54 protein-coding genes and 1 pseudogene (1 of these 55 running past the window's edge) are annotated in these 56372 nt (G+C 61.1%); 24 read left to right on the top strand and 31 right to left on the bottom strand.

The features are described 5' to 3' along the window. Positions 1–126: 126 nt before the first annotated feature. On the top strand, positions 127–837 hold the full coding sequence (hutC, locus tag V6M90_RS01515) for a histidine utilization repressor (RefSeq protein WP_225911443.1): 711 nt from the start codon (positions 127–129) through the stop codon (positions 835–837). Beyond that, complete coding sequence (locus V6M90_RS01510) at positions 834–1391, top strand: HutD/Ves family protein (RefSeq protein WP_038844749.1); 558 nt, start codon at positions 834–836, stop codon at positions 1389–1391. The genes hutC and V6M90_RS01510 overlap by 4 nt, the downstream gene beginning before the upstream one ends. Before the next feature lie 42 nt (positions 1392–1433). On the opposite strand, the gene V6M90_RS01505 is transcribed toward V6M90_RS01510, so the two are convergent. After that, positions 1434–1832, bottom strand: a complete 399-nt coding sequence (locus tag V6M90_RS01505; RefSeq protein WP_003171150.1) for a hypothetical protein — start codon at positions 1830–1832, stop codon at positions 1434–1436. 454 nt (positions 1833–2286) lie between these two features. Between V6M90_RS01505 and hutU the strand changes: the two genes are divergently transcribed. From hutU to hutG, 10 genes are all read left to right on the top strand, one after another. After that, the gene (gene hutU, locus V6M90_RS01500; RefSeq protein ID WP_258317764.1) at positions 2287–3972 is read left to right on the top strand and encodes a urocanate hydratase; all 1686 of its coding nucleotides are present in this window, start codon (positions 2287–2289) and stop codon (positions 3970–3972) included. A 43-nt stretch (positions 3973–4015) separates the two neighbouring features. Next, on the top strand, positions 4016–5476 hold the full coding sequence (locus tag V6M90_RS01495) for a purine-cytosine permease family protein (protein ID WP_003171154.1): 1461 nt from the start codon (positions 4016–4018) through the stop codon (positions 5474–5476). A gap of 68 nt (positions 5477–5544) precedes the next feature. Then, positions 5545–6510: an ABC transporter substrate-binding protein gene (locus tag V6M90_RS01490; RefSeq protein WP_305428281.1), complete on the top strand. Its 966-nt coding sequence runs from the start codon at positions 5545–5547 to the stop codon at positions 6508–6510. A 71-nt stretch (positions 6511–6581) separates the two neighbouring features. Continuing rightward, on the top strand, positions 6582–7433 hold the full coding sequence (locus V6M90_RS01485; protein ID WP_003171157.1) for an ABC transporter permease: 852 nt from the start codon (positions 6582–6584) through the stop codon (positions 7431–7433). Further along, positions 7430–8254, top strand: a complete 825-nt coding sequence (locus V6M90_RS01480) for a quaternary amine ABC transporter ATP-binding protein (RefSeq protein ID WP_003171158.1) — start codon at positions 7430–7432, stop codon at positions 8252–8254. The genes V6M90_RS01485 and V6M90_RS01480 overlap by 4 nt, the downstream gene beginning before the upstream one ends. A gap of 54 nt (positions 8255–8308) precedes the next feature. Next, positions 8309–9817, top strand: coding sequence for an HAL/PAL/TAL family ammonia-lyase (locus V6M90_RS01475; protein WP_305428282.1), 1509 nt, complete (start codon positions 8309–8311; stop codon positions 9815–9817). 31 nt (positions 9818–9848) lie between these two features. After that, positions 9849–11381 carry a histidine ammonia-lyase gene (hutH, locus tag V6M90_RS01470; RefSeq protein ID WP_003171160.1) on the top strand — a complete coding sequence of 511 codons (1533 nt, stop codon included), beginning with the start codon at positions 9849–9851 and terminating at the stop codon, positions 11379–11381. Between the two features lie 176 nt (positions 11382–11557). Then, positions 11558–12967: an amino acid permease gene (locus tag V6M90_RS01465; protein ID WP_141063093.1), complete on the top strand. Its 1410-nt coding sequence runs from the start codon at positions 11558–11560 to the stop codon at positions 12965–12967. Between the two features lie 15 nt (positions 12968–12982). Continuing rightward, the gene (hutI, locus tag V6M90_RS01460) at positions 12983–14188 is read left to right on the top strand and encodes an imidazolonepropionase (RefSeq protein WP_003171162.1); all 1206 of its coding nucleotides are present in this window, start codon (positions 12983–12985) and stop codon (positions 14186–14188) included. Between the two features lie 12 nt (positions 14189–14200). After that, the gene (hutG, locus tag V6M90_RS01455; protein WP_003171163.1) at positions 14201–15004 is read left to right on the top strand and encodes an N-formylglutamate deformylase; all 804 of its coding nucleotides are present in this window, start codon (positions 14201–14203) and stop codon (positions 15002–15004) included. 18 nt (positions 15005–15022) lie between these two features. Here the strand turns inward: hutG and V6M90_RS01450 are convergent, their stop codons facing one another. Next, on the bottom strand, positions 15023–15523 hold the full coding sequence (locus tag V6M90_RS01450; protein ID WP_003171164.1) for a hypothetical protein: 501 nt from the start codon (positions 15521–15523) through the stop codon (positions 15023–15025). 271 nt (positions 15524–15794) lie between these two features. Here V6M90_RS01450 and pip point away from each other — a divergent pair, with 271 nt between their 5' ends. From pip to V6M90_RS01410, 8 genes are all read left to right on the top strand, one after another. Continuing rightward, entirely contained in the window at positions 15795–16766 is a 972-nt protein-coding gene (pip, locus tag V6M90_RS01445; RefSeq protein WP_003171165.1) for a prolyl aminopeptidase, read from the top strand. Further along, complete coding sequence (gene dtd / locus V6M90_RS01440) at positions 16763–17200, top strand: D-aminoacyl-tRNA deacylase (RefSeq protein WP_003171166.1); 438 nt, start codon at positions 16763–16765, stop codon at positions 17198–17200. Before pip ends, dtd begins: the two co-directional genes overlap by 4 nt. Positions 17201–17524: 324 nt before the next feature. After that, on the top strand, positions 17525–19204 hold the full coding sequence (locus V6M90_RS01435; RefSeq protein WP_176156595.1) for a glucan biosynthesis protein G: 1680 nt from the start codon (positions 17525–17527) through the stop codon (positions 19202–19204). Then, positions 19197–21767, top strand: a complete 2571-nt coding sequence (gene mdoH, locus V6M90_RS01430; RefSeq protein ID WP_078822957.1) for a glucans biosynthesis glucosyltransferase MdoH — start codon at positions 19197–19199, stop codon at positions 21765–21767. Before V6M90_RS01435 ends, mdoH begins: the two co-directional genes overlap by 8 nt. A 188-nt stretch (positions 21768–21955) precedes the next feature. After that, the gene (locus tag V6M90_RS01425) at positions 21956–22756 is read left to right on the top strand and encodes a transporter substrate-binding domain-containing protein (RefSeq protein WP_003171171.1); all 801 of its coding nucleotides are present in this window, start codon (positions 21956–21958) and stop codon (positions 22754–22756) included. Between the two features lie 219 nt (positions 22757–22975). Continuing rightward, positions 22976–23773 carry a transporter substrate-binding domain-containing protein gene (locus tag V6M90_RS01420; protein WP_003171172.1) on the top strand — a complete coding sequence of 266 codons (798 nt, stop codon included), beginning with the start codon at positions 22976–22978 and terminating at the stop codon, positions 23771–23773. Positions 23774–23932: 159 nt separating this feature from the next. Beyond that, entirely contained in the window at positions 23933–24892 is a 960-nt protein-coding gene (locus V6M90_RS01415; protein ID WP_332845975.1) for an amino acid ABC transporter permease, read from the top strand. Beyond that, positions 24885–25619 (top strand): amino acid ABC transporter ATP-binding protein, encoded by a 735-nt coding sequence (locus V6M90_RS01410; protein WP_003171174.1) that lies wholly within the window; start codon positions 24885–24887, stop codon positions 25617–25619. Before V6M90_RS01415 ends, V6M90_RS01410 begins: the two co-directional genes overlap by 8 nt. 31 nt (positions 25620–25650) lie before the next feature. Here the strand turns inward: V6M90_RS01410 and V6M90_RS01405 are convergent, their stop codons facing one another. The 12 genes and pseudogenes from V6M90_RS01405 to ubiE form a co-directional block, all read right to left on the bottom strand. Further along, positions 25651–27558 (bottom strand): HAMP domain-containing methyl-accepting chemotaxis protein, encoded by a 1908-nt coding sequence (locus V6M90_RS01405; RefSeq protein WP_003171175.1) that lies wholly within the window; start codon positions 27556–27558, stop codon positions 25651–25653. Positions 27559–27693: 135 nt separating this feature from the next. After that, positions 27694–28398 (bottom strand): methyl-accepting chemotaxis protein, encoded by a 705-nt coding sequence (locus V6M90_RS30040; RefSeq protein ID WP_408637267.1) that lies wholly within the window; start codon positions 28396–28398, stop codon positions 27694–27696. 201 nt (positions 28399–28599) lie between these two features. Further along, positions 28600–29520, bottom strand: a pseudogene (locus V6M90_RS30035) (methyl-accepting chemotaxis protein); the annotation flags it as partial. A 231-nt stretch (positions 29521–29751) separates the two neighbouring features. Next, entirely contained in the window at positions 29752–30459 is a 708-nt protein-coding gene (locus tag V6M90_RS01395) for a 16S rRNA (uracil(1498)-N(3))-methyltransferase (protein WP_003171177.1), read from the bottom strand. Continuing rightward, the gene (tatC, locus tag V6M90_RS01390) at positions 30456–31247 is read right to left on the bottom strand and encodes a twin-arginine translocase subunit TatC (protein ID WP_141063088.1); all 792 of its coding nucleotides are present in this window, start codon (positions 31245–31247) and stop codon (positions 30456–30458) included. Before tatC ends, V6M90_RS01395 begins: the two co-directional genes overlap by 4 nt. Further along, positions 31244–31645, bottom strand: a complete 402-nt coding sequence (tatB, locus tag V6M90_RS01385) for a Sec-independent protein translocase protein TatB (RefSeq protein WP_003171179.1) — start codon at positions 31643–31645, stop codon at positions 31244–31246. The genes tatC and tatB overlap by 4 nt, the downstream gene beginning before the upstream one ends. A gap of 10 nt (positions 31646–31655) precedes the next feature. Then, positions 31656–31934: a twin-arginine translocase TatA/TatE family subunit gene (locus tag V6M90_RS01380; protein WP_003171180.1), complete on the bottom strand. Its 279-nt coding sequence runs from the start codon at positions 31932–31934 to the stop codon at positions 31656–31658. A 25-nt stretch (positions 31935–31959) separates the two neighbouring features. Further along, positions 31960–32292: a phosphoribosyl-ATP diphosphatase gene (locus tag V6M90_RS01375; RefSeq protein WP_332845973.1), complete on the bottom strand. Its 333-nt coding sequence runs from the start codon at positions 32290–32292 to the stop codon at positions 31960–31962. Between the two features lie 2 nt (positions 32293–32294). Continuing rightward, positions 32295–32687 carry a phosphoribosyl-AMP cyclohydrolase gene (gene hisI / locus V6M90_RS01370; protein WP_003171182.1) on the bottom strand — a complete coding sequence of 131 codons (393 nt, stop codon included), beginning with the start codon at positions 32685–32687 and terminating at the stop codon, positions 32295–32297. 41 nt (positions 32688–32728) lie between these two features. Further along, positions 32729–34333 carry a ubiquinone biosynthesis regulatory protein kinase UbiB gene (gene ubiB / locus V6M90_RS01365; protein WP_141063087.1) on the bottom strand — a complete coding sequence of 535 codons (1605 nt, stop codon included), beginning with the start codon at positions 34331–34333 and terminating at the stop codon, positions 32729–32731. Further along, complete coding sequence (locus V6M90_RS01360) at positions 34330–34953, bottom strand: ubiquinone biosynthesis accessory factor UbiJ (protein ID WP_003171185.1); 624 nt, start codon at positions 34951–34953, stop codon at positions 34330–34332. The genes ubiB and V6M90_RS01360 overlap by 4 nt, the downstream gene beginning before the upstream one ends. Beyond that, positions 34953–35723: a bifunctional demethylmenaquinone methyltransferase/2-methoxy-6-polyprenyl-1,4-benzoquinol methylase UbiE gene (ubiE, locus tag V6M90_RS01355; protein ID WP_003171186.1), complete on the bottom strand. Its 771-nt coding sequence runs from the start codon at positions 35721–35723 to the stop codon at positions 34953–34955. The genes V6M90_RS01360 and ubiE overlap by 1 nt, the downstream gene beginning before the upstream one ends. A 144-nt stretch (positions 35724–35867) precedes the next feature. On the opposite strand from ubiE, the gene V6M90_RS01350 reads away from it, so the two are divergent. The 3 genes from V6M90_RS01350 (at position 35868) to V6M90_RS01340 (ending at position 37595) form a co-directional block, all read left to right on the top strand. After that, positions 35868–36143 (top strand): polyhydroxyalkanoic acid system family protein, encoded by a 276-nt coding sequence (locus V6M90_RS01350; RefSeq protein WP_003171187.1) that lies wholly within the window; start codon positions 35868–35870, stop codon positions 36141–36143. Between the two features lie 105 nt (positions 36144–36248). After that, entirely contained in the window at positions 36249–36671 is a 423-nt protein-coding gene (locus tag V6M90_RS01345) for a phasin family protein (RefSeq protein WP_003171189.1), read from the top strand. A 12-nt stretch (positions 36672–36683) separates the two neighbouring features. Then, positions 36684–37595 carry a phasin family protein gene (locus V6M90_RS01340; RefSeq protein ID WP_141063084.1) on the top strand — a complete coding sequence of 304 codons (912 nt, stop codon included), beginning with the start codon at positions 36684–36686 and terminating at the stop codon, positions 37593–37595. A gap of 69 nt (positions 37596–37664) precedes the next feature. On the opposite strand, the gene V6M90_RS01335 is transcribed toward V6M90_RS01340, so the two are convergent. The 9 genes from V6M90_RS01335 to V6M90_RS01295 form a co-directional block, all read right to left on the bottom strand. After that, entirely contained in the window at positions 37665–38624 is a 960-nt protein-coding gene (locus tag V6M90_RS01335) for a fimbrial protein (RefSeq protein WP_141063083.1), read from the bottom strand. A 70-nt stretch (positions 38625–38694) separates the two neighbouring features. Then, a complete protein-coding gene (locus V6M90_RS01330; RefSeq protein ID WP_003171192.1) occupies positions 38695–39216 on the bottom strand; it encodes a fimbrial protein in 522 nt (173 codons plus the stop codon). Positions 39217–39234: 18 nt separating this feature from the next. Continuing rightward, positions 39235–40182, bottom strand: coding sequence for a fimbrial protein (locus V6M90_RS01325; protein WP_332845972.1), 948 nt, complete (start codon positions 40180–40182; stop codon positions 39235–39237). A 35-nt stretch (positions 40183–40217) separates the two neighbouring features. Further along, positions 40218–40745 (bottom strand): fimbrial protein, encoded by a 528-nt coding sequence (locus V6M90_RS01320; RefSeq protein WP_141063080.1) that lies wholly within the window; start codon positions 40743–40745, stop codon positions 40218–40220. Between the two features lie 18 nt (positions 40746–40763). Further along, positions 40764–41726: a fimbrial protein gene (locus V6M90_RS01315; RefSeq protein WP_003171195.1), complete on the bottom strand. Its 963-nt coding sequence runs from the start codon at positions 41724–41726 to the stop codon at positions 40764–40766. 65 nt (positions 41727–41791) lie between these two features. Beyond that, a complete protein-coding gene (locus V6M90_RS01310) occupies positions 41792–44368 on the bottom strand; it encodes a fimbria/pilus outer membrane usher protein (protein WP_003171196.1) in 2577 nt (858 codons plus the stop codon). Positions 44369–44540: 172 nt separating this feature from the next. Continuing rightward, positions 44541–45308: a fimbrial biogenesis chaperone gene (locus V6M90_RS01305; RefSeq protein WP_003171197.1), complete on the bottom strand. Its 768-nt coding sequence runs from the start codon at positions 45306–45308 to the stop codon at positions 44541–44543. Positions 45309–45315: 7 nt separating this feature from the next. Then, positions 45316–46092 (bottom strand): fimbrial biogenesis chaperone, encoded by a 777-nt coding sequence (locus tag V6M90_RS01300; RefSeq protein WP_141063078.1) that lies wholly within the window; start codon positions 46090–46092, stop codon positions 45316–45318. 93 nt (positions 46093–46185) lie between these two features. Beyond that, positions 46186–46767 (bottom strand): fimbrial protein, encoded by a 582-nt coding sequence (locus tag V6M90_RS01295; RefSeq protein ID WP_003171201.1) that lies wholly within the window; start codon positions 46765–46767, stop codon positions 46186–46188. Between the two features lie 382 nt (positions 46768–47149). Here V6M90_RS01295 and V6M90_RS01290 point away from each other — a divergent pair, with 382 nt between their 5' ends. Beyond that, entirely contained in the window at positions 47150–47812 is a 663-nt protein-coding gene (locus tag V6M90_RS01290; RefSeq protein ID WP_042945562.1) for a response regulator transcription factor, read from the top strand. Between the two features lie 25 nt (positions 47813–47837). Here V6M90_RS01290 and V6M90_RS01285 read toward each other — a convergent pair whose 3' ends face one another. From V6M90_RS01285 to V6M90_RS01250, 8 genes are all read right to left on the bottom strand, one after another. Next, on the bottom strand, positions 47838–48458 hold the full coding sequence (locus V6M90_RS01285) for a TetR/AcrR family transcriptional regulator (protein ID WP_003171203.1): 621 nt from the start codon (positions 48456–48458) through the stop codon (positions 47838–47840). A gap of 27 nt (positions 48459–48485) precedes the next feature. Then, positions 48486–50168 (bottom strand): class II poly(R)-hydroxyalkanoic acid synthase, encoded by a 1683-nt coding sequence (gene phaC, locus V6M90_RS01280; RefSeq protein ID WP_003171204.1) that lies wholly within the window; start codon positions 50166–50168, stop codon positions 48486–48488. Between the two features lie 88 nt (positions 50169–50256). Continuing rightward, on the bottom strand, positions 50257–51102 hold the full coding sequence (phaZ, locus tag V6M90_RS01275) for a poly(3-hydroxyalkanoate) depolymerase (protein WP_003171205.1): 846 nt from the start codon (positions 51100–51102) through the stop codon (positions 50257–50259). A 148-nt stretch (positions 51103–51250) separates the two neighbouring features. Continuing rightward, entirely contained in the window at positions 51251–52930 is a 1680-nt protein-coding gene (gene phaC / locus V6M90_RS01270; protein WP_003171206.1) for a class II poly(R)-hydroxyalkanoic acid synthase, read from the bottom strand. A gap of 249 nt (positions 52931–53179) precedes the next feature. Then, on the bottom strand, positions 53180–53557 hold the full coding sequence (locus tag V6M90_RS01265) for a gamma-butyrobetaine hydroxylase-like domain-containing protein (protein ID WP_003171207.1): 378 nt from the start codon (positions 53555–53557) through the stop codon (positions 53180–53182). A 178-nt stretch (positions 53558–53735) separates the two neighbouring features. Continuing rightward, positions 53736–55073 (bottom strand): ATP-dependent protease ATPase subunit HslU, encoded by a 1338-nt coding sequence (gene hslU / locus V6M90_RS01260; RefSeq protein ID WP_003171208.1) that lies wholly within the window; start codon positions 55071–55073, stop codon positions 53736–53738. A 37-nt stretch (positions 55074–55110) separates the two neighbouring features. After that, positions 55111–55641, bottom strand: coding sequence for an ATP-dependent protease subunit HslV (hslV, locus tag V6M90_RS01255; RefSeq protein WP_003171209.1), 531 nt, complete (start codon positions 55639–55641; stop codon positions 55111–55113). Between the two features lie 256 nt (positions 55642–55897). After that, positions 55898–56372, bottom strand: the 3' portion of a protein-coding gene (locus V6M90_RS01250; RefSeq protein WP_078731217.1) for an SPOR domain-containing protein. It continues 227 nt past the right edge of the window; only the last 475 of its 702 coding nucleotides appear in the window; the start codon falls outside the window, past its right edge — the gene reads right to left on this strand; the stop codon is at positions 55898–55900.

The raw sequence follows: 56372 nt of genomic DNA, 5'->3' as shown, positions 1-56372 counted from the left end.
TGTTTATTTGTATATACATATACAGACGTTTGCCTGCTCGGTAAACTCCGGCAATCTATGCATCTTTTCCCCCTGCAAGGATTCCCTGTGCCGACTCCGCCCGCCAACTCTTCGCTGGCTGCCCACATGGACGAAAGTCCGGCGCCCTTGTATGCCCGCGTCAAACAGATGATCAGCCAGCAGATCCTCACCGGCAACTGGCCGCCCCATTACCGCGTGCCGTCCGAGAGCGAACTGGTCAGCCAACTGGGCTTCAGCCGCATGACCATCAACCGCGCCCTGCGCGAGCTCACCGCTGAAGGTTTGCTGGTGCGCATGCAAGGCGTCGGCACCTTTGTCGCCGAGCCCAAGAGCCAGTCGGCGCTGTTCGAGGTGCACAACATTGCCGATGAGATCGCCTCCCGCGGTCATCGGCATACCTGCCAGGTCATCCACCTGGGCGAAGAGGCCGCCGGTTCCGAACGTGCCGTGGCCCTGGAAATGCGCGAAGGCGGGCGGGTGTTCCACTCGTTGATCGTGCATTACGAAAACGATATTCCCGTGCAAATTGAAGACCGGTTCGTCAACGCCCTGGTCGCACCGGACTACTTGCAACAGGATTTCACCCAGCAAACGCCGTATGCCTACCTGAACCAGGTTGCACCCTTGACGGAAGGCGAGCACGTCGTAGAAGCGATTCTCGCCGACGCCTCCGAGTGCAAGCTGCTGCAGATCGAGCCTGGCGAGCCGTGCCTGCTGATTCGTCGGCGTACCTGGTCGGGTCGCCAGCCGGTGACCGCCGCGCGTTTGATCCACCCCGGTTCCCGTCATAGCCTGGAAGGACGTTTCAGTAAATGAGTTCCGTAAAAGTCTGGCGCGCCGCCGATTACGTACGCATGCCCTGGAAAAACGGCGGCGGCAGTACCGAAGAAATCACCCGTGATGCCGGTACAGGGCTGGATGGCTTTGGTTGGCGCTTGTCGATTGCAGATATCGCGGAATCCGGCGGCTTCTCTACTTTTGCCGGCTACCAGCGCGTGATCACCGTGATCCAGGGCGCCGGCATGGTGTTGACCGTAGACGGCGAAGAGCAACGCGGGTTGCTGCCGCTGCAAGCTTTTGCGTTCAAGGGTGACAGCCAGGTGTCATGCCGTTTGATCACCGGGCCGATTCGCGACTTCAACCTGATCTATTCGCCCCAGCGTTACCACGCACGGCTGCAATGGATCGATGGCGAACAGCGCTTCTTCAGCACGGCGCAGACGGTTCTGGTGTTCAGTGTTGCGGATGAAGTGAAGGTGCTGGACCAGAAACTTGGCCATCACGACTGCCTGCAAGTGGACGGTAACACTGACCTGCTGGAGGTTACCGTGAGCGGTCGCTGTTGTGTTATCGAACTGAGCAACAGCTGAGCGCTTGTATGACCGGCGCTCAGCCACTGTTGGGAGATGGGTTTACTTAACGCACATCAGTTGAAAGCCCATCGAAGAATCGCCAGCGGGTTTGTTGTCTCCCACTTTCAGCGTTAAAACGTTGACGTAGTTGATCGCCGGGACGCTCCCCAACTTGGCGTGGCCGTAAAAAATGTGATCATTGGAGCTGACGTCCGTCACCGACACGGTGCAAAACCGTGGCGCATCCTTGAACACTCCCGGCACAAACCTGACTTTGTAATCGGAGAAGTAATCAGGTTGGGCGGTGAGTTTCACGTCCTTGATCCACTTGGGTGACTGCGCAGTAACTTTTCCTGTTTTATCAAGGGTCGCAGTAAAGGTGTCGGCAATGGCCTGGACTGAAGCCATGCTTGTCGCCATGAGTACGATAAAGATGCCTGCCCGTTTTAGAGTGGTCACGATAAGTCTTCCAGGGTGTTGGGTGTGTGAAAGCCGACTCTAAACCACTGAATATACGAAAAAATCCGTTTTTACTGGGCCACAGATAACTCAGAAAAATCGTCGTTGGGACGCGTCTTTTGCCTGGCAGGCCAGGCGCGCTATTTTACTGCTACGCATTCCCACCCTCGATTCCCAACCGTGCGCACCATTTTGTTACCGAATGCCCCAATGCGGCGCAATGCTGCGTTGGGGTGACAAACCCCTCTTCCGGCAAGAAACGTCTGCAAGAAATTTCATCAAGCCTCAAAGCCTTAATTTCCAAGGCTTGCATACCCCTCCACAAAAAATCCCGACGACGCCTTTCTAAAGTTGGCCGCTTGATTGCATATGCTTGTATGTACAAGTAAAGATGTGTGCGTAAGACTCTCCTTCGCACCATCCATGTTCGCGCATCATGCCGAGGAGTCCAGTCGTGACCGATTTTTCTAAAGCCAGGCCTACAAAATACCGTGACGTCGAAATCCGCGCCGCCCGCGGTAACAAGCTCACCGCCAAAAGCTGGCTGACCGAAGCGCCGCTGCGCATGCTGATGAACAACCTCGACCCGCAAGTGGCCGAGAACCCGAAAGAACTGGTGGTGTACGGCGGTATCGGCCGTGCGGCGCGCAACTGGGAGTGCTACGACCAGATCGTCGAAAGCCTCACGAACCTGAACGACGACGAAACCCTGCTGGTGCAATCGGGCAAGCCGGTCGGCGTGTTCAAGACCCACAGCAACGCACCGCGCGTGCTGATCGCCAACTCCAACCTGGTGCCGCACTGGGCCAGTTGGGAACACTTCAACGAACTGGATGCCAAGGGCCTGGCCATGTACGGCCAGATGACCGCCGGCAGCTGGATCTATATCGGCAGCCAGGGCATCGTTCAGGGCACTTACGAAACCTTCGTCGAAGCCGGTCGCCAGCATTACAACAGCGACCTGACGGGCCGTTGGGTACTCACCGCCGGTCTCGGCGGCATGGGCGGCGCGCAACCGTTGGCCGCGACCCTCGCCGGCGCGTGCTCGCTGAACATTGAGTGCCAGCAGGTCAGCATCGACTTCCGCCTGAACAGCCGCTATGTCGACGAGCAAGCCACCGACCTCGACGACGCCCTGGCGCGTATCGCCAAGTACACCAAGGAAGGCAAGGCCATCTCCATCGCCCTGTTGGGTAACGCCGCGGAAATTCTGCCGGAACTGGTCAAGCGCGGCGTGCGTCCGGACATGGTCACCGACCAGACCAGCGCCCACGACCCTCTCAACGGTTACCTGCCGGCCGGCTGGACCTGGGACGAATACCGCGCTCGTGCCAAGACCGAGCCGGCTGCCGTGATCAAGGCCGCCAAGCAGTCGATGGCCGTGCACGTCAAAGCCATGCTGGAGTTCCAGAAACAAGGCATCCCGACGTTCGACTACGGCAACAACATCCGCCAGATGGCCCAGGAAGAAGGTGTGGAAAACGCCTTTGATTTCCCGGGATTCGTACCGGCGTATATCCGCCCACTGTTCTGCCGTGGCATTGGCCCGTTCCGTTGGGCGGCGCTGTCCGGCGATCCGCAGGACATCTACAAGACCGACGCCAAGGTCAAGGAACTGATCCCGGACGACGCCCACCTGCACAACTGGCTGGACATGGCCCGCGAGCGCATCAGCTTCCAGGGTCTGCCGGCACGTATCTGCTGGGTCGGCCTGGGCCAGCGCGCCAAGCTCGGCCTGGCATTCAACGAAATGGTGCGCAGCGGCGAGCTGTCGGCACCGGTGGTGATCGGTCGTGATCACCTCGACTCCGGCTCGGTTGCCAGCCCCAACCGCGAAACCGAATCCATGCAGGACGGCTCCGACGCCGTGTCCGATTGGCCGTTGCTCAACGCCTTGCTCAACACCGCCAGCGGCGCGACCTGGGTCTCGCTGCACCATGGTGGCGGCGTGGGCATGGGCTTTTCCCAGCACTCCGGCATGGTCATCGTCTGCGATGGTACCGACGAAGCGGCTGAGCGTATTGCCCGCGTACTGCACAACGACCCGGCCACCGGGGTGATGCGTCACGCAGACGCCGGCTACCAGATCGCGATTGATTGCGCCAAGGAGCAGGGCTTGAACCTGCCGATGATCAAGTAAGCCAGCCCCCCCCTGAAAACAATCCATCAGAGGTTGAACACCCATGGCTGCAAATGACACCACCCCGTTGATCGAGAAACGTTCGATCGATTACATCCCGGAAGCGGAAAGACATGGTCGTCTATTGAGCCAGTTCACCCTGTGGATGGGTGCCAACCTGCAGATCACCGCGATTGTCACCGGGGCCTTGGCCGTGGTGCTGGGCGGTGATGTGTTCTGGTCGTTGATCGGCCTGTTGGTCGGTCAACTGATCGGTGGCGGCGTGATGGCGTTGCATGCGGCGCAAGGGCCCAAGCTGGGCCTGCCGCAGATGATCTCCAGCCGGGTGCAGTTTGGCGTGTACGGCGCGGCGATTCCGATCGTGCTGGTGTGCCTGATGTACCTCGGCTTCACCGCCACCGGCACGGTATTGTCCGGTCAGGCGCTGGGCCAGTTGTTCGGGGTCAGCGACAGCACCGGCATCTTGATTTTCGCCAGTGTCATCGTGCTGGTCACGGTGCTCGGTTACCGGGTGATCCACTTCATCGGTCGCGTTGCCAGCGTCATTGGCGTGATCGCCTTTGTCTACCTGTTCAGCCGTCTGATGAGCCAGACCGACGTTGGCGCACTCCTGCAGATCCGCCACTTCAGCTGGAGCAGCTTCCTGCTGGCGGTGTCGCTCGCGGCCTCCTGGCAGATCGCTTTCGGGCCGTATGTGGCGGACTACTCGCGCTATTTGCCGAGCAAGACCTCTTCGGTAAAAACCTTTCTCGCCGCCGGTGCCGGTTCGGTGATCGGCGCGCAGGTGGCGATGGTCCTCGGCGTGTTTGCCGCGGCCATGTCCAACGGGCAATTCGCCGGTCACGAAGTGGCCTACATCGTCGGCTTGAGTGGTACGGGTGCCACTGCGGCGCTGCTGTATTTCAGCATCGCGTTTGGCAAGGTCACCATCTCCACGCTGAACTCCTACGGCAGCTTCATGTGCATCGCGACCATCATCAGCGGCTTCCGTGGCCGCCTGGAGGTCACGCGCTTGCAACGCCTGGTGTTCGTACTGGCGATTGTCGGCACCGCGACCTTGATCGCCTTGCTCGGCCAGCATTCGTTCCTGGGCGCGTTCAAGTCCTTCATCCTGTTTCTGCTCGCCTTCTTTACGCCGTGGAGCGCGATCAACCTGGTGGACTACTACTGCATCACCCGCGAGCGCTATGACGTGCCGGCGCTGTCCGATCCAAACGGGCGCTACGGTCGTTGGAACCCGCTGGGTATCAGCGTCTATGTATTCGGCGTGCTGGTGCAGTTGCCGTTTATCTCTACCAAGTTCTACACCGGCCCGCTGGTGAGCACCCTGGGGGATGTGGATATCTCCTGGATCATCGGCCTGGTATTGCCCGCCGCCCTGTATTACCTGTGCGCAAAAAAATGGCACGGCAGCGTGCCCGATCAACTGATCCTGCCGGTCGAGCAGGACAGCGTTGTAGCCACTGAAAAAAGCGGAGCCGGTCGCGCTGCGGCGCAGGCCTGACGGGACGTGGACAGGGCAGGATGCCTTTTGACTGCCGTAATCCATTTCATGATTGGGAGCGTCACACAATGAAAATGAATAAGACCCTGCTGACCACGTTGTTCTCTGCGGGCTTACTGGCAAGCAGCGGCGCCTATGCGGCCGGTTGGTGCGAATCGGGCAAACCGGTGAAGTTCGCCGGCCTGAACTGGGAAAGCGGCATGTTGCTCACTGACATCCTGCAAACCGTGCTGGAAAAAGGCTACGACTGCAAAACCGACAGCCTGCCGGGCAATTCCATCACCATGGAAAACGCCCTGAGCAGCAATGACATCCAAGTGTTTGCCGAAGAGTGGGTCGGCCGCAGTGAAGTCTGGAACAAGGCCGAGAAGGCCGGCAAAGTCGTCGGCGTCGGTGCGCCGATCGTCGGTGCGATCGAAGGCTGGTACGTGCCGCGCTATGTGATCGAAGGCGACGCCAAGCGCAAGCTTGCGGCCAAGGCCCCGGACCTGAAAAACATCGCTGACCTGACCAAGTACGCCGCTGTGTTCAAGGACCCGGAAGAACCGTCCAAGGGCCGTTTCTACAACTGCCCGGCCGGCTGGACCTGCGAGCTGGACAACAGCGAAATGCTCAAGAGCTACGGCCTGGAAAGCACCTACACCAACTTCCGTCCAGGCACCGGCCCGGCGCTGGATGCGGCGGTGTTGTCGAGCTACAAGCGCGGCGAGCCGATCCTGTTCTACTACTGGTCGCCAACCCCGCTGATGGGCCAGGTCGACCTGGTCAAGCTCGAAGAAAAACCCGGTGTGGACAAGACCGTTAGCATCAAGGTCGGTCTGTCCAAGACCTTCCATGAGCAAGCCCCGGAACTGGTGGCCGTGCTGGAGAAGGTCAACCTGCCGATCGACCTGCTTAACCAGAACCTGGGGCGCATGGCCAAGGAACGCATTGAGTCGCCGAAACTGGCGAAGATCTTCCTCAAGGAACATCCTGAAGTCTGGCACGCCTGGGTGAGCGACGACGCAGCCAAGAAAATCGACGCGGCCTTGTAGGCCAAGTGAGCCCGGCTACCCTGAGGGGTGGCCGGGCGACCGGCTGCAACCCACTGGATCGAGAGCACGCTATGTTTCCTGAGAGTTTTACGTTTTCCATTGCCGACTGGGTCAACGGTTGGGTGGATTCACTGGTCACCAATTACGGCGATGTATTTCGGCAGATCTCCGACACTCTGCTGTGGGCCATCGTCAACCTGGAAGGCCTGCTGCGCGCGGCGCCCTGGTGGCTGATGCTGGCGATTGTCGGCGCTGTCGCCTGGCACGCCACGCGCAAGGTGGTCACCACCACGGTGATCGTCGGTCTGCTGTTCCTGGTGGGCGCGGTTGGCCTGTGGGACAAATTGATGCAAACCCTGGCGCTGATGATGGTCGCCACGGTGATCTCGGTGCTGATCGGTATTCCGTTGGGCATCCTGTCGGCGCGCAGCAATCGCTTGCGTTCGGTGCTGATGCCGCTGCTCGACATCATGCAAACCATGCCTAGCTTCGTGTACCTGATCCCGGTGCTGATGCTGTTCGGCCTGGGCAAAGTCCCGGCGATTTTCGCCACGGTGATCTACGCCGCACCGCCCTTGATTCGCCTCACCGACCTGGGCATTCGTCAGGTCGACGGCGAAGTCATGGAAGCCATCAACGCCTTCGGTGCCAACCGCTGGCAGCAACTGTTCGGCGTGCAACTGCCGCTGGCGCTGCCAAGCATCATGGCCGGCATCAACCAGACCACCATGATGGCGTTGTCGATGGTGGTGATCGCCTCGATGATCGGCGCCCGTGGCTTGGGTGAAGACGTTCTGGTCGGCATCCAGACCCTCAACGTCGGCCGTGGCCTTGAAGCCGGGCTGGCGATTGTAATTCTCGCTGTGGTCATCGACCGCATTACCCAGGCCTACGGTCGTCCACGGCATGAGGCGAGCAAATGACTACTGTCAGCAAAATCGAAGTCAAAAACGTCTTCAAAATTTTTGGCAACCGCTCCAAAGAAGCCCTGGCGCTGGTCGGCCAGGGCAAGACCAAGGATCAGGTCCTGGCCGAGACCGGCTGCGTGGTCGGCGTGAACGACCTGTCCCTGAGCATCGGCACCGGCGAGATCTTTGTGATCATGGGGCTGTCGGGTTCCGGCAAGTCGACCCTGGTGCGCCACTTCAACCGCCTGATCGACCCCACCAGCGGCGCGATCCTGGTGGACGGCGAAGACATCCTGCAACTGGACATGGACGCCCTGCGCCAATTCCGTCGCCACAAGATCAGCATGGTGTTCCAGAGCTTCGGCCTGTTGCCCCACAAGAGCGTGCTCGACAACGTCGCCTACGGCCTCAAGGTGCGTGGCGAAACCAAGCAGGTGTGCGCCGAGCGTGCGCTGCACTGGATCGAAACCGTGGGCCTCAAGGGCTACGAAAACAAATACCCGCACCAGCTGTCCGGCGGCATGCGCCAGCGCGTCGGCCTGGCCCGCGCCTTGGCCGCCGACACTGACATCATCCTGATGGATGAAGCCTTCAGCGCCCTCGACCCGCTGATCCGTGCCGAGATGCAGGACCAGTTGCTGGAGCTGCAGAAGACCCTGCACAAGACCATCGTGTTTATCACCCATGACCTCGACGAGGCGGTGCGTATCGGCAACCGCATTGCGATCCTCAAGGACGGCAGGCTGATCCAGGTCGGCACGCCTCGGGAGATCCTGCATTCGCCGGCGGATGAGTATGTGGACCGGTTTGTTCAGCGACGGGCGGCGGTGGTCTGATCCAGGTTTTGTGGTGTGGCTGGCAAAGCTGTAGAGAATATGAAGAGGTCAACAATGTCCCAGGCAGCAAAAATCATCATCGCCGATACACCCTTGCACTGGCAGGACGTAGTCGCCGTCGCCCGCCACGGCGCTGCGCTCGAACTCTCGGGCCAGGCCTGGGCGCGCATCGACAATGCCCAAGCCATCGTGCAACGCATCGTCACCAGCGGCGAACGCGCCTATGGCGTGAACACCGGCCTGGGCGCGCTGTGCAATGTCTCGCTCGAAGGTGAGCAACTCAGCCAGCTGTCGCGCAATACCTTGCTCAGCCATGCCTGCGGCGTCGGCCCGGTACTCAGCGATGAGCAGACCCGCGCGATCATTTGCGCGGCGGTCATCAACTACAGCCACGGCAAATCCGGCCTGCATCCGCAGGTGGTGCAGGCGTTGCTGGCGCTGCTTAACCACGGCATCACGCCGCAAGTGCCGTCCCAGGGCTCGGTGGGTTATCTGACGCATATGGCCCATGTCGGCGTGGCGCTGCTGGGTGTCGGTCATGTGAGCTATCGCGGCCAGATCGTCCCGGCGCAACAGGCCCTGGACGAAGAAGGTTTGCAGCCGGTGGTACTCGGCGCCAAGGACGGCCTGTGCCTGGTCAATGGCACGCCGTGCATGACTGGCCTGAGCTGCCTGGCCCTGGCCGACGCGCATCATTTGCTGCAATGGGCCGACGTGATCGGCGCCATGAGTTTCGAGGCCCTGCGCGGCCAGATCGACGCGTTCGATGCTGAGATCATCGCCCTCAAGCCACACCCCGGCATGCAACACGTCGGCATCAACCTGCGTGCGCTGCTCGATGGCAGTGAAGTGATCGCCGGCAGCAAAGGCATTCGCACCCAGGACGCCTTGAGCATCCGCTCGATCCCGCAGATCCACGGCGCCGCGCGTGACCAGGTGGCGCACGCCACACGTCAGATCGAGACCGAACTCAACAGCGCCACCGACAACCCGCTGCTGCTCGGCACTCCGGAGCATTACCGGGTAGTGTCCCAGGCCAACCCCCACGGCCAATCCGTGGCGCTGGCCGCCGACCTGCTCGCCATCGCCATGGCCGAAATCGGCTCGGTGGCCGAACGTCGCCTGGACCGCTTGATCAACCCGCATGTCAGCGGATTGCCGGCGTTTCTGGTGAGCAACCCTGGGGTGAACTCCGGGATGATGATCGTGCAGTACGTCGCCGCGTCCTTGTGCGGGCAAAACCGCCAGTTGGCGCAGCCGGCGGTGCTCGACAATTTCGTCACCTCGGGCTTGCAGGAAGACCACCTGAGCATGGGCACCAATGCTGCGCTCAAGTTGCACCAGGTATTGGCCAACGTGACTCAGATCCTCGCCATCGAGTACCTGCTGGCGGCCCAGGCCTTCGAGTTCCTCAAGGGCCAGCGCTTCGGCGCCGGCACCGACCGCGCCTGGCGTTTGCTGCGCGAAGTGGTCCCCGCGTATGAGCAGGACCGCTGGCTGGCGCCGGACATCGCGGCCGCTGCTGCATTGCTCAAAGACACCGCACTGCCGAATTTGCACTGAACACCAAGAATAATTCACAAGGAGAACGAATGTGACTGCGCTAAACCTGATTCCAGGCCAACTGAGCCTCGCCCAACTGCGTGCCATCTACCAGCAGCCGGTAACCCTCAGCCTGGATGACAGTGCCTCGGCCCAGATTGAAGCCAGCGTGGCCTGCGTCGAGCAGATTCTCGCCGAGAACCGCACCGCCTATGGCATCAACACCGGTTTCGGGCTGCTGGCCTCGACCCGTATCGCCAGCGAAGACCTGGAAAACCTGCAGCGTTCCCTGGTGCTGTCCCATGCCGCCGGCGTCGGTGAGCCGATCAGCGATGCGCTGGTGCGGCTGGTCATGGTGCTCAAGGTCAACAGCCTCAGCCGTGGCTTCTCCGGGATTCGTCGGCAGGTGATCGATGCGTTGATCGCGCTGATCAACGCCGAGGTGTATCCGCATATTCCGCTGAAAGGTTCCGTTGGCGCTTCCGGCGACCTGGCGCCATTGGCCCACATGTCCCTGGTGCTGCTCGGTGAAGGCAAGGCGCGCTACAAAGGTGAATGGCTGGAGGCGAGCGATGCGCTGAAAGTCGCCGGCCTTACGCCGCTGACCCTGGCCGCCAAGGAAGGCCTGGCGTTGCTCAACGGCACCCAGGTCTCCACGGCCTATGCCCTGCGTGGTCTGTTCGAAGGCGAAGACCTGTTTGCCGGCGCCCTGGCCTGTGGTGGCCTCACCGTGGAAGCGGTGCTGGGTTCGCGCTCGCCGTTCGACGCCCGCATTCATGCCGCTCGTGGCCAGCGTGGGCAGATCGATTCGGCTGCCGCCTACCGCGACCTGCTCGGCGACAGCAGCCAGGTTTCGCAGTCGCACCAGAACTGCGACAAGGTGCAAGACCCGTACTCCCTGCGTTGCCAGCCACAAGTGATGGGCGCGTGCCTGACCCAGTTCCGCCAGGCTGCCGAGGTGCTGGTGGTCGAAGCCAACGCCGTGTCGGATAACCCGCTGGTCTTCGCCGCCGAAGGCGATGTGATCTCCGGCGGCAACTTCCACGCCGAACCGGTAGCCATGGCCGCCGACAACATGGCGCTGGCCATCGCTGAAATCGGCTCCCTGAGCGAGCGCCGTATTTCGCTGATGATGGACAAACACATGTCGCAACTGCCGCCGTTCTTGGTCGGCAATGGCGGCGTGAACTCCGGTTTCATGATCGCCCAGGTCACCGCCGCCGCGCTGGCCAGCGAAAACAAGGCGTTGGCGCATCCCCATAGCGTCGACAGCCTGCCGACCTCTGCCAACCAGGAAGATCACGTGTCCATGGCTCCGGCTGCGGGCAAGCGTCTGTGGGAAATGGCCGAGAACACCCGTGGGATTCTGGCGGTGGAATGGCTGGCCGCCTGCCAGGGCCTGGACCTGCGCGAAGGCCTGAAGACCTCGCCGAAACTGGAAAAGGCCCGCGGCCTTCTGCGCGACAAAGTGGCGTTCTACGACAAGGACCGCTTCTTCGCCCCGGACATCATCGCCGCCAGCGAACTGCTCGCCAGCCGCTGCCTGAATGAGCTGGTGTCGGCGAAGTTGTTGCCGAGTCTGTAAGGCTGTTTGAGATTGGATGCTCTTGTGGCGAGGGAGCTTGCTCCCGCTCGAGTGCGAAGCGCTCGCACGGTTTTGGCGCTGCTGCGCAGCCCAGCGGGAGCAAGCTCCCTCGCCACAAAAAAACCACCTGTCTCAGGGCTTCGTTTTTCTCAGGATAAAAATAATAGGGACGAGAAATGCATCAGCAAGAAAAGGGCTTGAAACGCGGGCTAACCGCCCGACATATTCGCTTCATGGCACTCGGCTCCGCGATCGGCACCGGGCTGTTCTATGGCTCTGCCTCGGCTATCCAGATGGCCGGCCCCGCCGTACTGCTGGCCTACCTGATCGGCGGCGCGGCAGTGTTCATGGTGATGCGCGCCCTCGGCGAGATGGCCGTGCACAACCCGGTGGCCGGTTCCTTCGGCCATTACGCCAGCACCTACCTGGGCCCGATGGCCGGGTTTATCCTCGGTTGGACCTACGCCTTTGAAATGATCATCGTCTGCCTCGCCGACGTCACCGCGTTCGGTATCTACATGGGCTTCTGGTTTCCCGAGGTCGCGCGCTGGGTCTGGGTGCTTGGCATTGTGTTCCTGATCGGCGGCCTGAACCTGTGCAACGTCAAAGTGTTTGGCGAAATGGAGTTCTGGCTGTCGCTGCTCAAGGTCGGCGCGATTGTCGCGATGATCCTCGGCGGTTTCGGCATCATGCTGTTCGGCATCCATTCGGCCGGTGAAACCCAGGCCAGTGGCCTGAGCAACCTGTGGGCCCATGGCGGCTTCATGCCCAACGGTATCGGCGGCCTGATCGCCTCGTTCGCGGTGGTGATGTTCGCGTTCGGCGGCATCGAAATCATCGGCATCACCGCCGGTGAAGCCAAGGACCCACAGCGCGTGATCCCCAAGGCGATCAATGCGGTGCCGCTGCGCATCCTGCTGTTCTATGTGCTGACCCTGTTTGTGCTGATGGCCATCTACCCCTGGCCGCAGATCGGCAGCCAGGGCAGCCCGTTCGTGCAGATATTCAGCAACCTCGGCATTGGTTCGGCCGCCACTATCCTGAATATCGTGGTGATCTCGGCGGCGGTGTCGGCCATCAACAGCGACATCTTCGGTGCCGGCCGCATGATGTACGGCCTTGCGCAGCAAGGGCAGGCGCCCAAAGGGTTCGCGCAACTGTCCAAACAAGGCGTGCCGTGGATGACGGTGCTGGTGATGGGCGCAGCGTTGCTCGGCGGCGTGGTGCTCAACTACCTGATTCCGGAAAACGTATTCCTGCTGATCGCCTCGATTGCTACCTTCGCCACCGTGTGGGTGTGGTTGATGATCCTGTTCACCCAGGTCGCGATGCGTCGCTCCATGACCCGCGAGCAGGTAGCCGAGCTTAAATTCCCGGTGCCGTTCTGGCCTTACGCGCCTGCGGCGGCCATCGTGTTCATGCTGTTTGTATTTGGTGTGCTGGGCTACTTCCCGGACACTCAGGCAGCCTTGCTGGTCGGCGCCGTGTGGATCGGGCTGCTGGTGGTTGCCTACCTGCTGTGGGTCAAACCCGCCGCCGGGCAAGCCGCCAGGGTCCATTACGAACCGGCTGTGTCTCATCGATAACTTAGGGAGGCGTTGATGAAAACGCTTTGGCAGCACTGCCACATTGCAACCATGGCCAACGGTAATTACTCGATCATCGAGGATGCCGCCATGGTCACCGCCGGTGTGCTCATCGAGTGGATCGGCCCGCGCAGCGAAGTGCCGACGGCGGACTACGCCCAGGTGCAGGACCTGCAAGGCGCGTGGGTCACCCCCGGGCTGATCGACTGCCACACGCACACGGTGTTCGGTGGCAATCGCAGCGGCGAATTCGAGCAACGTCTGCAGGGCGTGAGCTACGCCGAGATCGCCGCCCAGGGCGGCGGTATTGCCAGCACCGTGCGCGCCACCCGCGCCGCGACCGAAGATGAACTGTTTGCCAGTGCTGAAACGCGCCTGCGCAGTCTGTTGCGTGACGGCGTGACCACGGTGGAAATCAAGTCCGGCTACGGCCTGGACCTGGCCAACGAACGCAAGATGCTGCGCGTGGCCCGTCGCCTGGGTGAAGCGCTGCCGGTCAGCGTGCGCGCCACCTGCCTGGCGGCCCATGCGTTGCCGCCGGAGTACAAGGACCGTGCCGACGATTACATCGAGCACATCTGCACCGAAATGCTGCCGGCGCTGGCGGCCGAAGGGCTGGTGGACGCGGTGGACGCGTTCTGCGAATACCTGGCGTTTTCCACCGAGCAAGTGGAACGTGTGTTCAAGGTCGCCCAGCAACTCGACCTGCCGGTGAAGCTGCACGCCGAGCAACTGTCGTCGCTGCACGGCTCCAGCCTGGCGGCACGCTACCAGGCGTTGTCGGCGGACCACCTGGAATTCATGACCGAAGAAGACGCCATCGCCATGGCTGCCTCGGGCACCGTCGCGGTACTGCTGCCGGGTGCGTTCTACTTCCTGCGCGAAACCCAATTGCCGCCGATGGACGCGCTGCGCAGACACGGCGTGAAGATCGCCATTGCCAGCGACCTCAACCCTGGCACCTCGCCAGCACTGTCGGTACGCCTGATGTTGAACATGGCCTGCACCCTGTTTCGCATGACCCCGGAAGAGGCCCTGGCCGGCGCCACGCAACATGCGGCCACCGCCCTGGGCATGGGCGCCACCCATGGTTCGCTGGAAGTGGGCAAGGTCGCCGATTTTGTCGCCTGGCAGATCGATCGCCCGGCCGACCTGGCTTACTGGCTGGGCGGTGAGTTGGATAAACGCGTCGTGCGCCATGGCGTCGACGTCACTGTTTAAAGGAGTACCGTTGTGGATAAGGTTCTGAACTTCAAACAAGGCCGTGTGCCGCTGCTGATCAGCATGCCCCATGCCGGGCTGCGTCTCACGCCTGCGGTCGAGGCCGGGTTGATTCCCGAGGCACAAAGCCTGCCGGATACCGACTGGCACATTCCGACGCTGTATGACTTTGCCGAGGAACTGGGCGCCAGCACCCTATCGGCGGAGTACTCGCGGTTTGTCATCGACTTGAACCGACCCTCCGATAACAAGCCGCTCTATGCCGGCGCCACCACCGGTCTCTACCCGGAGACGTTGTTCGATGGGGTCCCGCTGTTTCGCGAAGGCCAGGTGCCGTCCGAAGAGGAGCGCGTCACCTACCTGCAAAAAATCTGGGGCCCGTATCACCGGCAGTTGCAAGAGGAACTCGCGCGTCTCAAGGCCGAGTTCGGTTACGCATTGTTGTTCGATGCCCACTCGATCCGCTCGGTGATTGCGCACCTGTTCGACGGCAAACTACCGGACTTCAACCTCGGCACCTTCAATGGCGCTGCCTGCGATCCGGAGCTGGCCGGCCAACTGGAGGCTATCTGCGCCCAGCATCCGCGGTACACCCATGTACTCAATGGGCGCTTCAAGGGCGGTCATATCACCCGGCACTACGGCAACCCGGCGCAGGATATTCATGCGGTGCAGCTGGAGTTGTGCCAGAGCACGTATATGGAGGAGTTCGAACCCTTCAATTACCGACCCGACCTGGCCGAGCCGACACGGGCCGTACTACAAGCGCTGCTCAAAGCTCTATTGCAGTGGGGCGAGCAACGACATGGAAAGTAAGGGCGGCGCGCTCGTCTTTTAAATCGAGTGCGATCCATTGTTGTTGATGCTGAAGTTTCCGCAGACCCTGAAGGAGGTCTTGTCAGGGTGTGCGGCGCGGAAGATGAACACCGCACTGAGGTTTTTATTACCGGGCGTCCACGTGTAGATAATGCTGCCGTCCAGGCTCGGGAATTGAAGGGTTGTGTCGATCTCATCGTCATTGTTTGCCGGGCTGTCCAGCTTATAGTAGCCCGCGCTGTCGGCACGCAGGTCAGGAGGGCGCAGTGCGGGGGCCAGTTCGGAGCGGCCGGTTGTATGACCCTTGGCCAAATGAATGCGCAAGGTATTGATTGTCCAGGTGGCGGTTGCGCTGTTGAGCCTGTCTTCGAACGCTTTGATCGTCCAGCAACGGATACCTGCAATGTCAGTGCTTTCTTGTATCTCTACGCGGTTTGCCTTGAAGGGCTCCACTTTATTGGCGAAATTCAGCGTTGCGGTAAACGTTTCAACGTAGCGTTGAGCGGATGAAGTGTTCATAAGATCGTCCTTGTCGCGGGTGTCCCTGGCCAATATTCATTAGGAGGAGGATGACGCCGGACATCTACTGTCATATGTGACAGTCGTTTATACCGTTTGGGCATGTACGTCGTTCGCGATAGAGCGTCTCTGCGGGTACGGCCGGGGGACGCGTTGACACAAGTCCAAGCGCTCAAGGGCATGCTCATTGCACCATTCGGGTTTATAGTGCCAGACGGCAGAATAAAAGACGTCCCCCCAGGGATGAACCCGACCCCCTACGGAGCGCGCAATGCAGACTTGGTACCCGCAGATCAAACCCTACGCCCGGCACGATCTGGCTGTCGATGACACCCATACGCTGTACGTCGATGAAAGTGGCTCCCCCGAAGGCTTGCCCGTCGTCTTCATCCACGGTGGCCCCGGCGCGGGTTGCGATGCTCAGAGTCGCTGCTATTTTGATCCAAACCTGTACCGCATCGTCACCTTTGACCAGCGCGGTTGCGGGCGCTCCACACCCCGGGCCAGCCTGGAAAACAACACCACCTGGGACCTCGTCGCCGATATGGAGCGCATTCGCGAGCACCTGGGCATCGACAAATGGGTGCTGTTCGGTGGTTCCTGGGGCTCCACCCTGGCCCTGGCCTACGCGCAAACCCACCCCGAGCGTGTGCTGGGGTTGATCGTTCGCGGCATTTTCCTGGCGCGCCCGCAGGATATCGAATGGTTCTACCAGGCCGGCGCCAGCCGCCTGTTCCCGGATTACTGGCAGGACTACCTCGCGCCGATTCCCGCGGACGAGCGCCACGACATGATCGCGGCCTACCACAAGCGCCTCACCGGCAACGACCAGATCGCCCAGATGCACGCCGCCAAGGCCTGGTCCGGCTGGGAAGGTCGCATGCTGGGCCTGTGTCCGAGCCCGCAGCACGTGGAGCGGTTTTCCGAGCCGCAACGCGCCCTGTCCATTGCACGGATCGAGTGCCATTACTTCACCAACAACTCCTTCCTGGAACCCAACCAGCTGATCCGCGACATGCACAAGATCGCTCACCTGCCTGGCGTAATCATCCATGGCCGCTACGATATGATCTGCACGCTGGATAATGCCTGGGAGCTGCACCAAGCCTGGCCGAACAGCGAGCTGCAGGTCATCCGCGAAGCGGGCCATGCGGCGTCCGAGCCCGGCATCACCGATGCATTGGTGCGCGCGACCGGCGAGATGGCACGGCGCCTGCTTGATTTGCCGCCTGAAGAAGCATGAAGGGCCTGTTGCAACGGGTGCGTGGCGCCCGGGTCGAGGTGGCGGGTGAAATTGTCGGCTCGATTGACCAGGGTTTGCTGGTGCTGGTAGCGGTCGAGCCTTCAGATACGCCGCAAAGCGCCGATAAGTTGCTGCACAAATTGCTCAACTATCGGGTTTTCAGTGACGACGAGGGCAAGATGAACCTGTCGCTCAAGGACATTGGCGGCGGTTTGCTGCTGGTGTCGCAGTTCACCCTGGCGGCGGATACCCGGAGCGGGCTGCGGCCGAGCTTCTCGACAGCGGCCCCGCCGGTCCTGGGAGCGGCGCTTTTTGACCACCTGTTGTTACAAGCGCAACAATTACATGGCAAGGTGGCTTCGGGGCGTTTTGGCGCCGATATGCAGGTGCATTTGGTCAATGATGGCCCTGTGACCTTTCTGTTGCAGACGTGAATGTATTAAAAACGACTTTTAATGCCTAAAAACGCAGGTTTTCGCTACAAATACTTCGTTGCCCCTGATGCGTTGTCTCGCGGGCTACTAGATAATCGCGCGCTACGGGGATCAGCGTTGTTTGGTCCATTTTTGATTTAGGTAGAGACTTGTCCGATATCTATTGGGGAATCATTTTGACCCAGGGGAGTCGGAACAATGCTCGCCAACCTGGCATATAGATAGCTGGCCGTTGGTTTTTTGATCTGTTTTCGGCGAGGGTTGCTCGTGATTGTTAGTCCCTGTAATGCACCAAAATTGTCTGCCAAACGGTTACGAAACGCACTGGTGACGGGCTCTGCCCTGTTTTGCCTGTTCGGCGCGGGTCAACTGTGGGCATTCAGTCTGGACGATGTGTCGGCCAAGGCAAAAGAGCTGGCCGGGCAGAAGTACGAAGCTCCGCGCAGCAATCTGCCGAACGAATTCCGTGAAATGAAATTCGCGGACTACCAGAAGATTCGTTTCCGCAACGAAAAAGCCGAGTGGGCCGACCAGAACACCCCATTCAAGCTGTCCTTCTATCACCAGGGTATGCACTTCGATACACCGGTGAAAATCAACGAAGTGACGGCTGACAGCGTTCAGGAAATCAAATACGACCCGTCGCGCTTCGATTTCGGCGACGTCAAGTTCGATCCCAAGGCCACCGAACAGCTCGGTTATGCCGGTTTCCGTGTGCTGTTCCCGATCAACAAGGGTGACAAGCAAGACGAAATCATGACCATGCTCGGCGCCAGCTATTTCCGCGTCGTCGGCAAGGACCAGGTGTATGGCCTGTCGGCCCGTGGCATGGCGATCGATACCGCGCTGCCGTCCGGCGAAGAATTCCCGCGTTTCACCGAGTTCTGGATCGAGCGTCCGAAGCCGGGTGACAAGCACCTGGTGATCTTCGCCCTGCTCGATTCCCCACGTGCGACCGGCGCCTATCGCCTGATCCTGCGTCCGGGCACCGACACGGTGGTCGACGTGAAATCCCAGATGTTCCTGCGTGACAAGGTCAGCAAGCTGGGCGTTGCCCCGTTGACCAGCATGTTCCTGTTCGGTGCGAACCAGCCTTCCAAGGTCCTCAACTACCGTCGCGAACTGCATGACTCCAGCGGCCTGTCGATCCATGCCGGCAATGGCGAGTGGATCTGGCGCCCCCTGAACAACCCAAAACACCTGTCGGTCAGCAACTTCAGCGTAGAAAACCCGCGTGGTTTCGGCCTGCTGCAACGCGGTCGCAACTTCAGCCACTACGAAGACCTGGACGACAACTACGACAAGCGCCCAAGCGCCTGGATCGAGCCTGAAGGCGACTGGGGCAAGGGTTCCGTCGACCTGGTCGAGATCCCGACCGCCGATGAAACCAACGACAACATCGTTGCCTTCTGGAGCCCGGAAAAACTGCCGGAAGTCGGCCAGCCCCTGGACGTGGCCTACCGCCTGCACTGGACCCTGGACGACGCCGCGTTCCACTCGCCGGACAGCGCCTGGGTCAAGCAGACCCTGCGTTCCACCGGTGACGTGAAGCAATCCAACCTGATCCGTCAGCCCGATGGCAGCGTTGCGTACCTGGTGGACTTCGAAGGTCCGTCCCTGAAAAAACTGCTGCCGGACGCCCCGGTGCGCAGCCAGGTGAGCGTGGGTGACAATGCTGAGCTGGTCGAGAACAGCGTGCGTTACAACGAGCACACCAAAGGCTGGCGCCTGACCCTGCGCATGAAGATCAAGGACGCGAGCAAGCCGACCGAGATGCGTGCGGCGCTGGTGCAGGACATTCCTCAGGCCGAGCCTGAGCATGTGTCCACCCAGGTGCTCAAGGCCGACAAGGTCCTGGCCAAGCAGCACGAGAAACAGGCCAAGAAAGACGCGAAAGACAAGGAAGCCAAGCAGCCAGAAGCTGCCCCAGCCACACCGGAGCCGATCAAGACCGAGCAAGTCCTGACCGAAACCTGGAGCTATCAGTTGCCTGCCGATGAGTAATTCTCAAGCCCGGCCAGAGACTCTGTCCGAGTACCTGGCGCACCTACCGATGACCGCTGAGCAGCGTGCCGAACTGGCAGGCTGCGCATCCTTCACCGAGTTGCACGAGCGGTTGTCGTCCAAGACCTTCGACGCGCCCATCGACGCCGCCCAGGCGTCGGTTGGCCGTCGGTTGACCCTCAACACGGCCGAAGAGCTGCAAGACGCCGAAATGCTCGCGCTCGACGCCAGCGGCCGCGTGTGCCTCAAGGCCACGCCGCCGATCCGGCGTACCCGCGTGGTACCGGAGCCGTGGCGCACCAATATCCTGGTGCGCGGCTGGCGCCGTATCACCGGGCGCAGCAACCCGCCGACACCGCCCAAGGATGAACGTGTATTGCCGGCCGCGCGCTGGCGTACCGTGGGTTCGATCCGTCGTTACATCCTGCTGGTGCTGATGCTCGGCCAGACCATCGTGGCCGGCTGGTACATGAAAGGCATCATGCCGTACCAGGGCTGGTCGCTGGTCGACTTCGACGAGATCCGCAACCAGACCCTGCTGCAAACCGCCACCCAGGTACTGCCTTACGCGCTGCAGACCAGCATCCTGATCATGTTCGGGATCTTGTTCTGCTGGGTGTCGGCGGGTTTCTGGACGGCGCTGATGGGCTTTCTGGAACTGCTGACCGGTCACGACAAATACCGCATCTCCGGTAAAAGTGCCGGCGACGAGCCGATTCCGCAAAACGCCCGCACCGCGCTGGTGATGCCGATCTGCAATGAAGACGTGCCGCGTGTGTTCGCAGGCCTGCGCGCGACGTTCGAGTCGGTGGCCGCCACCGGTGACCTTGACCGTTTCGACTTCTTCGTACTCAGCGACAGTAACGACGCCGACATTTGCGTGGCCGAGCAGCAAGCCTGGCTCGATGTGTGCCGCGAAGCCGGTGGTTTCGGCAAGATCTTCTATCGCCGCCGTCGCCGTCGCGTCAAACGCAAGAGCGGCAACCTTGATGACTTCTGTCGTCGTTGGGGCGGTGACTACAAGTACATGGTCGTGCTCGACGCGGACTCCGTGATGAGCGGCGAATGTCTGACCAGCCTGGTGCGCTTGATGGAAGCCACGCCGGATGCCGGGATTATCCAGACCGCGCCGCGCGCGTCGGGCATGGACACCCTGTATGCGCGCATGCAGCAGTTCGCCACGCGTGTGTACGGCCCGCTGTTCACCGCCGGCCTGCACTTCTGGCAGCTGGGTGAGTCCCACTATTGGGGCCACAACGCAATCATCCGCATGAAGCCGTTTATCGAGCACTGCGCCCTGGCGCCGTTGCCGGGCAAAGGCGCGTTCGCCGGTTCCATCCTGTCCCACGACTTCGTTGAAGCAGCGCTGATGCGCCGTGCCGGCTGGGGCGTGTGGATTGCCTATGACCTGCCGGGCAGCTACGAAGAACTGCCGCCGAACCTGCTGGACGAACTCAAGCGTGACCGTCGCTGGTGCCACGGTAACCTGATGAACTTCCGCCTGTTTCTGGTCAAGGGTATGCACCCGGTGCACCGTGCGGTGTTCCTGACCGGTGTGATGTCCTACCTGTCGGCGCCGTTGTGGTTCCTGTTCCTGGTGCTGTCCACCGCGTTGCTGGCGGTGAACACGCTGATGGAGCCGCAGTACTTCATGGCTCCGCGCCAGCTGTACCCGCTGTGGCCGCAATGGCACCCGGACAAGGCGGTGGCGCTGTTCTCCACCACCATCGTGTTGCTGTTCCTGCCTAAACTACTGAGCATCATCCTGATCTGGGCCAAGGGCGCGAAAGAGTTCGGCGGCAAGTTCAAGGTGACGATGTCGATGCTGCTGGAGATGCTGTTCTCCATGCTACTGGCGCCGGTGCGGATGATCTTCCACACCCGTTTCGTGCTCGCCGCGTTCCTCGGCTGGGCCGCGACCTGGAACTCACCCAAGCGTGACGACGACTCGACCACCTGGGGCGAAGCGTTCAAGCGTCATGGTACCCAGACCTTGCTGGGCTTCCTGTGGGCCCTGCTGGTGGTGTGGTTGAATCCCAGCTTTCTGTGGTGGTTGGTGCCGATCGTCGGTTCGCTGATGCTGTCGATCCCGGTCTCGGTGATCTCCAGCCGCGTGAACCTGGGCCTCAAGTCCCGCGACGAGAGCCTGTTTCTCATCCCCGAGGAATACAACCCGCCGCAAGCGCTGCAGTCGACCGAGAAGTACACCCACGAAAACCGCTGGCACGCCCTGCACGACGGGTTCGTGCGTTCGGTGGTCGACCCGCAGCAGAACGCCCTGGCTTGTGCCCTGGCGACTTCGCGTCACCGTGAAGCGGAGCCGATCGAGTACCTGCGTACAGAACGCGTGCGTCATGCGTTGAAGGTTGGCCCGACCGGCCTCAACAACGCCGAACGCGTCGCCTTGCTCAGTGATCCGGTGGCCCTGGGCCGCCTGCACGAGCAGGTCTGGAGCGAAGGGCATGCCGAGTGGCTGGCCGCCTGGCGTGACTCGATCAAGTCCGACCCGCACGCGCCGTTGCTGCCGCTGCAACCACTGTCGTCCCAGGCCCAACCGGCCTGATTCAGACACCCCCGAGGGCTCACCTCGGGGGTGTTTCAAACGCTGGTCCTACAGCGTTTTTCGCCTCTTCCCTGTTGTTCCAATCCCTGGTTATTTCGAAACAAAATACCCCCTTTCGAGGCGTATTGGCGTGCCCGCGACTGGGTTAGGATCGCCCCCCGAATTTGTCTCGGTCACAGGGGAGTTTCATGATCAAGAGGTATTGTCTGGCAGCGCTGATCTGCGTTGCCGCATTAATTCAACACAACCTGGCGCACGCGGGCGCAATTGATGATGCGGCGCGGCGCGGCGTGCTGAGAGTCGGCACCACACCCACCTACGTACCTTTCGAAATGACGGATAAACAAGGGCGCATCGTCGGCTTTGAGATCGACTTGCTGGCGAGCATGAGCCAGGCGCTGGGCGTAAAGCTTGAACTGGTTTCAGTGCCCTACACGGAGCTGCTGCCGGGGTTGATGGCGAAAAAATTCGACCTGATCGGCAGCGGCATGACCGTCACCCAGGAGCGCAACCTGAAGCTGAACTTCAGCGACTCCTTTATCGTGGTGGGCCAGACCGTGCTGCTGCACCCCAGCCTGCTTGGCAAGGTTTCCAGCGTGGAAGACCTCGACGATGCCGGCTACCGCATCGCCGTCACCGAAGGCACGACCGGCGAGGCGGTGGCGCAGCGGCTGCTCGGCGCGGCGCGTCTGTTGAGCTTTGCCACACCGGAAGAAGGCGTGCGCCAAGTGGTGCGGGGCCAGGCTGATGCGTTTATTTACGACGCGCCCTACAACCTGATCGCCCTGAGCCGGCCGGAGAACAGCGAGCTGCTGGCGCTGGAGCAGCCGTTCACCTTCGAACCCCTGGCGTTTGGCGTGAAAAAAGGCGATTTCGACAGCCTCAACTGGATCAACCATTTCCTCAGCCAGATCGCCCAGGACGGCACCTATGATCGGCTGCACGACAAGTGGTTCCGGGACACCGCCTGGCTGGCGGAAATCGACTGAAAGTCATAACTGCTTACACATCAATCCTTTGCAACTGCGTTCCGCGCACGCGTCTATCCCTGTGCTTGTGCGCAACGCTGTAGGGTTTTTCTGACATACCCCGACAACAATTCCCCCTGAAACCTTTGTGACAGGCAGCGAGTGGGTTAGGATCGCACCCCGAAATGGTGCAGCCCTTTTGCGCGCCGATCTTATAAGAATGGTTCAGGGGACTTGATGATGAAAAAGTATCTTTCGATGCTGCTGCTCGGCGTCACCGCGCTGGTTGCGGCCACTGCGGCCCAGGCCGGCGCCATCGATGATGCGGTCAAGCGCGGCACGTTGAAAGTCGGCATGGACCCGACCTACATGCCGTTCGAAATGACCGACAAACGCGGCGACATCATCGGTTTTGAAGTCGACATCCTCAAGGCCATGGCCAAGTCCATGGGCGTCAAGCTGGAACTGGTGTCCACCGGTTACGACGGCATCATCCCGGCCTTCCTCACCGGCAAGTTCGACATGATCGGCAGCGGCATGACCCTGACCCAGGAACGCAACCTGCGCCTGAACTTCAGCGAACCCTTCATCGTGGTCGGCCAGACCCTGCTGATCCGTAAGGAATTGGAAGGCACCATCAAGTCCTACAAAGACCTGAACGACGAGAAATACCGCCTGACCTCCAAGCTCGGCACCACCGGTGAGATGGTCGCCAAGAAACTGATCGCCAAAGCCAAGTACCACGGCTATGACAACGAGCAGGAAGGTGTGCTGGACGTGGTCAACGGCAAGGCCGACGCCTTTGTGTATGACGCACCGTACAACGTAGTGGCCGAGAAGAAAGTCGGCAACGGCAAGCTGGTGTTCCTCGACGAGCCCTTCACCTTTGAGCCATTGGCGTTCGGCCTGAAGAAAGGTGATTACGACAGCATCAACTTCATCAACAATTTCCTGCACCAGATCAAGAACGACGGCACCTACGATCGCATCCATGACAAGTGGTTCAAGAGCTCCGAGTGGCTCAAGGACATGGAATAAGGCTGACTTGTAGTGAGCGGGCTTGCCCCGCGCTGGGTGGCGTAGCCGCCCCAAAACCATACGCCTCGGTCTTTCTAAAACACTGCGGTGCCTGGATTTAGGGGCAAGCCCGCTCACTACACAAAGGTGCTTGCCTTCGACTTTTTTGGATGTTGAGTAATGAAACAGAAAAAAGCCCAATGGCCCTGGCACCTGCTGACCGTGGTCGTGCTGGTTGGCCTGGCGGGCGCCTTGTACTACGCCACGTCGCTGATGTCCTATGAATGGCGCTGGAACCGCGTGCCGCAATATTTCGCCTACCAGGCCGAAGAAGCCCAGCGGGCGGCCGATATCTCCACCGTCATCGAGCTGGCCCGCAAAGGCGACGTGGCCGAAGTGACCCTGCGCAATGACGCAGGCACCGAGCAAAAGGTGACGGTCGCCGACAACAGCCTGCAAGTCGCGCGTGGCGATGATGTGGCCGAAGGCGATGTCATCGGTGTCAATCGTCATTGGGCGTTGGGCCCGCTGATGTGGGGCTTGTGGACCACGCTATGGCTGTCGGGGGTGTCGGGCATCCTCGGCCTGGCGATCGGCCTGGCCACGGGGCTGTGCCGGCTGTCCAGCAACCCGACCCTGCGCGATCTGTCGACGATCTACGTCGAACTGGTGCGCGGCACACCGTTGCTGGTGCAGATCTTCATTTTCTATTTCTTTATCGGTACGGTGCTCAACCTGTCCCGGGAATTTGCCGGGATCGCCGCGTTGTCGCTGTTCACGGGGGCTTATGTGGCGGAAATCGTCCGCGCCGGCGTGCAGTCGATCACCCGTGGCCAGAACGAAGCCGCACGCTCCCTGGGCCTGAGTGCCGGCCAGTCGATGCGCCATGTGGTGCTGCCACAAGCGTTCAAGCGCGTACTGCCGCCGTTGGCCGGGCAATTTATCAGCCTGGTGAAGGACACCTCGCTGGTGTCGGTGATCGCGATTACCGAACTGCTCAAGAGCGGTCGCGAAGTGATCACCACCTCGTTCTCGCCGTTTGAAATCCTGTTCTGCGTCGCAGGCCTGTACCTGTTGATCAACCTGCCGCTGTCGAAGATGGCCAGCCGGCTTGAGCGGAGGCTCGCGCAAAGTGATTGAAGTCCGCGATCTGGTAAAAGTCTTCGACACCCGTGGCCAGGTGGTGCGCGCGGTGGACCACGTGACCACCCAGGTGGCCAAGGGCGAGGTGCTGGTGGTGATCGGCCCATCCGGCTCGGGCAAGTCCACTTTCCTGCGCTGCCTCAATGGCCTGGAAGCATTCGACTCGGGCTCGGTGAGCATCGACGGTCTGCAACTGGCTGATCCGAAGACCGATGTGAACGCCTATCGCCGCGAAGTCGGCATGGTGTTCCAGCATTTCAACCTGTTCCCGCACATGACCGTGCTGGAAAACCTGTGCCTGGCGCAAAAGGTCGTGCGCAAGCGCGGCAAGCAGGAGCGCGAAGCCAAGGCCCTGGCGCTGCTGGAGAAGGTCGGCATTGCGCAGAAGGCCAACGAGTTTCCTTCGCGGCTGTCCGGCGGCCAGCAGCAGCGGGTCGCGATTGCCCGGGCACTGGCGATGGAGCCCAAGGTGATGCTGTTCGACGAACCCACCTCGGCGCTGGACCCGGAAATGGTCGGCGAAGTGCTGGACGTGATGAAGACCCTGGCCCTGGAAGGCATGACCATGGTCTGCGTTACCCACGAAATGGGTTTTGCCCGCGAAGTGGCCGACCGGGTGCTGTTCTTCGACCATGGCAAACTGCTGGAAGACGCGGCCCCGGCCGAGTTCTTCGAGGCGCCGAAGGACCCGCGCGCCCAGGCGTTTCTGCGTCAGGTCCTGTAAAAACCGCTGAATGGTTTATGGGGTGTAAGCCTCAAAACCTGAACTTGCCGACCAGCGTCTGTAGATCCAGGCTCAAGCGCTCCAGATGAACACTCGCGGCCGCCGTTTCCTCACTGGCGGCGGCGGTTTGTTCGCAGACATCGCGCACCTTCAACACACTGCGATTGATCTCTTCGGCGACCGCGCTTTGTTCTTCGGCGGCAGCGGCGATTTGCGGGTTCATGTCCTGGATGATCGAGACGGTGCGCGCAATCGCCGCCAAGGCATCACCCGCATCGCGGGTCAGGTCCACGCTGACGTCGGTGAGCGCGCAACTGCCGTCCAGGATATCAGCTACCTGCTGCGTACCCTTGTTGAGGTCGCTGATCAACCCTTCAATCTCCTCTGCCGATTCCTGCGTGCGCTGGGCCAGGCTGCGCACTTCGTCGGCCACCACCGCAAACCCTTCGCCGGCGCTGCCCGCGCGCGCGGCTTCGATGGCGGCGTTGAGCGCCAGCAGGTTGGTTTGCTGGGACACCGACTTGATCACTTCCAGCACGCCGCCGATTTTTTCGCTTTCGCGCTGCAACGCCAGCATTGCCTGGCTGGAGCGTGCCATTTCATGAGCCAGGTGGCCGATGTGCTCAACGGCTTGTGTCACCACCTGATCCCCGCAATTGGCTTGCTCACCGGCCTCTGCCGCCGCGATGCAAGACTGTTCGGCGTGACGCGCCACCGTCTGGGCGGTGGCGAGCATTTCATTCATCGCGGTGGCGACCTGATCGGTTTCTTCCTGCTGGTGCCTGGCCCCCGTGCGGGTCTGTTCGGTCACGGCCGACAACTGGGTGGCGGCGCTGGCGATCTGCCGGGCGCTTTCACCGATGCCGCTGATCAGCGTGCGCAGATGGCGGGTCATGTCGCCAATGCTGTGCTGCAACAAGCCCAGTTCGTCACGGCGCCGGGTCTGGATGTCGTGGCTCAGGTCGCCCTGGGCGATGCGGTTGGCGGCTGCCAGGGCCTGGCGCAGTGGCACGGTGATTTGCCGCGTGATCCACCCGGCGGCCAGGGCGCCGAGCACCAGCGCCCCCAAGGTCACGCTGACCAGCAGGGTGCGGGTCTGGCTGGCTTCGCGGTCACGCTGGGTGATTTGCGCCTGGCTTAACAGGTCGCTGTGCTCCAGGAGCTGATCGAGTTGCTGTTCGAACCGATTCTGCACGGCTTCCGTATTGAGTTGCGCCTCCTTGAGTGTGATCGACTGCTCGCGATAATTAACCAGGTCACTGTCGAACCGGTCCGCATTCACCGGCAGGCGCATCACCGGCGACTGGGCAACGGCCAGTGCATCGAGCGCGGTGCTCACCCCTTCGGCATAGGCCTGGAGTGTGTCGGCGGCCCAGGCGGGGTTCTGGGTGCGATCGTCGACCTGTGCTATCGCCCGGCGCAGGTTTTCGATGGCATCAAGGGCAGGCTGGTCGTTCTGGTCGGGCAAGTCGCTGGCCAGTTGCGCCAGGGTGTCGCTGGCCTGCAGGGCGAGTTGTTCAAGGAGGCGTCGGGCGGTCTCACGGTTTTCGATCAAGGCCGGCAACTGGGCGAGCGCCTCTCGAAAACCTGCCGCCAGCTGTGTGGCCTCTTCCAGGCGTCGCCGGTCGGCAGGTGCGTTCATTCGGGTTGAAAGATCGGCCAGGTGCTGTTCGATTTTTTCGATCTGCAGGGTGATTTTGCCGCGACTGCCAGGGTCCGTCAGGGTGCGATACACGATGCGATCAGCGCGCATGGCCTCGGCGTCGGCGGTCAGTTGGCCCAGCGTCGTCAGGTTGGTTGAGCGCGAAAGCACGGCGTTGAGGGCTTGCCAGCCGGTCATGGCGATGACGAGGCTGAGGATCAACACTTGGCCAAACCCCAGGGCGAGCTTGACGCGGATGCTGGCATTGACCAGTAGACGGGTCAGTTGAGAAAACATGATGAACCTCCGAATCCGAACAGCGCTTAAACCAACGCTAAATCGATTCGGAGTGACGGCGGGCTGATAACTGCGTAGGAAATTTCACAAGTTGCTGCCGTACGACGGCCACGTCTGGCCGCCGTGAAGCGCGGGTCAGATCCGGAAGCGTCCGACCAGGGTCTGCAAGTAGTTGCCCAGGCGCGCCAGCTCGGCACTGGAGGCGGCGGTTTCTTCGCTGGCGGCGGAGGTCTGTTCCGACACGTCGCGCACATTCAACACGCTGCGGTTGATCTCTTCGGCTACGGCGCTTTGCTGTTCGGCGGCGGTGGCAATCTGCGAGTTCATTGCCTGGATGGTCGAGACCGTGCGGGTGATGTTCTCCAGGGCGCTGCCGGCGCGACGGGTCAGCTCGACGCTGCTGTCGGTGAGGCCGCGACTGTTGTCCATGATGGTCGCCACCTGCTGGGTGCCGTTCTGCAGACCGACGATCAGTTCCGCGATCTCCTCGGTGGACTTCTGGGTGCGCTGCGCCAGGCTGCGCACTTCATCGGCCACCACCGCGAAACCACGCCCGGCTTCACCGGCACGGGCTGCTTCAATGGCCGCGTTGAGCGCCAGCAGGTTGGTTTGCTGGGCCACGGATTTGATCACGTCGAGCACGCTGCCGATCTTGTCGCTTTCGCGCTTGAGGTCGCCCATGGCCGCGGTGGAATTTCCCACTTCGGTGGCCAGGCGTTCGATCTGGGCGATGGCTTCGCCGACCACTTTGTCGCCTTCGCGGGCCTGTTGGTCGGCGGCCACGGCTGCCTCGGATGCTTCCTCGGCGTTGCGCGCCACTTCCTGTACGGTGGCGGCCATCTCGTTCATGGCGGTGGCCACCTGGTCGGTCTCGACCTTCTGGCTGTTGACCCCGGCGCTGGTCTGCTCGGTCACGGCCGACAATTGCTCGGCGGCGCTGGCGATCTGGGTGACGCCTTCACTGATGCCCCCGATCAGCTCGCGCAGGCCCAGGGTCATGCTTTGCATGGCCCGTTGCAGTTGGCCCAGTTCGTCCTGGCGCAAGGACGTCAGGTTGTGGCTCAGGTCGCCCGAGGCGACGCGCTCGGCCACTTGCAGGGTCTGGTTCAGCGGGATGATGATCTGGCGGGTAATTGCCCAGGCGGCCACCAGGCCGAAGATCAGCGCCAGGATGGTGGCGATCAGCAACAGTTGTCTTGCGTGCGCGGCGTCGGTATCGCGCACTACCGTTTGTGACTTGGTGAGCTTTTCGCTGCGGTCCACCAGGATGTCGCCCTGGGCGCTCATGATTTTCAGGGCGGCGGTGCTTGCCACCTGGGAGTCGCGATACTGGCTGACGGCTGCGCGGTAGGCTTGCAGAGAAACGCCGGCCTGTTGCAGGTTGGACGAAAACTGCTCAGGCAGTTGGCCGGTCAGTTCGGCGATTTTCTTCAAGGCGTTGTCGATGGCGTCCAGTGCGGGCTGTTCAGCCTCGACCTTGCCGCTGTAGGTGTAGCCGCGCACCTGGAAGCGCGCCTGCTGGATCAGTTTGCTCAGGCTGACGATGCTGTTGAACTGGCTGACGCTGTCGCCCTGCAACAGGGTTTTTTCCACTTCGCCGACCTTGAGTACCGCATTGTCGGCGGTGTCGCCCAGTTTGCTGCGGGCGTTTTCGCGGTTGGCCCCGGCCTGGACCATGGCGTCGAATGCACGCTTGTATTGGTCGACAGCGGCGAGTTGGTCATCGATCAAGGCGATGTCGGCGGGTTGCTCGATCAGCGTGCGCGCGTTTTTCAGGCCGCTTTCCAGCTGGCCTAGGAAGCCATTGACCGCCGTCGGGCCCTGTTCGCCGCGACGCATCTCGAAGTCCAGGCGCGCGATGCGCAGGTCCTTGGTCAGGACGTTGAGGCTGGCGATATAGCCCAGCTTGTCGCCACGGCTGATCACGCCGGAGAGCCCGGTCCAGCCGGTGAACGTCGTCATCAACGTCAACAGCAGTACCAGGCCAAAGCCTACGCCCAGCTTGGTCTTGACGCTGACATTACCCAGCTTTTCGGCTAACGCACGGTACATGTTACAACTCCCCTGGAGCACGGCTTGGACTTATTGCAGGGGTTATCGGCATGAGCGCAGGATTCTATAGCCACACAAGTCAAGTGTGGGAGGGAGCAAGTCGAATCGTCGCACCGCCCCTCCCACAGGAGACCGCGGCGTTTAGAAGAGTCGGGCGAGCAGGGCGGTGACGGCGGTTTCAACCCGCAGGATGCGTGCGCCGAGCTGCACCGGTTGCAGGCCGGCCTTGGTCAGCAGGTCGACTTCGTAGGGAATCCAGCCGCCTTCGGGGCCGATCGCCAGCGTGACCGGTTCATCCAGGCCGCGAGGGCAGGGCGGGTAATCGCCGGGGTGACCGATCAGGCCCAGGGTGCCTTGGGTCATCGCCGGCAGGCGGTCTTCGACGAACGGTTTGAAGCGCTTCTCGATGATGATCTCGGGCAGCACCGTGTCCCGTGCCTGTTCCAGGCCGAGGATCAGTTGCTCGCGAACCGCCTCGGGCTCCAGGAACGGGGTTTGCCAGAAGCTTTTTTCGACCCGGTAGCTGTTGACCAGCACCACCTTCGGCACGCCCATGGCCGCCACGGTTTGCAGCACCCTGCGCAGCATTTTCGGGCGCGGCAGGGCCAGCAGCAGGGTCAGCGGCAGTTTGGCCGGCGGCGGTTGGTCGAAGCTCACTTGCAGCTCGGCTTCACGGGCTTCCAGGCGCAGCAAGTGTGCATTGCCCATCAAACCGCCAATGCGGCCGACGCGCAGGCTGTCGCCCACGCTGGCGCGGTGGACTTCCTGCATATGCACCAGGCGCCGATCACGCAGCACCACACGGTCGGCCGCGATAAAGTCGGCCTCCTCAAGCAGCAGCAGGTTCACGGCTGGGTCGCTGGCGGCTGGTCGTCGTCGGCGGGTTGGTCATCCGGGTGTTCGCCGCGCTTGCTGATCAGGCTGCTGAACAGGATGCCGATCTCGAACAGCATCCACATCGGCACGGCCAGCAGGGTCTGGGAGAAGATGTCCGGCGGGGTGAGGATCATGCCTACAACGAAGCAGCCGATGATCACGTACGGGCGGATCTTCTTCAGGTACTGCACGTTGACCACGCCGATCCACACCAGCAACACCACGGCCACCGGGATTTCGAAGGCTACGCCAAAGGCGAAGAACAGCGTCATCACGAAGTCGAGGTAGCTGGTGATGTCGGTCATCATCTCGACGCCGGCCGGGGTGGCGGCGGCGAAGAACTTGAAGATCAACGGGAACACCAGGAAGTAGGCGAACGCCATGCCGGTGTAGAACAGCAGGATGCTCGACACCAGCAACGGCACCGCAATGCGCTTCTCGTGCTTGTACAGGCCAGGTGCGATAAAGCCCCAGATCTGATGCAGGATCACCGGGATTGCCAGGAACAGCGAGACCATCATGGTCAGCTTCAACGGCGTCAGGAACGGTGACGACACGTCGGTGGCGATCATCGTCGCGCCGGCCGGCAAATACTGGCGCAGCGGCGTGGAGACGAAGGTGTAGATCTGCTGGGTAAAGGCGAACAGCCCGGCAAAGATGATGAAGATGGCCGCTACGCAACGCAGCAGGCGGGTACGCAGCTCGGTGAGGTGCGAGACCAGTGGCATGTGCTGGTCGTTTTCCGGTTTATCAGCGCTCATGGGGCTCGCGGCGGCAATGTAGGGTCATGGGGCGCGGGCGACGCAACGGACGTCGGCGCAGGCTCGGTTGGGGGCGGCGTGGCTGGCGTGGCGTCGATGGCCGGTGCGATGCTCTGCTCGGGCACCGGCGCCACCGGCTTGGCCGGCTCCTGCACCGGCGAGAGAATCTTGCGCGCCTCCTGCTCCAACGACAGGATATGTTCGTTGTGCAATTGCCGGCGGATCTCGTCGGCGCCAATTTCACGTTCAACTTCCTGTTTGATCGCATTGAAACTGCGTTTCAGGCGCCCGATCCACAGGCCGGCGGTGCGCGCGGCACCGGGCAGGCGTTCCGGCCCCAGTACCAGCAGGGCCACGAGGCCGACGAGCAGCAGTTCAGAGAAGCTGATACCAAACATTAGTCAGTGCTCACGAGTCTTTGCGGGTCGGCTCTTCGACTTTCTCAGCCTGCACGTCGAAGGTACGACGCTCGGTGATCGGCTGAGTGGCCTGAGGGTGCACAGGCTGGGCCGGCGGTACAGGATTGGCCGCAGGGTCGGCGGGTTTTTCGTCATCGTTCATGGCTTTGCGAAAGCCCTTGATCGACTCGCCCACGTCGGTGCCCAGGTTCTTGAGTTTCTTGGTGCCGAACACCAGTACCACCACCACCAGAATGACGATCCAGTGTTTCCAGTCAAAAATGCCCATGCTGCAAATCCTCGATAAAAGTTATTCAGGCGGACGGGCGCGAGGCCTTTTCAGCGTGCCCGGACAAGCCGAAGCGACGGTCCAGTTCATCCAGTACAGTCTGGGGATGCTGCCCCAGTTGGGCGAGCATGACCAGGCTGTGGAACCACAGGTCGGCGGTTTCGTAGATCACATCGCTGCAGTCGCCGCTGATTTGCGCGTCCTTGGCGGCGATGATGGTCTCGATGGATTCTTCGCCAAGCTTTTCCAGAATCTTGTTCAGGCCCTTGTGGTAGAGGCTGGCGACATAGGAGCTGTCGGCGTCCGCGCCTTTGCGGTCTTCCAGCACCTGGGCCACACGGTTCAGGGTATCGCTCATGGTCAGTGTCCTGCCGAATAAATGGCGTGCGGGTCTTTGAGCACCGGCTCCACGATCTTCCATTCGCCGTTCTCGAACACGCGATAGAAGCAGCTGTGACGACCGGTGTGGCAAGCGATGCCGCCGATCTGTTCGACCATCAGGATCACCACGTCGGCGTCGCAGTCCAGGCGTATCTCATGCAGGGTCTGCACATGCCCGGACTCTTCGCCCTTGCGCCACAGTTTGCCACGCGAACGTGACCAGTAAATGGCGCGCTGCTCAGCGGCAGTTAGGCTCAGGGCCTCGCGGTTCATCCAGGCCATCATCAGCACGCGCCCGGTCTTGTGGTCCTGGGCAATGGCCGGCACCAGGCCGTCACTGTCCCATTTGATTTCGTCCAGCCAGTCTTTCATGTTCGGCTCCGGCAATTTGCGACAGTGTATAACCGGATTGGCTATCGACGCACGATCAGATAAATACCCACGGCGACCATGATGCCAGCCGGCCAGTGGCCCAGCTGATTCAACGGGCCGCCAATCGCCAGCATGACCCCGCCCACCAGGTGCGCGGCGCCGAGCAGGCGCAGGAACCAATCGTCCTTGCGCCTGCGCCACGGTGGTTCCGGGTCCTTGGCGTGCGGCTGGGACATGCGCTCGAGCAGGTCGCGGGTCATGTTGGCCAGGTGCGGCAGTTGTTCCATCTGGCTGTGCAGGTTGCCCAGCACGGTCTTGGGGCTCATGCGCTCGCGCATCCAGCGTTCCAGGAACGGCTGCGCGGTGTTCCACAGGTCGAGGTCCGGGTACAGCTGGCGGCCCAGGCCTTCGATGTTGAGCAGGGTTTTCTGCAAAAGCACCAGCTGCGGTTGCACTTCCATATTGAAGCGTCGCGCGGTCTGGAACAGGCGCATCAGAACCTGGCCAAATGAAATATCTTTTAACGGCTTTTCAAAGATCGGCTCGCACACGGTGCGTATCGCCGCTTCGAATTCGTTGAGCTTGGTTTCCGCCGGCACCCAGCCCGAGTCGATGTGCAGCTGCGCGACACGGCGGTAGTCACGCTTGAAAAAAGCGAACAGGTTGCGCGCCAGGTAATCCTGGTCTTCGGGGGTGAGGCTGCCGACGATGCCGCAGTCGATCGCAATATACTGCGGACTCCACGGGTTGACGGTGCTGACGAAGATGTTGCCGGGGTGCATGTCGGCGTGGAAGAAACTGTCGCGGAACACCTGGGTGAAGAAGATCTCCACGCCACGTTCGGCGAGCATCTTCATGTCGGTGCGCTGGTCGGCCAGGGTCGCGAGGTCGGTGACCTGCACGCCGTAGATGCGCTCCATCACCAGTACCTTGGGGCGGCACCAGTCCCAATACACCTGCGGCACGTACAGCAGCGGCGAGCCTTCGAAGTTGCGCTTGAGCTGGCTGGCGTTGGCCGCTTCGCGCAGCAGGTCGAGTTCGTCATAGATGGTTTTTTCGTAGTCGGCGACCACGTCCACCGGGTGCAGCAGGCGTGCATCGGCGCTGAAGCGCTCGGCGGCGCGGGCGAGGATGAACAGCCACGCCAGGTCCTGGCCGATGATCGGCTTGAGGCCGGGGCGGATCACCTTCACCACCACTTCTTCGCCGCTCTTGAGCTGCGCGGCGTGCACTTGCGCCACCGAGGCCGAGGCCAGCGGCTCGACGTCGAAGCGACTGAACACTTCGCTGATCGGCTTGCCCAACTGTGCTTCGATCAACGCCATCGACTGCTTGGAATCGAACGGCGGTACGCGGTCCTGCAACAGCATCAGTTCGTCGGCGATGTCTTCGGGCAGCAGGTCGCGGCGGGTGGACAGAATCTGCCCGAACTTGATGAAGATCGGTCCCAGGTCCTGTAGCGCCAGGCGCAGGCGCGCGCCACGGCTCAGCTCCAGTTGTTTGCGGGGGAACCAGCGCCACGGCAGTACGTAGCGTACCGCGAGCAGGAACCACGGCAGGGGCAGGGCGAACAGCAGGTCATCGAGACGGTAGCGGATTACGACGCGCTGGATACGAAACAAACGGCGGACGGCGAGCAGCTTCATGCGTTATCGCTTGGATCAAGGGAACGGCTCAGGCGCTCGAAGCGCGCCTCAAGGCGTTCCAGGTCGATTTTGGCCTTGTCGAGTTCACGAAAGCGCGCTTGCGCTTCCCGCTGCCCGACCAGGGTGCGCGATTCTTCGCTCAGGTATTCGGCGAGGTTCTGGTTGAGGCTGGCGAACCCTTGCTGGTACCAGCGCGAGCGGCTGCGCAGGTGCCCGCTGATCAACTGAGTGGCGACGGGGCCGATCCAGCGTGACAGCTCGTATTCCCAATCCAGCTCCAGGTCCTGCAGCACGGCGGCCAGGTCCATCAGCACCGCGCTGTCGCCTTCCAGTTCCACTTCCGGGCCGTGCAGGATCGCGCTCTTGTTGCGGCTCAAGGCCAGGTGCAACAGGTTCGATGCCGGCGCGCGCAGGGTGCAGTCGGCGTCGGCGGCCCAATGGCTGGCGAGCAGCAGGCCTTCATCGCTGGGCAGGATAAACAGCTGCAAGGCGGGGCTGGTGCAGTCGACAACAATGATCTTGCCGTTCAAGTGCGCGAGCCGCGCCAGGGCGGTACTGTCCAGGCGCAGCACACGGTTGAGGCCGTGTTCGACGCTGGCGAGCAGGCCTTGCAGCAGCATCAGGGCTTGATGCCGCGGTGCAGGGCGACGATGCCGGAGGTCATGTTGTGGTAGGTCACGCGGTCGAAACCGGCCTCTACCATCATCGACTTCAGGGTTTCCTGATCGGGGTGCATGCGGATCGATTCGGCCAGGTAGCGGTAGCTCTCGGCATCGTTGGTGATCAGCTTGCCCATCAGCGGCATGAACGCGAAGGAGTAGGTGTCGTAGACCTTGGACATCAGCGCATTGGTCGGCTTGGAGAACTCCAGCACCAACAGGCGGCCACCCGGCTTGAGCACGCGCAGCATCGAGCGGATCGCGTCTTCCTTGTGGGTGACGTTGCGCAGGCCGAAGGCGATGGTCACGCAGTCGAAATGGTTGTCGGGGAACGGCAGCTTTTCCGCGTCGGCCTGCACGAATTCGATATTGCCGGCCACGCCTTTGTCGAGCAGGCGGTCGCGGCCGACCTTGAGCATCGAGCCGTTGATGTCCGCCAGCACCACCTGGCCGGTGGGGCCGACGAGCTTGGAGAACTTGGCCGCCAGGTCACCGGTGCCACCGGCGATGTCGAGCACGCGGTTGCCGGTGCGTACGCCCGACAACTCGATGGTGAAGCGCTTCCACAGGCGGTGCATGCCGCCCGAGAGTACGTCGTTCATCAGGTCGTACTTGGCCGCGACGGAGTGGAACACCTCAGCGACTTTTTCCGCCTTTTGGCTTTCCGGGACGTTCTTGAAACCGAAGTGAGTGGTGGGTTCGGCATCGCTGCCTTTGCGCTGATCAGTCATATCGCTGTCACCAAAAGAGAATGCGGGACATGATAATCCCCAGGGCCTGCTTTGTCTTGGCAAGGCTGCAGGTAAGATAGGTGCTTATCGAGACCTTTTGCCGCATCGAAGGTTTCCACGTCCCTTTAAAGAGGAGCCATTGCAATGGCCCGTATTTCCGTTGAGCGTGCACATTCCCTGGGTAAAGAAGGCGCTCGGGCGAAGGCCGACAAGTTGGCGCAAAAACTCAAGGATCAATATGGCCTTGAACCGTCGTGGTCCGGCGATACCTTGAACCTCAAGCGCTCCGGGGTTAAAGGCACGGTAACAGTGGCCGATGATTCGCTGCGCATCGATGTGGAACTGGGCCTGTTGATGTCGGCCATGAGTGGCACGATCAAGTCCGAAATCGAGAAGGCACTGGACAAGGCATTGGCTTGAACTGAAGGTCGTTAGGGTGCCGATTCTAATTTTTAACCCTACTTTGTGCCCAAGCCCTCAACTCCTGCGGGCCGTTCCTCCACCCTATCCTGCGTGAGGTGCACCATGGCCAACGTTATTTTGAAGAAAAAAATCGACGCTCAAACCACTGCCTTGAGTGACGTTAAACGCTATGCCCGCAAGATCTGGCTGGCCGGTCTGGGGGCTTATGCCAAGGTCGGCAGCGAGGGCGGCGAGTACTTCAGAGAGCTGGTCAAGAGCGGTCAACATGTTGAAAGTAAAGGTAAAAAAGTTGCCATTGAACAACTCGATGCCGCCAACAGTCAGATTGACCAAGTAAAGAGTAATGTCTCCAACGTCAAAGGTCTGGTAGAAGTTCAGTTGGATAAAGTTGAAAAAGCTTTTGACACGCGTGTTGCAAGTGCCTTGAATCGAATCGGCATTGCGTCTAAACATGACGTGGAGACACTCTCTGCTAAGCTCGAAGAGCTGACGGCATTGCTCGAACGTGTCGCGCGCAAACACTAAGGAGACATCGGGATGGCTGTTAAAAAGACTACTCAAAAAGAAGGCAGCTCGTGGGTCGGGGAAGTTGAAAAATATTCCCGCAAGATCTGGCTGGCTGGTTTAGGCGTGTATTCGAAGGTGAGCAGTGACGGCGGTAAATACTTCGAGACTTTGGTCAAGGACGGCGAGAAGGCCGAGAAGTTGACCAAAAGCACAGTCGGTAAAAAAGTTGAAGCGGCCAAGGCCACTGCCGGTTCCGCCAAGTCGAGCATTTCTGACACTTGGGGCAAGTTGGAAGAAACTTTCGACAAGCGCCTCAACAGTGCCATTTCGCGATTGGGCGTGCCCAGCAAAGCTGAATTGAAAACGCTGCACAGCAAGGTCGATACGCTGACCAGGCAAATCGAAAAACTCACCGGCGCCAAAGTGGCTCCGGCGAAAACCGCAGCGGCCAAACCGGCGGCCAAGCCCGCCGCTAAAACCGCAGCCGCCAAGCCCGCTGCGAAAACCGCTGCCAAACCCCTGGTGAAAGCGGCGGCCAAGCCGGCTGCAAAACCAGCGGCCAAGGCCCCTGCCAAAGCCGCCGCTAAACCTGCGACCAAGCCAGCAGCGAAAACCGCAGCGGCCAAACCCGCCACCAAGACTGCCGCCAAGCCTGTAGCCGCTAAAGCGGCTGCCAAGCCGGTGGCCAAGGCGGCGGCGAAACCTGCGGCCAAGCCAGCTGCCGCCAAGCCGGCTGCCAAGTCCGCCGCGAAACCAGCAGCCAAACCTGCTGCCGCGAAGAAACCGGCCGTCGCGAAAAAACCAGCGGCCTCCAAGCCTGCTGCCACGGCCAAGCCAGCGACCCCGGTCGCTTCGAGCGCCAACTCGGTGTCCGCGCCGACGCCTGCTGCTGTCACCCCGACTGCGACGCCGGTAACCCCGACGCCATCCAGTCAGTCCTGATCCTTTCAGGACGCACAAAAAAACGCCCGGCCTGTGAAGGTCGGGCATTTTTTTGCCAGCGTGAACCACTCAGTTATAGGTAATGTTCACGGTGGTAGTACTGGCCAGTGAGCCTTGGCGCACCGTGCCGGTCTTGAAATACGCAGCCCCCAGCGGCAACACCGCACGGTCGTTGTAAACCGCAACGGTGCGAGCGCTGTCGGTGCCGTCTGCGCGCAGGGTCTGGTTTGCTCCGCCAATGCGTGAGTACAGCCACAGGGCGATACCTGCGGCCGTACCGGTATTGGCGAAGCGCCAGGTATCGCCCACGGCAGGGGTGCCGGTAAAACGGAAGGTGACACTGGAGGCATTGCTGCAGTTGGCGGTTAAGTCAAAATTACGCGCACCGGCGGAAGTGGCATTTTGAAAGGCGCTGGCCTTCACGGAGTCGAGCGTAATGGTACGGCTGACGTCACCGGCCGCCAGATCGCACGTAGCGGCCGGATCGACGAAGCGTATCGCGTTATTGAGCTGTTTCAGAATACGCCCCCGACTCCCATCCAGCATCGAGTCCTGAAGACTTCCGCCAGGCAATGTTCCGGTGGTGACGGGGCCGGTTTTGTAGAACTCCGCCCGTAACGTTGTGATGAAGTGAGTGTAGGTACTGTTTGAGGGCCAGGTTCGACTGCCATTGCGCAATGACACGCTGTAGGCCGGCTCATAGTTGTCGCTTTGTATGATCCTCATGCCGATGCCGGGCACATTCGTGTGATAGATCTCTCCGCCCGGCGCGGACATGCTGGTTGAAAAGCGTCCGGTCCAGACCTGATACATGCCAGTGCCGCATCTGAATACAAGGTTTGGAAAAGGACCGTTGAACGCCTGGCTGGTGATCAGCCCGCCGACCGGAAGGGATTTCTGTACGGTGATGGTGCTGGGAAAGGACACGCCGTATTGGACATTCGGGTAGGCATTGCATAACGCCTTGGCGCTGATCGGCAGGCCGGTGGTCAGCAGTGCGGTTATCAATTTCAGGGTGGAATGCTGCATCTGTGGCTCCATGAAAACAGGGCGTTTGTTCGTTCGCGATGCACCGGCCTTGGCGGTCGCGCCAATCCTCCTAGTTATAAGTAATCGAAACAGTGGCAGTACTGACCAGCGTGCCCTGGCTCACGGCCGCGGTTTTGAAATACCCGGCGCCCAGCGGCAATATCGCGCGATTGCTGGACGTCGCAATTGTGCGCGTGTTGTTGGTGTTGTTGGCCCGAATGGTCTCGTTCACCCCGCCAATGCGCGAATACAACGCCAACGCTATGCCATTAGCGGTGCCGGTGTTGGCGAAACGCCAGTTGCTGATCGGGTCAGGTGTGCCCGTGAACCGAAAGATAACGTTGCGCAGATCCGATTCGCACTCGGCGGAAATCTCGAAATCAAACGCGCCGGCGATGGTGGCCGAATCGAAGTCCGACACCTTGACGGGCGGCAGGGTAATGGTGCGGTTCACATCGCCGGCAGCCAGGTTGCACGTGCCCGCGTCGATCCGGCCGGCAAACGTCAGGATGCCGGTGGTGGCGGCTTGGGTCGTGGTGGCGGCCAGGGTCGCAGTGATTGCCAACAGCAGAGGTAGCGTTCGAATGCTCATCAAAGAGTCCTCAGGTTTTTAGTTATAAGTGATATTGACGGTGGCGGTACTGGCCAGCGTGCCTTGGCGAACCGTACCGTTCTTGAAATACGCGGCGCCCAGCGGCAATACCGCACGGTTGTTGGACACCGCAACGGTGCGAGCGCTGTCGGTGCCGTCTGCGCGAATGGTCTGATTCGTCCCGCCAATGCGTGAGTACAACCACAACGCGATACCCTCGGCATTGCCGGTATTGGCGAAGCGCCAGGCATCGCCCACGGCAGGTGTACCGGTAAAGCGGAAGGTGGTAGTGGAGGCGTCGGTGCAGTTCGCCGTTAATTCAAAGTCGCGTGCGCCTGCGGATTGGGCATTTTCAAATGCGCTGACTTTTACAGGATCCAGTGTAATGGTGCGGTTGACGTCGCCGGCAGCCAGATCGCAGGTAGCGGAGGGTCTGATAAAACGTACTGAGTTTCCAAGCAGCAGGGTGAAACGCTCTGGGCGAATGTGATTGTCCATTCCGTCCACGCGCAGGGTTCCAGCAGGTACCACTCCGTCGGTTACGGGCCCGATTTTGTAAAACCTCAACTGCCCGGCGATGAAGCTGGGAATTATCCCGGTGAACGGGGCTTGTTGATTATGCATTGCATAGAAATTGCTTATCCCCCGGGCATCCGTGAGGTTAAGGCGTACACCGACACCTTGGACCTCGGTGCGATAGATCAGTGTGCCTGGCTGGGTTGTCTGGTAGCGCCCGGTGATAATTCTTTGCGTCCAAGTGGAGCAGTCCATAAAGAAGGCGGGGGCCGTACCGCTGAATGAACGGCTGATGATTTCACCGTTCACCGGGATACTGTCCGGCACGGTTATCGTGCTGGGTAGGTTGAGAGTAAGCGTGGCGTTCTGATACCTGTCACAGGCCGCTTGAGCCGTGATAGGCAGGCAGAAGACCGTCAGTGTTGAAATGAGTGTAATGACGTGTTTCATTTCAGTGCCGAACGAGGAGTAACCCCCCTTCTTCCTCAGTTGTAAGTGATCGCAACGGTGACGGTGCTGGCCAGGGTGCCTTGGGTAATGGCTGCACCGGTTTTGTGATACGCCCCTCTGAGGGGGATCACGGCCTTTTTGTTAGTCGTGGCAATCGTTCGACTGCGCTGGGCGGCGGTGCCGTTTGCCGGGATAACGTAGAGCGGGGATGAGCGATGCGCCAAGTAAAGGGCGATGCCACCCGAGGTGCCGGTATTGGAAAACAGTGCGGGATTGCCGGCGGATGCCGTACCAGCGAACAGGAAAATGACGTTGCGCAGATCCGATTCGCAATCAGCGGTGAGTTCGAAATCATGCGCGCCTGCGCTGGTGTTGGCATCGAAGTCGGAAATCTTGACGGGCGGCAGCGTGATGGTGCGGTTTACGTCGCCAGCGGCAAGGTTGCAGGTGCCGGCGTTGACCTGGCCGGTAAATCTCAAGGTGCCGGTGGTTGCCGCCTGGGCGGGTTGGGCGGCCAGTGCCGCAGTGGTTGCCAGCAACAGGGAGAGCATTGGAATTCGCATCGGAGCGTCCTCGGGGTTTCAGTTATAGGTGATGTTGACGGTGGCGGTACTGGCGAGCGTGCCTTGGCTGACCGTACCGGTTTTGAAGTACGCGGCGCCCAGGGGCAGGACCGCGCGGTTACTCGATACCGTGACGGAGCGAGCACTGTCGGTGCCGTTGGCACGAATGGTTTGGTTCGTTCCGCCAATGCGTGAATACAGCCACAGCGAGATCCCCCCGGCCGTGCCGGTATTGGCGAAACGCCAGGTATCCGCCACGGCGGGTGTGCCGGAGAAGCGAAAGGTGACATTGGAGGCGTTGGTGCAGTTGGCCGTTAACTCGAAGTCGCGGGCGCCTGCGGAACTTGCGTTCTCAAATGCGCTGACTTTGACGGTGTCGAGGGTGATGGAACGGTTGACGTCGCCGGTGGCCAGATCGCAGGTGGCGGTCGGGTTAACGAAGCGTATCGAGTTGTTGAGCAGCATCTGGTGGCGCCCTTGGATGCTATCCCATCGATGGTCATGAAGGTTCCCGCTGGGAACGGTACCCGTGGTAACCGGACCTATTTTATAAAATTGCAACTGTAGGCTGCGATAACCATAGGGAAAGTTCCCGGGGTGCATTGTCCAATCCATGCTCGCCAGCGTCGCATTCCCAATTTGCCCGCTAGGCAACGTCACCTGGATTTGCATGCCGATGCCAGGCACGTTGGTTTTATAAAGGTAGGGCATATTTGGGAGTGCTCCACCTCCCGCGCCGCCATATCTGCCGATGATCGTTCTCAGGGTCGGTGTGGGGCAGTTCATCTGAAAAGTTGGGAAAGGTCCGTTAAACACCGCGCTTGTAATCAGGCCCCCAACGGGCAGAGAGCTCGGCACGCTGACGGTGGTCGGAAACGAGACCCCGTTGGAAAAATTGGGGTATGGACTGCAAGCCGCCTGAGCGGTGATAGGCAGAGTTAAAATCAGCAGCGCCAACATCAACGTAGTGGATTGCTTCATGTGTTTTCCCCGTAAAAAATCAAGCGCATAAATAAGTATGGCGACGTCGGTGCCGATTGGGTTTTTCAGGCAGGCGCGTTGGCGCTATACGCCCTGCACGTCCCTGCATCCAACTGAAGCAACCGTTTGGCGGTCTCCGAGGAAGGCTTCGTACTTAAGTCATAACTCACCCGACATTTGGCATCGGCATGCGGCCCCCACTGGACCATCAGGTGCCCCTGGGACCGGGCCACGCGCACAAACGCTTTCCCGCCCTGCCCGACAATCCCGACGCTGGCCCCGTTTTCATCGAACACATCCGACCCAAACGGCAGCGGGCTACCGTCTTCGCGCAGCGCGGTGATCAACAGGGCCTGGCCGCTGACGGTCTCGAATTGCAGCTTCACCACCGAGCCGGCGCGCGGTGCGACGTTTTGTGCGGCGCTCTTGAGCTCCACATCGACGGAAAGGTCCTTGGGGTCCAGCTCGACCACGTTCTGGCGGTACGGCGTGAGGTGAGGCACCACGGCGAAGCCGCTTTTGCCTACTTGCGCGCTGTGGTTGCCGTTGATGCGTGCGCCCTGGGCATCGGGAGCCTGGACAATGCCGAGGGTGTCGCCCAGCTCCGGGGCGAAGGTCACGCCGCCGGCATGGGCGACGATGCCGCCGGTCATGCCCAGGGAGGTCGAGCGGTAAGCATTGCTCTGACCATAACTGGCCGATAGCACGCCGACACTGGCCTGGTATTTCACGTCGGCGCTGGTGGCGTTGCCATTGCCCTGGCTGCGGCTGGTATCCACGCCGTAGGTGAACTCGCTGCGCTCGCCCAGGCTGCCACCCAGGCTTACGCGTTCACCGCTGCTCTGGTTGCCGCGATAGGCACTGGTCGTCAGGGTGGGCGAACGTGGCGTGCTGCCCAGGGGCAGGCTGAGGGTCAGATCGATTTGTTTGTCGACCTGGCCACTGAGCAAATCATGGGTACGCTGGGCGCTGACTGTGTAGTGCAGGCCCTTCCAGGACGCGGCGTACCCCGTGGTGAAGGTCAGGTTGCCGCCTTTGCGGTTCCAATAATTTTGCGATGAACCGGTGAGGTAGACCGAACCGTTGCCCAGGCTTTGGTTGAGGCTGATGTCCATCCTGTCGCGCAGGCGTGAGACGTTATCCAGGCTGCGCCCGTCGAGGGCGAGGTCGCGTACGCGTGCGGCGTCGGCGACGCTCAGGAAGCCTTCGGTGGAGTAGCGGTAGGCACCGAGGGCAAAGTGGGTGCCGGTATCGGCGAAGTTCTTGCTGTAGCGCAGTTGCACGCTTTGCCCGTCACGCGAGCCATGCCCCGGAAGGTGAGCGCTGGAGCGGGTCAGGTCAAACGACAGCGCGCCCAGCGGCGTATTGAACGCGGCCCCCAGCAGTTGCGAGTTGTAATCCTGGCCCACGACCGTGCCGGTGTAGCCGGTCAGCAGGTTGCTCAGGCCGTGCTGGTAAGTCGCTTGCATCAGCGTGGGCGGATGGCGCAGGCCGATTTCATCCAGTTGGCCGACACTCAGCGCATAGCGGCGGTTGCCGGGGCGCAGCAGATTGGCGTTGGCGGCGAACGGCACGATAAATTCGCGCTGGCGCCCGTCGGCCTCGGTGACGGTGACGTTCAGGTCGCCGCCGTAACCGGTTGGGAACAAGTCGTTGAGCACGAACGGGCCCGGCGGCACCGACACCTCATCCAGCAGCACGCCGCGCTGGCGCACGGTGACCCGGGCGTTGGTCTCGGCGATGCCGCGCACCACCGGCGCAAAACCGGTCTGGGAGTCGGGCAGCATGCGGTCATCGCTGAACAGGCTGGCCCCGCGCAGGCGCACGCTGTCGAACAGCTCGCCGCCGGTGTAGATCTCGCCCGCCATCAGCTGGGATTTGAGCATGCCCAATTCGCGCTGCACATAGGTCGAGCTGCCTTGATAACCCGCACTGGTTTCGGCTTGGCTGTAGCTGCCGTTGTGGCGCCAGTGCCAGTCGCCCAGGTTGAGGCCGGCATTGAGGCCCAGGTAATGCGAGTCGAGCGAGCGACCGCTGGTGCGCGTGGTAAAGGTATTGGCGTTGTAGCGCACGAAGGCGGCGTCGATGCCGCTGTCCCAGTGGCGTGGGTCGACGTAGCCGCGCACCTTGCGTGACAGGAAGAGCTGCGGAATCTGCAGGTCCAGGCGGTTCTCGCCGTTGTCGAACAGGCTGATGGCACCGGGCAGGTAAGTGGCGATATCGGCGCAGCTGTCGAAGGGTAACGCCGGGGTAGTGTCGGCTTCGACGGAGCGTCGTTCGACGGCGTCCAGGTCAACGCCGAACCTGAGCAACGCCTCGCGTTCCAGGCACAGTTGCGCGGAGTCCTGGTCGTTCACTGCGACGAAGGTCAGACTTTCACGGCCGATCCACTGGCCATTGAGGTAAACCTCGGCACGGTAGCTGCCGGGCAGTACGATATTGCCCCGACTGAACTTTGAAACATCGACCTGCAGGCCGCCCGCGCCATCAGGAAAGAAGGCCGGGTTGAACTCGACGTCCTCGGCAGCCTGGACGCCCGCGACCTGCGCGACGCCGAGCAGCAAAAGGCAGCGCGTCGTCAGCGTCAGGCGACCACGTATCAGGGACCAGTTTCTTGCGCTGACGCGGATGTTCAGACTCATGTTTACCGTTTTCCAAATAGGTACTGTCCGAATGCGGGCGAACAGGGGCCCTGCCTCGATAAAAAGGCATCGATCGAACGGGTGTCATGCAGTGATTGACTCGCTCCGCCGGCTTGGCCACGTGCCGGTCGAGTGGCGCAACGCTAGGACGGGTGGTCGCGCATCCGGACGGTCATGACGAGACCTTCGCGCTGTGGGCAACCTTGAGGCCGAAATCGTCGAGCGTGTGGAACTCCACGGTCGTTGCGCTGTTGGGCGGCGATTTGAGGCTGGGCAGCTCAAAGCGGTTGCGGCTGCCGGGCATCACCATGTTGTCGCCGTCGGCCGCGCCGTTCTTGCGTGTATGGCGCTGCCCTGCGTCCACCACGTCGATCTGCTCGAAGGTCACGTGGTAAGGCGTGGGGTTATAGACTTCAAGCGCCTGGCCCTGCTCTGTGGCGATGCGACGCCATTGCAGTTTTGCAGGCGCATCCTCGACGGCGTACGGCAGGTTTGGCGGACGCAAAAACAGTTTGATCCGCGAGCGGAAGGCGAGCTGCAACTGGTTGCGTTCCTGAGCCCCTTGCGATTGTGAAGGCACCTCCAGCACGTTGAACCAGAACAGGCTTTCCTGCGTCGACGGCAGGGCCTCGCCCGTATAGGCCAGGCGCACCACTTGTTGCTTGCCCGGTTCCATGCGGAAGATCGGCGGCGTCGCAACAAAAGGGATCCCGCCCAGTTCCGGCGTCGAGTGCTCGTTGCCGTCGTCCAGCCAGGCCTGGATCAGCACCGGCGACTGGTTCTTGCTTTCCAGGCGCACCGTCACTTCCTTGGCGTTCTGCGGGTAGACGATCCGGGTGCTGTTGATGACGACGCTCGCGTGGACTGAGGCGCTGACGAACAGCGCAAGCGTCAATGCGATGAGCTTGGCGGGCAGGTGTGAAATCGAGGCGGCGTTCATGGGAGGCTCATCGTGCGTCTGAAAAGGGCAGGTCAACCGAATGGCGCACGCGGGCACCGAAGTCGCTGACGGTGGTGAACTCGACTTTGGCCGCGCGGACCGGGCGATCACGCAGCAGGGGCAGCGCAAAGCGTTTGACGTCGCCGGCCGGCATCAACAGGCTGTCGTTGGCCGCCTTGTTCGGCGTCTTGCTGAAGCGTCTGCCGTCACTGACCAGATCAACCGACGTCAGGGAGATGTGGTACGGCGTGGGGTTGGTCGCTTGCAGGGCAAACCCTTGGTCGTGGGGTACCAGTTTCCATTGCACTTTCGCCGGGGCGCTGCTCACCGAATAGGGCAGGGTTTGCGGACGCAGATAGACGCGCAGGCGGGTACGGAAGGCCAATTCGAGCTGGTTGTTTTGTGCTGCATCGGCTGAGCGTGGGGGCACTTCCAGCACATTCAGCCAGTACAGGCTTTCGCGGTCGGTGGGGGACGAACCGCCGATATGGCGCAGACGCACTGCCTGTTGCTGATTCGGCTCGATGCGAAAGATCGGCGGTGACAGGGTAAAGGGCGTTTGCGCGGTCGCCGGTGTCGAGTCCAGGTTGCCCGTATCCAGCCAGGTCTGAACCAGGGCGGGGCGGTCACCTTTATTCTCCAGGCGCACGACCACTTCCTGCTGTTCAGCGGGGTAGATCACACGTGTGCCGTAAATGATCACGCCGGCATGGGCGGGCAGCGCGTACATCAGCAACAACCCAAGGGCGCGGGTAGCGAAAGCGAGGCAGGCCATACTTTTCATCGTCTTCAGTGTTCTTCGAGTCCGGGAGAGGGACCTGCACGCCGGGTGCAGGTCTTTGCAGGCGGGGCCCGCCAGTGCGGGCCGTCGCTCCCTTTAGTCGGTGTACTGGACCATGAAGCCGACACGGGTTTTCACCGCACCTTCGGTGGAGGCTCCGCTGGCATACATTTGCGCTGCCAGCGGGATGACGGCCTGGTTGTCGGCGATCACCACACCTTCGGATTTTTCGGTGTAGACGTTGATCGGCGTGCCATCGCGGTTAGTCACTTCAACCTGGACATTCTTCGCGTTGGTGGTGTCGTTCGGGTCATCGTAACCGTCGATGTTCAAGCGCCCGGTGGCCACATCGATCGCCGCGCTGGTGGGGTCGAACGCAACCATCGCGGTACGGCCGTTGCTGCAACTGCCCTCGCCCGGCGCACCAATACGAATGGTGAAACCGGTCAGGTTGGCACGATCGCCGGGTTTGGCCAGGCGTGCGGCAGAGACGCCGCCCAGGTTGACGTTCTTGACCACAGAGCCCGACCCTGGCGGGGAGCCTTCAATGGTGCAGGTCACGTCGTTGACCTGACCGCTGAAGTTGATGGTGCCGTCGGGTGCGGCGTAGGTCGGTTGTGAAACACCGGCGGTCAGTACGACAGCGGCCGCTACGGCGGAGAGGGCATTGATTTTCATAGTATTCCTTATCGTGAGGTTGGCGGTTCCCGCCGCAAGTTAAGCGCTGCACTTGTATTTGTTGAAAAGCCAAATTTGGCGGGCGACGTAATGTGTCTCTAAAACACATTGACGCCTATAGATGGATAACGAATTTTGTCTCGTGATTATTCGAAAAGCGTCTAACTTTGCCATGGTTTTTAAAAGTAATTGTATTGAGTTTTTCTTGTAAGTTATGACTGTAGGAAAGCTCTGAAAGAGTGGCTGGTTGTTTTTCGGTGTTGATCCTCGGGGGTGGCTGCGATATACCGTGCTCGGAGCAACTAGGCATTGCTGGTAATGAGCGCCACTCACTTATGCGGGTTTTTTGATGCTTACTTCACATTCCACCCGGTATACCGTCATGCTGTTAGATAACCACGAGATGGTGCGGCAGGGTATTGAGTTGGGCCTTAACAAGGAGGCCGACATTGAAGTGATCGGCTCCTTCGGCAGCGGCAGGGAGTTGCTTGAGACGCTTGCCGTGCGGCTGGCGGATGTGGTGGTGATGGACTTTGCGCTGGGCTCGTCGGATATTGACGGCCTTAGCCTGATCCAGGCGCTGAATCGACGTTTCAAACAATGCCGGCCTATCGTCGTGTGTTCACACTACACCCCCGCGATTGTTTCATTGGCATTGAAAGCCGGAAGTTGGGGGGTGTTGGGAAAGAACGAAAAGTTGAGTGAATTGATTACGGCTATTCGAACGGCCGCGCAGGGCCGAGTTTACCTGCAGTCGTGCATGTTGTCGGTACTGCAAGGGCCGCAGTCGGTGTGTGAGGTGAAAAACCTAAAGTCGAAAGTTGAGGTTTCTACGCCGTTACAATTGAGCGCATGCCTCACGCCCAAAGAGCGGGAAGTATTGCGATGTTTTCTCGATGGTATGTCCGTGAGTTCAATTGCGGCAAAGTTTTCGCGCAGTACCAGTACCATTAGTACGCAAAAACAATCGGCATATCGAAAGCTGGGTATTAAAACCGATAGTGAGCTTTTCAAATTTACCCAGCACTTTAGAGGCGCGGGATGACGCAGCAACTATCAAAAATCGAGTATTAAACTGGATTGTCCAGATAACGCAGCGCCAACCGTTCGGTCGCCTCCCGCGCCGGCGGCAACAGGTGTGGCGCCACCAGCATCATGATCTGATAAACCACCACCTGTACCTCGCCCGCGCGGTCGAGAATCCGCTGGTAGTCGAGGGAAAACAGCAAGGTCAGGGTGATCTGTTCCACAAGTTGGCCCAGCGCCTGCGTACCACTGGTCAACTGCCCCGCCGCCTTCAGCCGTGCCAGCAATGACGCCAGGGTGCGCTTGAGTGCCGTGAGCAGGTGGCGAATGCCCTTGGCCAGTTTCGGCAACCGCCCGGCCAGGTTCGACAGGTCCTGGAACAGAAACCGGTAGTGGGCCATGCGCTCGATGATCAGGTGCAAGAACAGCCAGTAATCCTGTGGCTCCAGTTGCGCATCCGCCGGCGGGTCGAGCAAGGGGGTGAGCTCATGCTGAAAACGTTCGAACAACCCGAGTACCAACGGCTCCTTGCCATGGAAGTGGTAGTAGAGGTTGCCGGGGCTGATCCCCATTTCATTGGCCACCTCCATGGTCGACACATTCGGTTCGCCCTTCTGGTTGAATAACTGCAGAGCACATTCAAGGATACGGTCGCGGGTCTTCATCCAGTCTTCTTAATCTGATCGCTGAGCTCAGCGCACGCGCACGTAGGTGCCCGGCGCGGCTTCCATCGGTGGGTAATTCTGGTTGCCCAGGGCGGTGAGGGTTTCGCGTTGCGTGCCCGAGCGCTGCTGGATCCACTCCAGCCACTGCGGCCACCAACTGCCCTCGACGTGGTTGGCGTCGTAGTACCAGGCGCGCGGGTCGCTGCTCAGCCTGGGGTTCTCGACGTAGTTAGCCTTGGGGTTGCCTGGCGGGTTGAGGATGCTCTGGATATGCCCGCTGTTGGACAACACGAAGCGCCGGTCACCGCCGAGCAATTGCGTGGAGCGATACACCGCGTCCCATGGCGTGATGTGGTCGTTGATCCCGGCCACGCTGAAGCTGTCCACTGTGACCTTTTGCAAATCGATGGGCGTGCCGCACACCTCAAGGCCGCCGGGATGGCTCAGCGGGTTGTGCTTGAAGAAGTCCAGCAGGTCACCATGCAGCGCGGCGGGCAGGCGCGTGTTGTCGTTGTTCCAGTACAGAATGTCGAAGGCCGGCGGTTCCTTGCCCAGCAGGTAGTTGTTGATCCAGTAGTTCCAGATCAGGTCGTTGGGGCGCATCCAGGCGAACACCTTGGCCATGTCGCGGCCGTCCAGCACGCCTTGCTGGTAGGAGCGGCGCTTGGCGGCTTCCAGGGTCTGTTCATCGGCGAACAGCATGGCGGGGCCGTCGATCTGGCTGTCGAGCAGGCTCACCAGGTAGCTGGCGCTGGAGATGCGGCGCAGCTGACGCTTGGCTTGCAAATGGCCTTGCAGCGCGGCGATGGTCAGGCCACCGGCGCAGGCGCCCATCAGGTTGACCTCGCGAGCGCCGGTGATTGCCCTGCACACGTTGAGCGCTTCCTCCAGCGCCGCCACATAGGTGGACAGGCCCCATTCGCGATGGCGCACGTCCGGGTTGCGCCAGCTGACCATAAAGGTCTGCAGGCCGTTTTTCAGGGCGTACTGCACAAAGCTGTTGGCCGGGCTCAGGTCGAAAATGTAGTACTTGTTGATCTGCGGCGGCACGATCAGCAACGGCCTGGCGTACTGTTTTTCGCTCATGGGCCGGTACTGGATCAGCTCCAGCAGCTCGTTGCGAAACACCACTGAGCCGGGCGTGGTGGCGACGGTCTTGCCGACTTCGAACGCGTGCTTGCTCACCTGGCGCGGCAGGCCGTTGTTGTGCAGCAGGTCTTCGAACAGGTTGCTCACGCCGCGCACCACGCTGTTGCCGCCGGAGTTGAGCAGCTCCTTGACGGCCAGTGGGTTGAGCAAGGTGTTGGACGGCGAAACCGCGTCGTTGAACAGCGCAAACGCAAAGTGCGCTCGGGCGCGGTCGTCGTCGCTCAAGCTGCTGTCGTCGATCCAGTGGCGGGTTTGTTTCTGCCAGCTCAAATAGGCTTGCAGGCTGCGCCGGTAGAACGGGTTGAGCGCCCAGGTCGGGTCGCCGAAACGGCTGTCGCGGGGGTTGGGTTCATGCACCGTCTCCCCGAGCAGCACGCGACCCAACTGGCCGCCAAGGGCCAGGGCATGCCGGGCGGTATGCACCGGATTGCGCAGGCCGTGGGCGGCGACGCTGCGCAGCGTGGACAGCAAATCCCGACCGCGCAGGCCGGTGATCGCGTTTTGCGCATTGATGAACGCGGCCGGGGTGGGCGCCGGGTTCGTCACGGGTCTTTCTCGCATGAGCCAACACTCCTTCGTCAAGCCTTCAACAGGCACGCCAATTCAGAACCATAGTCGGTTCCTGGCAAGTTGCGCGGCGGTGTGGTCCTTACACCGCAGGTCTTGGGTGAATCACGGCGCGCAGGCGCTCCTCCTCCAGAAATTTCATGATGATCGGCGCCACGGCTTCGGCCCGGGTGATCAGGAACAGGTGGCCGTCATCGATGATGTGCAACTGTGCGTTGGGAATGCGCCAGGCGAGCATGCGCATATTGACCAGCGGGATCAGCGGATCATCGTCCCCGGCCAGCACCAGGGTCGGCTGGCGGATCTTGTGCAGCCAGTGGATGCTGGTCCAGCCAAGCCCCGCGAACAGCTGCCAGTAATAGCCGAGCTTGCCGGCCGAGCGCACTTTGCTGGCATGCTCGGCGGCCAGTTTGGAATCGCGGCGGAACGAGCCGCCATAAATCATCGGCGCGATGCGCACCACGTGGGACGGTTGGATATAACGCCGGGGGCTGGCCATCAGCCATAGCACCTTTGGCTTGCCCGGCACCATAAAGGCGCCGGCGGCGGTCGCCGCCAGGATCAGCTTTTTGCAGCGCTCCGGGTAGTCATAGGCAAACTGCTGCGCCAGCGCGCCGCCCCAGGAAACCCCCACCGCATTCACCTGGCCATAATCCAGGTAATCGAGCATGCGCGCGGTGAGTTTGGCCAGGCCGGGAAAGCGGTAGGGCCGGTTGGGTGTGGATGAACCGCCCACACCGGGCACATCGAAGGCGATCACTTCCAGGTCCGGGTCCAGGGCCTGGACGAACGGAAACACCAACTCAAGGTTGGCGCCGATACCGTTGAAAATCAGCAGCGGCGTCAAGTGAGGCTTGCCCGGGCGTACCGCCGTGCGGATGGTCTGGCCATCCAGGTCGATGGTACGGAAGATGAACGGTTGCGGCATGCTCAAGCCCTGTGAGATGTGACGGTTGGAATGCAGGCCAAATGTGGGAGGGGGCTTGCTCCCGATTGCAATTGATCAGCCAATGGATCAGCTGACTGACACACTGCTATCGGGGCAAGCCCCTTCCCACACTTGACCCCATTTCAATCTAGCGTTCGTGTACGTAAGTTCCTGGGGCTGCTTCCGCTGCTGCGTAGGTTTTGTTACCTAAAGCCGTCGGTGCCTTCTTCAATTTCCCTGCCCGCTCCGCCTGCCACGCCTGCCAGTGCAACCACCACGAGTCAGTGTGCTTGGTCGCATTCTCCTGCCACTCAAGCGGCTTGCCCGCCAGGCTGTCGCTGGTCTGGTAGCGTGCCTTGGGGTTGCCCGGCGGGTTGAGGATGCTCTGGATATGCCCGCTGCTGGACAGCACGAACTCCACCTTGCCGCCAAACAGCTGTGCCGACTTGTAGCATGACTGCCACGGCGTGATGTGGTCGTTGGTGCCGGCCAGGGAGTAGATATCGGCCGTGACCTGTTTGAGGTCGATGGGCGTGCCGCACACTTCCAGGGCGTTGGCGCGTACCAGTGGGTTGTTCTTGAACAGTTCGATCAGGTCGCCGTGGAACGCCGCCGGCAGGCGCGTGGTGTCGTTGTTCCAGAACAGGATGTCGAACACCGGCGGCTCGTTGCCCAGCAGGTAGTTGTTGACCCAGTAATTCCAGATCAGGTCGTTGGGGCGCATCCAGGCGAACACCTTGGCCATGTCGCGGCCTTCCAGCACGCCGGCCTGGTAGGAATGGCGCTTGGCCGCTTCCAGGGTCTGCTCGTCGACGAACAGCGCCACCTGGGTGTCCAGGGTGGTGTCCAGCACGCTCACCAGCAGGGTCAGGGCGTTGACCTTCTTCTCTCCCAGCGCCGCGTAGTGGCCGAGCAGCGCGGTGCAAGTGATGCCGCCGGAGCAGGCGCCGAGCATGTTGATGTCCTTGCTGCCGGTGATCGCCGTGACCACGTCCACCGCTTCCTTGAGCGCTTCGATATAGGTCGACAGGCCCCACTCGCGCTGGGCCTTGGTCGGGTTGCGCCAGCTGACGATAAACGTCTGCTGGCCGTTGCGCAGGCAGAAGCGCGCCAGGCTCTTCTCCGGGCTCAGGTCGAAGACATAGAATTTGTTGATCTGCGGCGGCACCACCAGCAATGGGCGCTCATGCACCTGCTCGGTGATTGGCTTGTACTGGATCAGCTCCAGCACGTCATTGCGAAACACCACGGCGCCTTCGGTGGTACCCAGGGTCTTGCCTACTTCAAAGGCGCCCATGTTGACCTGGCTCGGCATGCCGCCGTTGTGCACCATGTCCTTGGCCAGGTGCGACAGACCGTCGAGCAGGCTCTTGCCGCCGGTTTCAAAAAAGCGTTTGACCGCCGCCGGGTTGGCCGCGCTGTTGGTGGGGGCCATGGCTTCGGTCATCAGGTTGATCACGAAGTGGCCGCGGCTGATGTCCTGTGCAGACAGGTTGCTGTCGCCAATCCAGTCGTGCAGTTCCTTGCGCCACGCCAGGTAGGTTTGCAGGTAGCGTTTGTAGAGCGGGTTCTGGCTCCAGGCCGGGTCATGGAAGCGACGGTCGTCGCTCTCTGGCACCAGCGCGGATTTGCCGAACATCACATTCTTTAACTCGACGCCAAAATGCGCGACGTGTTTGACGCTGTGCAACGGTTGCTTGATGGCTTGGGTCAGCACCATCTTCGCCGAGGCGAGTAAATCCTTTTTGCGTAACGCGATGATCGGGTTCAGCCCCAGGGTGTTTTCCGAGGCCTGGCGTTTCAAGTCATCGTTGTTCTTGTTACTCATCTACGACGCTCCATTGTCCGGAAGACGAGTACCGGCTGGCGCTGCGCACCCAGTTTCGATACACAACACACCTCAGGTACTGCGACTCGGGTGACCGTTGATACCGCATCGTCAAATGCAGGGAACTTGCCAGTTCCATTGGTTACCCGAGTTTAATTTTTTTCGCAAGCGGGCCAATCGTTGACCACGCGACAGGGCATTCAAGCAAATGAAATTAGAAAATGCCCTCTAAAGCGCAAGAAGCCTTGGCTAGAGCATCAGCCGCACGACCGACTGACTCGGGTCGCGGGTTTTTCCGGCCGCCTTGAGCTCGGCAAGGTAATCGGCCCACAGCGCTTCCTGACGCACGGCCAGTTGGTAGAGGTAGTCCCAGGTGAACAGGCCGCTGTCATGCCCGTCGTCGAAGGTCAATTTCAGTGCGTACTGACCGGCCGGTTCTACCTTGGTCAATTTAACGTTGAGCTTGCCCAATTGCAGGATGGGTTTGCCGTGGCCCTGGACCTCGGCGGAGGGGGAGTGCACCCGCAGGAATTCGGCGGGTAGTTGGTAGGTTTCTTCGGGCCCGTAGGTGAGGCCGAGGGTATTGGAGGTTTTGTGCAGGTTTACTGCGGTAGGAAACTTGGCCATATGAGGTGCTCCTGAATAAACCGGCTTAAAAATGTGGGAGGGGCGGTGCAACGATTCGACTTGCTCCCGATTACAGTGTGTCAGTCAGCACATCTGATACTGATACACCGCCATCGGGAGCAAGTCGAATCGTCGCACCGCCCCTCCCACATTGAAGCAAAGCAGTTCGGTGTGAGGCTTACAGGATATACCGCGACAAGTCTTCGTTCTGCGCCAATTCACCCAGGTGGCTGTTGACGTAGTCGGCGTCGATCTTGATCGCTTCGCCATTCTGCGCCCCGGCCATGTCGCCGGCGCTGAAGGACACTTCCTCAAGCAAACGCTCAAGCAGCGTGTGCAGGCGACGGGCCCCGATGTTCTCGGTCTTTTCGTTGACCTGCCAGGCGATCTCCGCCAGGCGCTTGATGCCGTCCGCCTGGAACTCTATCCCCAGGCCTTCGGTTTTCAGCAACTCGCGGTATTGCTCGGTGAGCGATGCATGCGGCTCGCTGAGGATGCGTTCGAAGTCGCCCGGCGTCAGCGCCTTGAGCTCCACGCGGATCGGCAGGCGGCCTTGCAGCTCCGGCACCAGGTCGCTTGGCTTGCTCAGGTGGAACGCACCGGAGGCGATGAACAGGATGTGGTCGGTCTTGACCATGCCCAGTTTAGTGTTCACGGTGCAGCCTTCGATCAGCGGCAACAGGTCACGCTGCACACCTTCACGGGACACGTCGACGCCGCCGGAATTGCCGCGCTTGGCCACCTTGTCGATCTCATCGATAAACACGATGCCATGCTGCTCGACCGCTTCCAGGGCCTTGGCCTTGAGTTCTTCCTCGTTGACCAGGCGCCCGGCTTCTTCGTCGCGCACCAGCTTCAGCGCCTCTTTCACCTTGAGCTTGCGGCTTTTCTTCTTGCCCTTGCCCATGTTGGCGAACAGGTTCTGCAACTGGCTGGTCATTTCTTCCATGCCGGGCGGCGCGGAGATGTCCACGCCAGATACTTCGGCGACTTCGATCTCGATTTCCTTGTCATCCAGCTGGCCTTCACGCAGGCGCTTGCGGAACAGCTGGCGGGTGTTGGAGTCCGACGACGGCGCGGCGTCTTCGTTAAAGCCCATGCGTGCCGGTGGCAGCAGGGCGTCGAGGATGCGTTCCTCGGCGGCGTCTTCGGCGCGGTGGCTGACCTTGGTCACTTCCTGTTCGCGCAGCATCTTCAGGGCGGCGTCGGCCAGGTCGCGGATGATCGACTCGACGTCACGGCCCACATAGCCGACTTCGGTGAACTTGGTCGCTTCGACCTTGATGAACGGGGCATTGGCCAGTTTGGCCAGGCGCCGGGCGATCTCGGTTTTACCGACACCGGTCGGGCCGATCATCAGGATGTTCTTGGGCGTCACTTCAACGCGCAGTTCTTCGGGCAGTTGCATCCGGCGCCAGCGGTTTCGCAGGGCGATGGCAACGGCGCGCTTGGCATCGTCCTGGCCGATGATATGGCGGTTGAGTTCGTGGACGATTTCGCGGGGAGTCATGGACATAGTGTTTGGCGGCCTCAAGCGGGAATAAGCCTACGGCTTATTCGGCGAGGTCCTGCTCCTCAATGGTCTGGTTGTGGTTGGTGAACACGCAGATATCGCCGGCGATGCCCAGGGCGGTCTCGACGATTTCACGGGCCGACAGGTCGGTTTTCTTCAACAACGCGCTGGCCGCCGCCTGTGCGTAGCCGCCGCCGGAGCCCATGGCGATCAAGCCATGCTCGGGCTCAACCACATCGCCGTTACCGGTGATGATCAGGGACGCGTCTTTGTTGGCCACGGCCAGCATGGCTTCCAGGCGGCTGAGGGAGCGATCGGTGCGCCATTCCTTGGCGAGTTCGACGGCGGCGCGCACGAGGTGGCCCTGGTGTTTCTCAAGCTGGCCTTCGAAACGCTCGAAGAGGGTGAAGGCGTCGGCGGTGGCGCCTGCGAAGCCGGCGAGTACCTGGCCGTGGTACAGGCGGCGCACTTTTTTCGCGTTGCCTTTCATCACGGTATTACCCAGGGAAACCTGGCCGTCGCCGCCCATGACGACTTTGCCGTGGCGACGTACTGAAACGATGGTGGTCAAGAGGAGAGTCTCCACGCAGCGGGGCGAAAATGCCCTGATGGAAACTGATATGGGGGTAGTGGGGGTGATTTCAAGCGTAGAGGGTTATGGCGGACGAGTGGTGTTTATCGGTCCGACACCTATTTAAGAACACTACAAAACCAAATGTGGGAGGGGGCTTGCTCCCGATTGCATTGGGTCAGCTACAGATAAGCTGACTGACCCACCGCTATCGGGGCAAGCCCCCTCCCACATTAGTCCTGCTGTGTCTTCTAAGTCAGCGGCTCTGGCGTTGTTGTAGCAAAAGGTTGCTAAACCCGGCACCGGCCAATTGTTTCTGCGCCACGGTCAGTTGTTCACGGTTGCTGAACGGTCCCACCAGCACGCGATACCAGGTCGCATCCTTGACCGTGCCGGACTCCACCGTCACCGACTGCCCCAGCAGAATGATCTGCGCCCGCACTCGATCTGCGTCCGCCTGTTTGGGGAACGAGCCCGCCTGCAGGAAGAACTTCGTCACCGGCGCCGCCTTGGTCTCTGCCACCGGCGGTGCTGGCGGCGGGGTAATCCCGGCCAGCGCCGCCTGGGCGCGGGCGGTGTCGATTTTCGCCGCTTCCGCCGGCGTCACCGGGGTGGTCGGTACCTGCGGCGTCGGCAGGGTTTTCTCCGGCACGGCGTCGGGCGGCACGATCACTTCCGATTCCGGCAGCAGCGTGTAGAAGTCATATTTCGGCTTCACCGGTGCGGTCGGG

This window comes from Pseudomonas lactucae (assembly GCF_036688725.1).
GTDB lineage: Bacteria > Pseudomonadota > Gammaproteobacteria > Pseudomonadales > Pseudomonadaceae > Aquipseudomonas > Aquipseudomonas lactucae.
The sequence above is the reverse complement of the archived record's forward strand: the minus strand, read 5'-3'. Positions and strand labels throughout refer to the sequence as shown.

Coding starts and splice junctions, on each gene's coding strand:
- hutC (WP_225911443.1), top strand. CDS start 127: ATGGACGAAAGTCCGGCGCCCTTGTATGCCCGCGTCAAACAGATGATC.
- V6M90_RS01510 (WP_038844749.1), top strand. CDS start 834: ATGAGTTCCGTAAAAGTCTGGCGCGCCGCCGATTACGTACGCATGCCC.
- V6M90_RS01495 (WP_003171154.1), top strand. CDS start 4,016: ATGGCTGCAAATGACACCACCCCGTTGATCGAGAAACGTTCGATCGAT.
- V6M90_RS01490 (WP_305428281.1), top strand. CDS start 5,545: ATGAAAATGAATAAGACCCTGCTGACCACGTTGTTCTCTGCGGGCTTA.
- V6M90_RS01485 (WP_003171157.1), top strand. CDS start 6,582: ATGTTTCCTGAGAGTTTTACGTTTTCCATTGCCGACTGGGTCAACGGT.
- V6M90_RS01480 (WP_003171158.1), top strand. CDS start 7,430: ATGACTACTGTCAGCAAAATCGAAGTCAAAAACGTCTTCAAAATTTTT.
- V6M90_RS01475 (WP_305428282.1), top strand. CDS start 8,309: ATGTCCCAGGCAGCAAAAATCATCATCGCCGATACACCCTTGCACTGG.
- V6M90_RS01465 (WP_141063093.1), top strand. CDS start 11,558: ATGCATCAGCAAGAAAAGGGCTTGAAACGCGGGCTAACCGCCCGACAT.
- hutI (WP_003171162.1), top strand. CDS start 12,983: ATGAAAACGCTTTGGCAGCACTGCCACATTGCAACCATGGCCAACGGT.
- V6M90_RS01450 (WP_003171164.1), bottom strand. CDS start 15,523: ATGAACACTTCATCCGCTCAACGCTACGTTGAAACGTTTACCGCAACG.
- pip (WP_003171165.1), top strand. CDS start 15,795: ATGCAGACTTGGTACCCGCAGATCAAACCCTACGCCCGGCACGATCTG.
- dtd (WP_003171166.1), top strand. CDS start 16,763: ATGAAGGGCCTGTTGCAACGGGTGCGTGGCGCCCGGGTCGAGGTGGCG.
- mdoH (WP_078822957.1), top strand. CDS start 19,197: ATGAGTAATTCTCAAGCCCGGCCAGAGACTCTGTCCGAGTACCTGGCG.
- V6M90_RS01425 (WP_003171171.1), top strand. CDS start 21,956: ATGATCAAGAGGTATTGTCTGGCAGCGCTGATCTGCGTTGCCGCATTA.
- V6M90_RS01420 (WP_003171172.1), top strand. CDS start 22,976: ATGAAAAAGTATCTTTCGATGCTGCTGCTCGGCGTCACCGCGCTGGTT.
- V6M90_RS01415 (WP_332845975.1), top strand. CDS start 23,933: ATGAAACAGAAAAAAGCCCAATGGCCCTGGCACCTGCTGACCGTGGTC.
- V6M90_RS01405 (WP_003171175.1), bottom strand. CDS start 27,558: ATGTTTTCTCAACTGACCCGTCTACTGGTCAATGCCAGCATCCGCGTC.
- V6M90_RS30040 (WP_408637267.1), bottom strand. CDS start 28,398: ATGGCCGCCACCGTACAGGAAGTGGCGCGCAACGCCGAGGAAGCATCC.
- tatC (WP_141063088.1), bottom strand. CDS start 31,247: ATGAGCGCTGATAAACCGGAAAACGACCAGCACATGCCACTGGTCTCG.
- tatB (WP_003171179.1), bottom strand. CDS start 31,645: ATGTTTGGTATCAGCTTCTCTGAACTGCTGCTCGTCGGCCTCGTGGCC.
- V6M90_RS01380 (WP_003171180.1), bottom strand. CDS start 31,934: ATGGGCATTTTTGACTGGAAACACTGGATCGTCATTCTGGTGGTGGTG.
- V6M90_RS01375 (WP_332845973.1), bottom strand. CDS start 32,292: ATGAGCGATACCCTGAACCGTGTGGCCCAGGTGCTGGAAGACCGCAAA.
- hisI (WP_003171182.1), bottom strand. CDS start 32,687: ATGAAAGACTGGCTGGACGAAATCAAATGGGACAGTGACGGCCTGGTG.
- ubiB (WP_141063087.1), bottom strand. CDS start 34,333: ATGAAGCTGCTCGCCGTCCGCCGTTTGTTTCGTATCCAGCGCGTCGTA.
- V6M90_RS01360 (WP_003171185.1), bottom strand. CDS start 34,953: ATGCTGCTGCAAGGCCTGCTCGCCAGCGTCGAACACGGCCTCAACCGT.
- ubiE (WP_003171186.1), bottom strand. CDS start 35,723: ATGACTGATCAGCGCAAAGGCAGCGATGCCGAACCCACCACTCACTTC.
- V6M90_RS01350 (WP_003171187.1), top strand. CDS start 35,868: ATGGCCCGTATTTCCGTTGAGCGTGCACATTCCCTGGGTAAAGAAGGC.
- V6M90_RS01345 (WP_003171189.1), top strand. CDS start 36,249: ATGGCCAACGTTATTTTGAAGAAAAAAATCGACGCTCAAACCACTGCC.
- V6M90_RS01340 (WP_141063084.1), top strand. CDS start 36,684: ATGGCTGTTAAAAAGACTACTCAAAAAGAAGGCAGCTCGTGGGTCGGG.
- V6M90_RS01335 (WP_141063083.1), bottom strand. CDS start 38,624: ATGCAGCATTCCACCCTGAAATTGATAACCGCACTGCTGACCACCGGC.
- V6M90_RS01330 (WP_003171192.1), bottom strand. CDS start 39,216: ATGAGCATTCGAACGCTACCTCTGCTGTTGGCAATCACTGCGACCCTG.
- V6M90_RS01325 (WP_332845972.1), bottom strand. CDS start 40,182: ATGAAACACGTCATTACACTCATTTCAACACTGACGGTCTTCTGCCTG.
- V6M90_RS01320 (WP_141063080.1), bottom strand. CDS start 40,745: ATGCGAATTCCAATGCTCTCCCTGTTGCTGGCAACCACTGCGGCACTG.
- V6M90_RS01315 (WP_003171195.1), bottom strand. CDS start 41,726: ATGAAGCAATCCACTACGTTGATGTTGGCGCTGCTGATTTTAACTCTG.
- V6M90_RS01310 (WP_003171196.1), bottom strand. CDS start 44,368: ATGAGTCTGAACATCCGCGTCAGCGCAAGAAACTGGTCCCTGATACGT.
- V6M90_RS01305 (WP_003171197.1), bottom strand. CDS start 45,308: ATGAACGCCGCCTCGATTTCACACCTGCCCGCCAAGCTCATCGCATTG.
- V6M90_RS01300 (WP_141063078.1), bottom strand. CDS start 46,092: ATGAAAAGTATGGCCTGCCTCGCTTTCGCTACCCGCGCCCTTGGGTTG.
- V6M90_RS01295 (WP_003171201.1), bottom strand. CDS start 46,767: ATGAAAATCAATGCCCTCTCCGCCGTAGCGGCCGCTGTCGTACTGACC.
- V6M90_RS01290 (WP_042945562.1), top strand. CDS start 47,150: ATGCTGTTAGATAACCACGAGATGGTGCGGCAGGGTATTGAGTTGGGC.
- V6M90_RS01285 (WP_003171203.1), bottom strand. CDS start 48,458: ATGAAGACCCGCGACCGTATCCTTGAATGTGCTCTGCAGTTATTCAAC.
- phaC (WP_003171204.1), bottom strand. CDS start 50,168: ATGCGAGAAAGACCCGTGACGAACCCGGCGCCCACCCCGGCCGCGTTC.
- phaZ (WP_003171205.1), bottom strand. CDS start 51,102: ATGCCGCAACCGTTCATCTTCCGTACCATCGACCTGGATGGCCAGACC.
- phaC (WP_003171206.1), bottom strand. CDS start 52,930: ATGAGTAACAAGAACAACGATGACTTGAAACGCCAGGCCTCGGAAAAC.
- V6M90_RS01265 (WP_003171207.1), bottom strand. CDS start 53,557: ATGGCCAAGTTTCCTACCGCAGTAAACCTGCACAAAACCTCCAATACC.
- hslU (WP_003171208.1), bottom strand. CDS start 55,073: ATGTCCATGACTCCCCGCGAAATCGTCCACGAACTCAACCGCCATATC.